The organism is Ktedonobacter racemifer DSM 44963, from assembly GCF_000178855.1.
GTDB lineage: Bacteria > Chloroflexota > Ktedonobacteria > Ktedonobacterales > Ktedonobacteraceae > Ktedonobacter > Ktedonobacter racemifer.
The window spans coordinates 2,362,556-2,418,482 of the sequence record NZ_ADVG01000004.1 but is presented as its reverse complement, the minus strand read 5'-3'; the positions used below and the strand labels follow the sequence as shown (position 1 = coordinate 2,418,482).

Annotated in this window: 61 protein-coding genes and 2 pseudogenes (2 of these 63 cut by a window edge); 33 read left to right on the top strand and 30 right to left on the bottom strand. The window is 52.3% G+C overall.

From position 1 onward, the window contains the following. From KRAC_RS52420 to KRAC_RS52400, 4 genes and pseudogenes are all read left to right on the top strand, one after another. Positions 1-392 carry the 3' portion of a GNAT family N-acetyltransferase gene (locus KRAC_RS52420; RefSeq protein WP_007921205.1) on the top strand. 181 nt of this gene lie to the left of the window's left edge, so the window shows 392 of its 573 coding nt (coding positions 182-573); the start codon falls outside the window, past its left edge; the stop codon is at positions 390-392. A gap of 12 nt (positions 393-404) precedes the next feature. Further along, the gene (locus tag KRAC_RS52415) at positions 405-968 is read left to right on the top strand and encodes a hypothetical protein (protein WP_007921203.1); all 564 of its coding nucleotides are present in this window, start codon (positions 405-407) and stop codon (positions 966-968) included. A 150-nt stretch (positions 969-1,118) separates the two neighbouring features. Next, entirely contained in the window at positions 1,119-2,324 is a 1,206-nt protein-coding gene (locus KRAC_RS52410; RefSeq protein ID WP_007921202.1) for an FUSC family protein, read from the top strand. A gap of 147 nt (positions 2,325-2,471) precedes the next feature. Further along, positions 2,472-3,622: pseudogene (locus tag KRAC_RS52400) on the top strand (IS3 family transposase). Positions 3,623-3,784: 162 nt separating this feature from the next. On the opposite strand, the gene KRAC_RS52395 reads toward KRAC_RS52400, so the two are convergent. The 3 genes from KRAC_RS52395 to KRAC_RS52385 form a co-directional block, all read right to left on the bottom strand. Beyond that, a complete protein-coding gene (locus tag KRAC_RS52395) occupies positions 3,785-4,351 on the bottom strand; it encodes a GDSL-type esterase/lipase family protein (protein ID WP_244422562.1) in 567 nt (188 codons plus the stop codon). Next, on the bottom strand, positions 4,336-4,959 hold the full coding sequence (locus KRAC_RS52390; RefSeq protein WP_040447559.1) for a hypothetical protein: 624 nt from the start codon (positions 4,957-4,959) through the stop codon (positions 4,336-4,338). The genes KRAC_RS52395 and KRAC_RS52390 overlap by 16 nt, the downstream gene beginning before the upstream one ends. A gap of 143 nt (positions 4,960-5,102) precedes the next feature. After that, positions 5,103-6,029, bottom strand: a complete 927-nt coding sequence (locus tag KRAC_RS52385; RefSeq protein ID WP_007921200.1) for an NADP-dependent oxidoreductase — start codon at positions 6,027-6,029, stop codon at positions 5,103-5,105. Positions 6,030-6,290: 261 nt separating this feature from the next. Between KRAC_RS52385 and KRAC_RS52380 the strand changes: the two genes are divergently transcribed. Then, a complete protein-coding gene (locus KRAC_RS52380) occupies positions 6,291-7,145 on the top strand; it encodes a helix-turn-helix transcriptional regulator (protein WP_007921198.1) in 855 nt (284 codons plus the stop codon). A 237-nt stretch (positions 7,146-7,382) separates the two neighbouring features. Further along, positions 7,383-7,613, top strand: a complete 231-nt coding sequence (locus KRAC_RS80765; RefSeq protein WP_052569305.1) for a TetR/AcrR family transcriptional regulator — start codon at positions 7,383-7,385, stop codon at positions 7,611-7,613. A gap of 404 nt (positions 7,614-8,017) precedes the next feature. Here KRAC_RS80765 and KRAC_RS52370 read toward each other — a convergent pair whose 3' ends face one another. From KRAC_RS52370 to KRAC_RS64310, 5 genes are all read right to left on the bottom strand, one after another. Further along, positions 8,018-8,728 carry a DUF998 domain-containing protein gene (locus KRAC_RS52370; protein WP_007921196.1) on the bottom strand — a complete coding sequence of 237 codons (711 nt, stop codon included), beginning with the start codon at positions 8,726-8,728 and terminating at the stop codon, positions 8,018-8,020. A gap of 626 nt (positions 8,729-9,354) precedes the next feature. Next, on the bottom strand, positions 9,355-9,447 hold the full coding sequence (locus tag KRAC_RS80465; RefSeq protein WP_420795882.1) for a hypothetical protein: 93 nt from the start codon (positions 9,445-9,447) through the stop codon (positions 9,355-9,357). Positions 9,448-9,484: 37 nt separating this feature from the next. After that, positions 9,485-10,318, bottom strand: a complete 834-nt coding sequence (locus KRAC_RS52365) for a transposase (protein WP_274532199.1) — start codon at positions 10,316-10,318, stop codon at positions 9,485-9,487. Next, a protein-coding gene (locus tag KRAC_RS73090; protein ID WP_157507867.1) for an IS630 family transposase occupies positions 10,272-11,407 on the bottom strand; the annotation gives its coding sequence in 2 pieces (ribosomal slippage) (positions 10,272-10,978 and positions 10,978-11,407; 1,137 coding nt in all). The genes KRAC_RS52365 and KRAC_RS73090 overlap by 47 nt, the downstream gene beginning before the upstream one ends. A 68-nt stretch (positions 11,408-11,475) precedes the next feature. Further along, positions 11,476-12,369, bottom strand: coding sequence for a transposase (locus tag KRAC_RS64310; RefSeq protein WP_052569304.1), 894 nt, complete (start codon positions 12,367-12,369; stop codon positions 11,476-11,478). Between the two features lie 493 nt (positions 12,370-12,862). Here KRAC_RS64310 and KRAC_RS52345 point away from each other — a divergent pair, with 493 nt between their 5' ends. The 3 genes from KRAC_RS52345 to KRAC_RS52335 all read left to right on the top strand — a co-directional run bounded on the left by KRAC_RS52345 (position 12,863) and on the right by KRAC_RS52335 (position 14,386). Further along, positions 12,863-13,339 (top strand): SRPBCC family protein, encoded by a 477-nt coding sequence (locus KRAC_RS52345; protein WP_007921194.1) that lies wholly within the window; start codon positions 12,863-12,865, stop codon positions 13,337-13,339. 85 nt (positions 13,340-13,424) lie between these two features. Next, positions 13,425-13,808, top strand: a complete 384-nt coding sequence (locus tag KRAC_RS52340) for an ArsR/SmtB family transcription factor (RefSeq protein ID WP_007921192.1) — start codon at positions 13,425-13,427, stop codon at positions 13,806-13,808. A gap of 143 nt (positions 13,809-13,951) precedes the next feature. Beyond that, the gene (locus tag KRAC_RS52335; protein ID WP_007921191.1) at positions 13,952-14,386 is read left to right on the top strand and encodes a VOC family protein; all 435 of its coding nucleotides are present in this window, start codon (positions 13,952-13,954) and stop codon (positions 14,384-14,386) included. Positions 14,387-14,578: 192 nt separating this feature from the next. On the opposite strand, the gene ltrA is transcribed toward KRAC_RS52335, so the two are convergent. Both ltrA and KRAC_RS52325 read right to left on the bottom strand, forming a co-directional pair. Further along, entirely contained in the window at positions 14,579-16,351 is a 1,773-nt protein-coding gene (ltrA, locus tag KRAC_RS52330) for a group II intron reverse transcriptase/maturase (protein WP_007915906.1), read from the bottom strand. 685 nt (positions 16,352-17,036) lie between these two features. After that, positions 17,037-17,540 (bottom strand): hypothetical protein, encoded by a 504-nt coding sequence (locus KRAC_RS52325; RefSeq protein ID WP_007921190.1) that lies wholly within the window; start codon positions 17,538-17,540, stop codon positions 17,037-17,039. 712 nt (positions 17,541-18,252) lie between these two features. Between KRAC_RS52325 and KRAC_RS52320 the strand changes: the two genes are divergently transcribed. The 4 genes from KRAC_RS52320 (at position 18,253) to KRAC_RS52305 (ending at position 22,439) form a co-directional block, all read left to right on the top strand. Continuing rightward, positions 18,253-18,642, top strand: coding sequence for a secondary thiamine-phosphate synthase enzyme YjbQ (locus KRAC_RS52320; RefSeq protein ID WP_007921188.1), 390 nt, complete (start codon positions 18,253-18,255; stop codon positions 18,640-18,642). Positions 18,643-19,058: 416 nt separating this feature from the next. Next, on the top strand, positions 19,059-19,298 hold the full coding sequence (locus KRAC_RS52315; protein ID WP_007921187.1) for a hypothetical protein: 240 nt from the start codon (positions 19,059-19,061) through the stop codon (positions 19,296-19,298). Between the two features lie 324 nt (positions 19,299-19,622). Next, complete coding sequence (locus tag KRAC_RS52310; RefSeq protein ID WP_007921186.1) at positions 19,623-21,344, top strand: M3 family oligoendopeptidase; 1,722 nt, start codon at positions 19,623-19,625, stop codon at positions 21,342-21,344. Positions 21,345-21,500: 156 nt separating this feature from the next. Then, on the top strand, positions 21,501-22,439 hold the full coding sequence (locus tag KRAC_RS52305; protein WP_007921184.1) for a DMT family transporter: 939 nt from the start codon (positions 21,501-21,503) through the stop codon (positions 22,437-22,439). A 136-nt stretch (positions 22,440-22,575) separates the two neighbouring features. On the opposite strand, the gene KRAC_RS52300 is transcribed toward KRAC_RS52305, so the two are convergent. Then, positions 22,576-23,031: a DinB family protein gene (locus KRAC_RS52300; protein ID WP_007921183.1), complete on the bottom strand. Its 456-nt coding sequence runs from the start codon at positions 23,029-23,031 to the stop codon at positions 22,576-22,578. Positions 23,032-23,337: 306 nt separating this feature from the next. Continuing rightward, on the bottom strand, positions 23,338-24,033 hold the full coding sequence (locus KRAC_RS52295; protein ID WP_007921182.1) for an IclR family transcriptional regulator: 696 nt from the start codon (positions 24,031-24,033) through the stop codon (positions 23,338-23,340). A 228-nt stretch (positions 24,034-24,261) separates the two neighbouring features. On the opposite strand from KRAC_RS52295, the gene hppD reads away from it, so the two are divergent. Genes hppD through KRAC_RS52280 form a run of 3 tightly spaced genes read left to right on the top strand, consistent with a single transcriptional unit; the run spans position 24,262 to position 27,464 of the window. Then, positions 24,262-25,365, top strand: a complete 1,104-nt coding sequence (gene hppD / locus KRAC_RS52290; RefSeq protein WP_007921180.1) for a 4-hydroxyphenylpyruvate dioxygenase — start codon at positions 24,262-24,264, stop codon at positions 25,363-25,365. Position 25,366: 1 nt separating this feature from the next. Further along, complete coding sequence (locus KRAC_RS52285; protein ID WP_007921179.1) at positions 25,367-26,254, top strand: fumarylacetoacetate hydrolase family protein; 888 nt, start codon at positions 25,367-25,369, stop codon at positions 26,252-26,254. A 52-nt stretch (positions 26,255-26,306) separates the two neighbouring features. Continuing rightward, positions 26,307-27,464 carry a homogentisate 1,2-dioxygenase gene (locus KRAC_RS52280; RefSeq protein ID WP_007921177.1) on the top strand — a complete coding sequence of 386 codons (1,158 nt, stop codon included), beginning with the start codon at positions 26,307-26,309 and terminating at the stop codon, positions 27,462-27,464. Positions 27,465-27,586: 122 nt separating this feature from the next. On the opposite strand, the gene KRAC_RS52275 is transcribed toward KRAC_RS52280, so the two are convergent. Further along, entirely contained in the window at positions 27,587-27,970 is a 384-nt protein-coding gene (locus KRAC_RS52275) for a hypothetical protein (protein ID WP_157508093.1), read from the bottom strand. Between the two features lie 232 nt (positions 27,971-28,202). On the opposite strand from KRAC_RS52275, the gene KRAC_RS52270 reads away from it, so the two are divergent. Next, positions 28,203-29,789: an MGH1-like glycoside hydrolase domain-containing protein gene (locus KRAC_RS52270; RefSeq protein WP_007921170.1), complete on the top strand. Its 1,587-nt coding sequence runs from the start codon at positions 28,203-28,205 to the stop codon at positions 29,787-29,789. 144 nt (positions 29,790-29,933) lie between these two features. Here the strand turns inward: KRAC_RS52270 and KRAC_RS52265 are convergent, their stop codons facing one another. From KRAC_RS52265 to KRAC_RS64305, 3 genes are all read right to left on the bottom strand, one after another. Next, positions 29,934-30,323, bottom strand: coding sequence for a response regulator (locus tag KRAC_RS52265; RefSeq protein WP_007921169.1), 390 nt, complete (start codon positions 30,321-30,323; stop codon positions 29,934-29,936). Between the two features lie 144 nt (positions 30,324-30,467). Beyond that, the gene (locus KRAC_RS52260; protein WP_007921168.1) at positions 30,468-31,115 is read right to left on the bottom strand and encodes a DUF4291 domain-containing protein; all 648 of its coding nucleotides are present in this window, start codon (positions 31,113-31,115) and stop codon (positions 30,468-30,470) included. A gap of 155 nt (positions 31,116-31,270) precedes the next feature. Next, a complete protein-coding gene (locus KRAC_RS64305; RefSeq protein WP_007921167.1) occupies positions 31,271-31,840 on the bottom strand; it encodes a COG4315 family predicted lipoprotein in 570 nt (189 codons plus the stop codon). Between the two features lie 354 nt (positions 31,841-32,194). Here KRAC_RS64305 and KRAC_RS52250 point away from each other — a divergent pair, with 354 nt between their 5' ends. Then, positions 32,195-33,067, top strand: a complete 873-nt coding sequence (locus KRAC_RS52250; protein WP_007921166.1) for a cytochrome c oxidase assembly protein — start codon at positions 32,195-32,197, stop codon at positions 33,065-33,067. Positions 33,068-33,139: 72 nt separating this feature from the next. On the opposite strand, the gene KRAC_RS52245 is transcribed toward KRAC_RS52250, so the two are convergent. From KRAC_RS52245 to KRAC_RS52235, 3 genes are all read right to left on the bottom strand, one after another. Then, on the bottom strand, positions 33,140-34,036 hold the full coding sequence (locus KRAC_RS52245) for a carbohydrate ABC transporter permease (RefSeq protein ID WP_007921165.1): 897 nt from the start codon (positions 34,034-34,036) through the stop codon (positions 33,140-33,142). Positions 34,037-34,097: 61 nt separating this feature from the next. Then, entirely contained in the window at positions 34,098-35,066 is a 969-nt protein-coding gene (locus tag KRAC_RS52240) for a carbohydrate ABC transporter permease (protein WP_007921164.1), read from the bottom strand. A gap of 260 nt (positions 35,067-35,326) precedes the next feature. Beyond that, the gene (locus KRAC_RS52235) at positions 35,327-36,622 is read right to left on the bottom strand and encodes an ABC transporter substrate-binding protein (RefSeq protein WP_007921163.1); all 1,296 of its coding nucleotides are present in this window, start codon (positions 36,620-36,622) and stop codon (positions 35,327-35,329) included. A 605-nt stretch (positions 36,623-37,227) separates the two neighbouring features. Here KRAC_RS52235 and KRAC_RS52225 point away from each other — a divergent pair. The 6 genes from KRAC_RS52225 to KRAC_RS52200 all read left to right on the top strand — a co-directional run bounded on the left by KRAC_RS52225 (position 37,228) and on the right by KRAC_RS52200 (position 44,665). Further along, positions 37,228-38,445, top strand: coding sequence for an ROK family transcriptional regulator (locus KRAC_RS52225; RefSeq protein WP_007921162.1), 1,218 nt, complete (start codon positions 37,228-37,230; stop codon positions 38,443-38,445). Positions 38,446-38,615: 170 nt separating this feature from the next. Then, positions 38,616-39,710: an extracellular solute-binding protein gene (locus tag KRAC_RS52220; protein WP_007921161.1), complete on the top strand. Its 1,095-nt coding sequence runs from the start codon at positions 38,616-38,618 to the stop codon at positions 39,708-39,710. Then, on the top strand, positions 39,680-41,572 hold the full coding sequence (locus KRAC_RS52215) for an ABC transporter permease (RefSeq protein WP_040447555.1): 1,893 nt from the start codon (positions 39,680-39,682) through the stop codon (positions 41,570-41,572). Before KRAC_RS52220 ends, KRAC_RS52215 begins: the two co-directional genes overlap by 31 nt. Then, entirely contained in the window at positions 41,514-42,611 is a 1,098-nt protein-coding gene (locus KRAC_RS52210) for an ABC transporter ATP-binding protein (RefSeq protein ID WP_007921159.1), read from the top strand. Before KRAC_RS52215 ends, KRAC_RS52210 begins: the two co-directional genes overlap by 59 nt. Positions 42,612-43,256: 645 nt before the next feature. Further along, positions 43,257-43,865, top strand: a complete 609-nt coding sequence (locus KRAC_RS52205) for an STM3941 family protein (protein ID WP_007921158.1) — start codon at positions 43,257-43,259, stop codon at positions 43,863-43,865. Positions 43,866-44,296: 431 nt separating this feature from the next. Further along, positions 44,297-44,665: a DUF1801 domain-containing protein gene (locus tag KRAC_RS52200; protein ID WP_007921157.1), complete on the top strand. Its 369-nt coding sequence runs from the start codon at positions 44,297-44,299 to the stop codon at positions 44,663-44,665. Positions 44,666-44,843: 178 nt separating this feature from the next. On the opposite strand, the gene KRAC_RS52195 is transcribed toward KRAC_RS52200, so the two are convergent. The 7 genes from KRAC_RS52195 to KRAC_RS52165 all read right to left on the bottom strand — a co-directional run bounded on the left by KRAC_RS52195 (position 44,844) and on the right by KRAC_RS52165 (position 46,765). After that, positions 44,844-45,065 (bottom strand): hypothetical protein, encoded by a 222-nt coding sequence (locus tag KRAC_RS52195; RefSeq protein WP_007921156.1) that lies wholly within the window; start codon positions 45,063-45,065, stop codon positions 44,844-44,846. Positions 45,066-45,067: 2 nt separating this feature from the next. Further along, a complete protein-coding gene (locus KRAC_RS52190; protein ID WP_007921155.1) occupies positions 45,068-45,430 on the bottom strand; it encodes a hypothetical protein in 363 nt (120 codons plus the stop codon). 3 nt (positions 45,431-45,433) lie between these two features. Then, positions 45,434-45,697 (bottom strand): hypothetical protein, encoded by a 264-nt coding sequence (locus KRAC_RS52185; protein ID WP_007921154.1) that lies wholly within the window; start codon positions 45,695-45,697, stop codon positions 45,434-45,436. Between the two features lie 3 nt (positions 45,698-45,700). Further along, positions 45,701-45,922: a hypothetical protein gene (locus KRAC_RS52180; protein WP_007921153.1), complete on the bottom strand. Its 222-nt coding sequence runs from the start codon at positions 45,920-45,922 to the stop codon at positions 45,701-45,703. Position 45,923: 1 nt separating this feature from the next. Beyond that, the gene (locus KRAC_RS52175; protein ID WP_007921152.1) at positions 45,924-46,121 is read right to left on the bottom strand and encodes a hypothetical protein; all 198 of its coding nucleotides are present in this window, start codon (positions 46,119-46,121) and stop codon (positions 45,924-45,926) included. A gap of 188 nt (positions 46,122-46,309) precedes the next feature. Next, positions 46,310-46,501, bottom strand: a complete 192-nt coding sequence (locus tag KRAC_RS52170) for a hypothetical protein (RefSeq protein WP_007921148.1) — start codon at positions 46,499-46,501, stop codon at positions 46,310-46,312. Positions 46,502-46,567: 66 nt separating this feature from the next. Continuing rightward, the gene (locus KRAC_RS52165; RefSeq protein ID WP_040447553.1) at positions 46,568-46,765 is read right to left on the bottom strand and encodes a hypothetical protein; all 198 of its coding nucleotides are present in this window, start codon (positions 46,763-46,765) and stop codon (positions 46,568-46,570) included. A 697-nt stretch (positions 46,766-47,462) separates the two neighbouring features. Here KRAC_RS52165 and KRAC_RS73085 point away from each other — a divergent pair. From KRAC_RS73085 to KRAC_RS52145, 5 genes are all read left to right on the top strand, one after another. Then, on the top strand, positions 47,463-47,687 hold the full coding sequence (locus KRAC_RS73085) for a hypothetical protein (RefSeq protein WP_157508091.1): 225 nt from the start codon (positions 47,463-47,465) through the stop codon (positions 47,685-47,687). Then, positions 47,653-48,048 carry a transposase gene (locus tag KRAC_RS73080; protein WP_157508089.1) on the top strand — a complete coding sequence of 132 codons (396 nt, stop codon included), beginning with the start codon at positions 47,653-47,655 and terminating at the stop codon, positions 48,046-48,048. Before KRAC_RS73085 ends, KRAC_RS73080 begins: the two co-directional genes overlap by 35 nt. Positions 48,049-48,056: 8 nt before the next feature. Then, entirely contained in the window at positions 48,057-48,422 is a 366-nt protein-coding gene (locus tag KRAC_RS52155; RefSeq protein WP_007921143.1) for a protein kinase domain-containing protein, read from the top strand. 359 nt (positions 48,423-48,781) lie between these two features. After that, positions 48,782-49,081 carry a hypothetical protein gene (locus KRAC_RS80460; protein ID WP_007921141.1) on the top strand — a complete coding sequence of 100 codons (300 nt, stop codon included), beginning with the start codon at positions 48,782-48,784 and terminating at the stop codon, positions 49,079-49,081. Beyond that, on the top strand, positions 49,035-50,105 hold the full coding sequence (locus KRAC_RS52145; RefSeq protein WP_007921140.1) for a serine/threonine-protein kinase: 1,071 nt from the start codon (positions 49,035-49,037) through the stop codon (positions 50,103-50,105). Before KRAC_RS80460 ends, KRAC_RS52145 begins: the two co-directional genes overlap by 47 nt. A gap of 995 nt (positions 50,106-51,100) precedes the next feature. On the opposite strand, the gene KRAC_RS52135 is transcribed toward KRAC_RS52145, so the two are convergent. From KRAC_RS52135 to KRAC_RS52125, 4 genes are all read right to left on the bottom strand, one after another. Continuing rightward, positions 51,101-51,832: a class I SAM-dependent methyltransferase gene (locus tag KRAC_RS52135; RefSeq protein WP_007921138.1), complete on the bottom strand. Its 732-nt coding sequence runs from the start codon at positions 51,830-51,832 to the stop codon at positions 51,101-51,103. 247 nt (positions 51,833-52,079) lie between these two features. After that, complete coding sequence (locus tag KRAC_RS78860) at positions 52,080-52,205, bottom strand: hypothetical protein (RefSeq protein WP_007921136.1); 126 nt, start codon at positions 52,203-52,205, stop codon at positions 52,080-52,082. A gap of 63 nt (positions 52,206-52,268) precedes the next feature. Further along, the gene (locus KRAC_RS52130; RefSeq protein ID WP_157508087.1) at positions 52,269-52,568 is read right to left on the bottom strand and encodes a hypothetical protein; all 300 of its coding nucleotides are present in this window, start codon (positions 52,566-52,568) and stop codon (positions 52,269-52,271) included. Then, on the bottom strand, positions 52,543-53,316 hold the full coding sequence (locus KRAC_RS52125) for a hypothetical protein (protein WP_007921132.1): 774 nt from the start codon (positions 53,314-53,316) through the stop codon (positions 52,543-52,545). The genes KRAC_RS52130 and KRAC_RS52125 overlap by 26 nt, the downstream gene beginning before the upstream one ends. Positions 53,317-53,503: 187 nt before the next feature. Here KRAC_RS52125 and KRAC_RS52120 point away from each other — a divergent pair, with 187 nt between their 5' ends. The 4 genes and pseudogenes from KRAC_RS52120 to KRAC_RS80445 form a co-directional block, all read left to right on the top strand. Continuing rightward, complete coding sequence (locus KRAC_RS52120) at positions 53,504-53,713, top strand: hypothetical protein (protein WP_007921130.1); 210 nt, start codon at positions 53,504-53,506, stop codon at positions 53,711-53,713. A 27-nt stretch (positions 53,714-53,740) separates the two neighbouring features. Continuing rightward, a pseudogene (locus KRAC_RS80455) lies at positions 53,741-54,457 on the top strand (DEAD/DEAH box helicase family protein); the annotation flags it as partial. 4 nt (positions 54,458-54,461) lie between these two features. Then, positions 54,462-55,091, top strand: a complete 630-nt coding sequence (locus KRAC_RS80450) for an endonuclease domain-containing protein (protein WP_420795881.1) — start codon at positions 54,462-54,464, stop codon at positions 55,089-55,091. Then, on the top strand, positions 54,983-55,927 hold the 5' portion of the coding sequence (locus tag KRAC_RS80445; RefSeq protein ID WP_420795880.1) for a helicase-related protein. Its footprint extends 99 nt past the window's final position; only the first 945 of its 1,044 coding nucleotides appear in the window; the start codon lies at positions 54,983-54,985; its stop codon lies beyond the right edge, outside the window. The genes KRAC_RS80450 and KRAC_RS80445 overlap by 109 nt, the downstream gene beginning before the upstream one ends.

Sequence of the window (55,927 nt, the reverse complement as noted above, 5' to 3'; positions counted from 1 at the left end):
CACCTGGCGAGGGGTTCCAGATCGCCATTGAACTCAAGGAGACGGAAACGCTAATAGGTGATTGTTTCTTCAAGGTAAACACCCACGATAAGCGACAGGCCGAGATTGGGTATACCCTGGCGCGAGCCTATCACGGGAAAGGCTATGCCACTGAGGCAGTCACCTGCTGGCTCAACTACGCCTTCCAGGCCTTTCACCTTCATCGCGTTATCGCCATTGCCGACTGCGAGAATCACTCCTCCTATGCCCTGATGGACCGTCTTGGCATGCGCCGCGAAGGACACTTTATTCAAAATGCCTGGTTCAAGGGCCACTGGTGCGATGAGTATCTCTACGCCATTCTCAGAAACGAATGGCTGCGCGCCCACCCAGTAGAGGATGCTAGTAGATAAAGGATACTTGGTATGATTGAGAGTAATAACTCCGTAGTTATCAACGCGCCTGTTGAAAATGTTTGGTTGCTATTCACCGAAAAGAAGGAGTTCGACCAGGCCAAATATGTGCCAATGGGGACCGAAAATGATTCAGATCTTACTGCAGGTCAAATTATCCATATGAAGATATGGCGATTTCGTCTAACGCTATTTATTGACCAGTTTATCCAAGCAGAGCTTCCAGCTACCGGACAGACTGTCTATGGTGGGATGGCCTTTCTCGGGAGAACTGGAACGTTCGTGGCGAAAAGTATACGTGATGCTGAAAGCCATCACATCCAAGACCACTTCGAGATGAGAAAATTCTGGTTCACGACAATCGAAGACACTGACATACGCTGTATCGCTATTGATACAAACTCATGTGTCGTTGTCTATCAGAAAAAATCTGAGATAGCGATAGGCCTCTTGCCACGCTGGTTCACACGCAATCTAGATAAGAAGAACAAAATACAAGAAAGCGCAACAAATTCGTACTTGCAAACGATAAAAGCTAAGGCGGAGAAAAGTGTCAGAGACTTTCCTGTTCGCTGATTTGGCGGGTGTACGTTCTTCCTGGCGATGATAGAGGTAGTTAAAGCGTCTTGATTGGCTTTATACGCGAGTTGAAGCGGTTTGGAGCGGTGGTACAATGAATGCTATAGATACCAAGATCTCTCTAGCGCATCCCTTAGAGAAGAAGATATGCGAACACTTGCCTGGACGCTTCACCATAATCTCAGGTGGCGTAAAGTCCTCGCTATAACCTTATTTGGTCTAAAATGTGCGCTCTCTGCGGCGCTTGCCTGGCAGGTTGCCTATCTGATTGCCGGAAAAGAGGCGGCAGCGCTGGCGGCAGTCTCTGCCGTCATTGTCTTGCAGGCGACAAGCTGGCAGACGATACGCAAGAGTATCGAGCGTGTCCTGGGCGTCTTTATTGGGATAGCGCTATCGGTGATCATTGTACATCTCCTGGGACTCTCCGCCTTGACCATTCTCCTGACCGTCTTTGCCGCGGCCCTCTCTGGACTCTTATTCAAGCCAAAAGGGGCCTACCTGGCGACACAAATCCCCATCAGCGCGCTCCTGGGCCTGGTCGTTGGCGTAGGCGAGGAGAGCTATCCGGCGCTACGCTTACTGGGAGCGCTGATCGGGGGCGTAATTGGAACCCTGCTGAGCCTCTTCCTCTCTCCTCCCATCTATGCGCAAAAAGCACAGCGCACCCTGGTAAACTTGCTGGAGGAGGTGGCACAAACCTTGCCCACCCTGGCCGATACGGTCGGGGGCACCGTTGCATGCTCGCGTCAGGCTGCTATCTATGAGCATATGCATGCCGTTGAACGCAAGGTGCGCTGCTCAGAACGCGAATTGGCTCTAGGCAAAGAGAATTTACGCTTGAATCCCTGGGGGCGAGCGCTTCAGGATGTAACAGAGAATCAACCATATCTGCTGGAGGCGTTGGAGAAAGTGACGCGCCAAATGGAGCGTATCGCCTGGACGGTGCAGGCGACGGGCCAGGCATGGAATGAGCTGAGTAGCCTGCACTGCTGGGCCAGGCGCTATGCCGAAATACTACGGATCATGGGCGAGATGCTGGAGTTTGTGGCTGAGCGTGTTTATGTAATAACGCAGCAGGCGCAAAGCCAGAGCGCCGCCTGGGAGTATCCTCAGCATAGCGAAGAGGAGGCCTTTGCCCAACTGGCGCAGACCCAGGAGCGCCTCAAGGAAGAAGAAGACGCGCTCCTGGAGGAAAAAGAAGAGTTGCTGATTCCAGTACGAAATGTACCGCAGACGACTACGCGGGCCTCTTACCGCGCGGTCGTGCGCAGCTCTCTGCTTATGGATCTGCGCCGTATGCTCGACGAACTTGAGGACATGCTGGTAGCAGTCCGCCAACTCCAGGCAGGGTAATTGTAGAAGTTAAATTTGCACTGGAATAGATGTGGTGCTGTTTTGGAGTAGCAGAGAAGCAGATGAGCCACTTCCACCTGAGCTTGCCTCACTTTTGTAGAGTAGTGAAATCTTCGGATATACTATTCTCGAAGGAGGAAAGAGATCATGCAGAAAAAGCAGAAGACCTATCCGCCCGAATTTAAGCGGGAAGCCGTGAGACTGGCACAGACGAGTGGCAAACCGATTACGCAGATTGCGCGTTCGCTAGGCATTTCTGATACCTCTATCCACCAATGTCGCCAGGAGTTGACTGAGCATGGTCCCGAAGCTTTTCCTGGGAGTGGCCATCAAACCGCTTTAGAAGAGGAAAATCGCCGGCTCAAACGTGAGCTTGAACGTACACGTCAGGAACGTGACATATTAAAAAAACCATTCATATCTTCTCGCGCGGCCAGCAGTGAGGTACCAGGCGATTGAGAAGCATCGTGAAGAGTATCCCATTACGGTGCTCTGTGAAACGTTGGAGGTCTCAATCAGTGGATACTATGCATGGAAGAAACGCCCGATGAGCAAGCATCAACACGCGCGATAATCAGTTAGCGGAGCAGATCCAGCAAGCCTACGCGGCCAACCGAGAGGTCTACGGAGGTCCGCGCTTGCATGTCGAATTACGCGAGCAAGGGATCAGCTGCTCCCGTCGACGGGTGGCGCGTTTGATGCGAGAGATGGGACTCTCACCCCATCGACCACGCCATCGAACGCTTACCACACGCAGCGACCCAGTAGCACGAGTCGCGGCAAACCTCTTAAACCGGCAGTTCACGGCTAGCCGCCCCAATGAAAAGTGGACGGGCGATATTACAGCCATTTGGACTGGAGAGGGATGGCTCTATCTGGCAGCGGTGCTCGATCTCTTTTCACGTAAAGTGGTAGGATGGGCGATGGCAGCATGCCAAGATGAGCACCTGGTGGAGAACGCACTTCGCATGGCATTGCAACAACGTCGCCCTCAGACCAGTTTATTGCACCATAGCGATCGTGGCTCTCAATACACAAGCCAGCACTATCAAAGCCTGTTGGCTGAATATGGCATGAGCGTGAGTATGTCACGTCGGGGAAATTGCTATGACAACGCGGTGAGCGAGTCGTTCTTTGGGGCACTCAAACGAGAATGTGTTGATCGCGCTTGCTTTCCGACACGTGCTCAGGCTAGGCAAGCCATCTTTGAGTACACAGAAGTCTTCTACAATCGGGTTCGACGGCACTCCTCACTGGGTTACAAGAGTCCCGTTGTCTACGAAACATTGATGTGTTAGTTCGCATCTTTAAATATTATACAAAAGTGGTTCAAGCGCACCGCGCTTTTTCTGCGCGTCTGGTAGCCCACCGGGAAGAGACTGCATGGTGCATCGCTCTCCATACATTTCTTACACGACACCATTCGATGGGAACGTCACTGCCATCGTTCTGGCATGGTCTTACGCCTTTCGACTGGGGGTGCCAGTCAACGCGTTGATCTCTATGGCTTCAGCCATCCGTCGATAGCCTTCATCATTCGGATGAATTCCATCGCCAGAGTCACATGCAGGGTGGAGGACCGCCTCATCATCAGAGGAGGCCAGGGGGGTGGCCAGATCGAAGATGGCATCAAACCACTGCCTTCCCTGCTCCCGCAGCCAGGTATTGACCAGAGAGCGTTGCTCCACTTGCGTGGGTGGATAGCCACCAGGCAAAATGGTGGTTCCAAACACGCGTCGACAAGTATGCCTGGTCTGGCTGGCCACATGCTGGAGAGCCTCAATCACTGTTGCTCCCGGCACTCCAACGCGCAGATCATTTGAGCCAATATGGAGGATCAAATCCGTTGCCCCTGGTTGCGTGAGCGCATCCCAGGCCAGCCGTGTGCTCCCAGCTTCGCCGAACAGGAATGGGGGCATCCCCCCGGCGAGCGGCATCTCGGAAGAGGTCAACTGGTTGCCACCAATGCCCGCATTTAAGACCGACATAAAGCGTGTTTCCCCAGCATCTCTCAAGCGGCGAGCCAAATAATCAGGCCAGCGCTGGTTGGCATTGGGCGTCGAGCCGAAGCCCTCAGTCGTCGAAGAGCAAAGGCCACGACGGCATTGAGAGGTGTAGATGGAACCACATCAATGCCGGTAATCAGCCACCAGGACAGAGTCTGCAAAGGATAGACAAAAAAAGAGGCTTCTGCCGGGACGGCGGTCACATCACCAGGGCCGGAGACATACGAGGTTTGCTGCGCACTCATATGACCCGTCAGGCTCTCACCCTGGGCCAGAAAAAAGGTGATAGCCAGATCGCTGAACGCTTTCACGTGCAAGGACACCGGATCACTCACGACGTCCTGACCGGGTTCCAGGGTGACGGTTGGCTGGCCCGCAAACCGCACTGCCTGGACTCCTGGGAGGGCCACCGGACCCTGGAGTACCGGCCCGACGGAAAGCGAGGAGAGCATCACTGGCGCATCTCCATACCGGTTGGACAGGCGCAGGCGAAGCTGCGTTCCACCAGCGTGCAGGTGGACGATTTGCCGCAAGGTACGGCCACTGAGATTGGCCGAAAACATCCGGGAAGGGGCGGCATACCAGGCTCCTACCCAGTTCGTCTGTCTCTGGGTCTCTCCATTCATCATACAGGGTATCTTCCTTTCGCTAGACCAGATTGCTTCTCGTGAGCACACTATAGCATCGCTTTTCGATAGCGTCCAATATATCAGCCCGCGACCGCCACGGTGATGAAAACCGTGGCGGTCGCGGGCACTCCTGATCTTCGTGTTCAGGCGGTGAGGACGATCTTGGCTATACCGCCCTTTTCGGCGATTACCTGTGCTTCGGCGGCATCAGCGAGCGGCATGATGCGGTCGATTGGGATCGTCAACTTGCCGTCACGTACCGCTTCAGCGTAGCGCAAGATCAACGCAGCCCTGGTTGCGGGGTCGACTTGCCCAAAAATGGTATTGATGTGGACGGTAGGATAAAGTGCGGCGTCTTGCGGGTTTTGCTTGGGGAAACAACCAAACGCGCCACCTTCCTTGACCTTGGCAAGTAACTTGTCAGCGAACTTCCCACCAACGGTATCAGCGACGCAGTCGAGAGGACCGAGTTTGTCAATCTCTGCGTCATCATCGATGGCGATGGCCTCGCTCACGCCAGGAAGTTGCCGGGCAGCATCAAGTCGCTTGCCACGAACGCCAGCAATGACCCGAGCCCCGATCTGCGATGCCGCGAAGACCGCTGAGCGACCAACAGAACCTAAAGCCCCGGTGATGAGGACGGTCTGACCGGGTTGGACCTTGGCACCAAGCCGTATCATCAGATCGCCCGTGACGTTGACCAGTGGAAGCGCGGCAGCGGTGGTCATCTCCAAGCCATCAGGAATTTTGACGAGGTCGGTGGCTTTGACGGTACAGAGTTCGGCGTAGGTACGTAGAGCCACAGCCATGACGCGGTCGCCAGGCTCGAAACTGGTGACGCCCTCGCCTGCCTCGACAACGGTGCCAGCGAGGTCGCAGCCGAGGATGTGGGGGAACTCTACCGGAAGGATGTCCTTGACTGTGCCAGAACGTACCATCCAATCAGCAGGGTTGATGCTGGTGGCGCAGACGCGCACGAGCACCTCGCCAGCGGCAGGTTTGGGGTCTTCGAAGTCGTCGTATTTGAGTTTTGACGCGGGGCCGTACTCGTGGAGGACAATTGCTTTCATGCTTCACCTCGATTTCTTGAGAAATGTTCATGTTTGAACATATGTCTTTTGCTTTCTGATAGTTAAAAGGTCAATTGATAGTAAGAGTGAAGAGTGAGCAGGTTTTCGGGCCAAGAGGGGTTCCGTAGACACTTCTGTGATGGACTCCACTCACTTCATCCGTTACGAGTGTATAATAAAGGACAGATTTTAACGAGATAAGAGTTTATTCAGGAACTAGCACTTCTCGTTTCCTGTCACATCACTGAGTGGAGCATGTCTATGCATCAATTGGAGTTGGATCGTCATCACGAATTAGCCGCGTTCTTGCGCAGCCGCCGCGCTCGCATATTGCCAGAACAGGTTGGATTACCGAGAGGGACGCGAAGGCGTACACCGGGCTTACGGCGGGGAGAAGTAGCTCTGCTCGCCGGAGTCACTCCCGAGTGGTATAGCAGGCTTGAGCAGGGGCGGGATATTCACGTCTCCGTGCAATTGTTAGAAAGTCTGGCGAGAGTCTTGCAACTGGACACGAACGAACGCGCCCATTTATTTTTGCTTGCACTCAGACAGCCACCTCCCGTCGAGACGTTTTCGCCAATGACGATCAACCCAACCTTCCAACAGTTTCTCCAGCAACTTGGAACAACCCCTGCGTGTGTTGTTGATGCTCGTTTGAATGTGGTGGAGTGGAATACAGCCTTTCATGCAACCATTGGCGTCGTTTCTGGCTACTCTGCCATGATGTCTGAGCGAGAGCGTAACATGATCTGGAGATTATTCACGTCTCCTTTGTTGCGGAAAGAAAGCGAGGAATGGGAGAAATTAGCACGAGTGTTTCTGGCACAATTTCGCGCTGGATATGGTCGTTTCATCAACGATCCCTGGTGGGGTACACAGATCGCAGAACTCTCTCGGATCAGTCCGGCGTTTCGGGAATTATGGGCCCGTCACGATGTACTCAACAGGCCGGAAGGATGGAAATCGATACATCATCCGCTTGTAGGAGAACTGACCCTTGATTTTTTCTTGCTCCAGGCGGTCGATTCCTACGACCTGCGACTACTGATTTACTCGCCTCGTAGCAATTCCGGGACCGCCGAGAAAATCGAGCGGCTTCTCGCCTTTGATTATTAGAGGAAGCATACCGTCTCAAAGGTCATTTATAGCCATGGGCGTAGCAGGCAACCTGGGGATGGTATTCCTTTTACTTGGGTTTTTGTCAAGCATTTTTGAGCGAGTATGCTACGGATCAGTGATATTGTCAGGAGGGCTAGTTGAGATTATGAGTCGATGGGAACCTAATGCCAGGGGCCGACTTGAGCAGGCAACACTGGACCTGTAGCGAGAACGCGGGTTTGAGCAGACGACGGTGTGCAGATCACTGAACGGGCCGGCCTCACCGAGCGCACCTTCTTCCGCTACTTCGTTGACAAGCGCGAGATCTTATTCTGGGGCCAGGCCATGTTGCAAGAGCTGTGTGCCAACACTATTGCCAACATGCCTGATACAGCCACTCCGATCAACATGGTTAACGAGTTGGTAAATGTCCTCCCAAGTGAGCAGGTTTGGCCCTCCAACGTAAGCACTTGCCCTCCAATGTGAGCACTGGTACCAATGGACTTGAGCAAACCGCTTCACATCCCGGAGTATCAGCAGAGAAGAGTGGAAATAACGACGAGATCTCCACCCCTTTGACGCGTCGACGATCTCTCGCCATCCACGAATAAACCGATTTCCGGACCTCACCGTGAAGCCCAGCACCTGCGCCATCGCGCTCAGCATAGACAGAAGCGTAGTTGCGAGGGGACGACGGGCGTGTAAAACCGGCGGCACGCCCAATCTCTTCAACGAGTTCGAGATCCATATGCTCAAATGTTCGCCCCGGAAAAATTTAAGCAGAGAAGGCAGGGTTATTGTGAGGTGTGCTTAGCCGTAGAGGACTTTTTCAACAAGCTGGTTCGTTCCCTCAGGCCATGACCAGAGCAATCTGTTTCTCCGTTCCGCTCTCATTTCCTTTCCCCTTGCCCTACCGTCCCCACACGCGATACGACCCTACGGGATGATCCCATCCAGACAAACAGGCGCCATCCAATCACCACGTACCAGGCCCAGCTTGTGATCACGGCGATACGTTCCAGCACTCCCCCAATTTGGGCGCTCGCCAGGGGCGAGCGTGGGGCAAGGAAGACGAATAAGAGCAGGTTGAATGCCACCGTTCCTACCACCGTCAGCAGCGAGTACCAACCATAGCCACGCCAATCACGCACGCGCAGCCATACGCAACCAGCAATGATATACAACGCCACGGACGAGATATCCGGAAGTATGTCGCCGAGCAGCCAGTGCAGTGTCACTGTTTCTGGAGCCGATGGAAAGATGCCAGCGCTGAGCGTTCCTATGCCGGTAATACTGAGCAGGGCGAGGCAGGCTATGCGCCACCCCCTCTTGATGATCTGGCGCATTCCCAGAAAAAAGCCGAAGGCGAAGGCGATTTGCAGTGCTCCAAAGGCGATGGCGGTCGCCTTCACGATCCAGGCGTTGGCACCAACGCCCAGCGCGCTGATCGCTTGGCTGGCGGGGGAATATCCTGAACGCAGAAAACCCGCCAACGTGGACACTATCACTGCAAGGATGGGACCCACCACGCCAGCCAGCGCCAGCCAGCGGTTCGCCCAACTGTACTTGAGTTGCCGCGAATCATATGATGTATTCTGCATGAAAAATCTCATCTCTGAATTGGAGATTGAAAAAACGTTTGATAAGATAGATTAATGCTCACCGAATCTACGCTCATCAGGGATCGTCCGTCCTCCCACTACAGGGCACCTGTCAGGTTCCTACTGGAGTGAAGAGTGTGGTAGAGATGAAAGGTGCTCGTGATTGTGAACGGGCTGAGCATAGCAGCACTCTCGTCGTTGATCTTCAGATCTCCCCCCTGGTGGGAACCGAGTGCTAGACAAAATTCACACCGTTGCTCCGTTTCATCGATTAATCCTCTCTAGAGTCAATCAGCCTCTGGCATGAATATAGCGCTTGGAGGTGACAGGAACATGAACATTCCTCCCCTGTTTTGTCATAGATTTGTCATCTAATGCTTCTTCGTGTGGTGATGCTTAATCTCCGGAAATCGGTTTATTCGTGGATGGCGAGAGATCGGCGACGCGTCAAAGGGGTGGAGATCTCGTCGTTATTTCCACTCTTCTCTGCTGATACTCCGGGATGTGAAGCGGTTTGCTCAAGTCCATTGGTTGTAAATATGAAAATTCCGTGAGGTAATTTCGACAATTATCTGAGGTAATACCTGAGAGGTAATAGCTCGCTTGATCTGGGGATCATCCTCTCTTCAGCTCACTCGTCCGAGGCTTGCGGGGTTGGCTCTGACGTAACGATACAAAGTCGAGCGAGAGATCTCAAGCGTCGAGCAAATCTCAGAAATAGAACCCAGCCTGTTGAAAAAGCCTTTGATAAGCTCATCAGCAAAGAGGAAATCTTACTTCCTCATCCTTGAAAAAGCTGAGGCAATCGGCAAAAGAAGAGATTTTCCTTGCAAAAGTGAGCGAGCACAGCATCCAAAAGAGCCCAAAAGAGGCACAGATGGCGTCCGTTGGGAACGGACGTCGGCCCCAACCTCGCTTTTTGAGCAACTGTTGGAGATTGTGTCCTGCTGCGATGACCTGAGCCTCACAGTTGACTCGCCAGAGGCGTCGCAAGCGGAAGCGTCGCATGCCATGCCAATCCTTGGCTTCGGCAAATAAGGGTTCGACCCATACCTTCCGCTTCTTCAGGGCTTTCTGATAGGCCAGGGTCTGCTGGTAGCCCCTGACTCGTTCGAGGTAGTTCGCATGGAAAGAGCGGTGGACCTGCCGACCGTGATTACTGGGGGTACATTGAGCTTTGAGTGGACAAGCATTACAAGTGGCTGCCTCGGCGCGGTACTCCACCTTCTCCGCTTTATACTCCATCCGAGAGAGGTGCAGCAGTTGACCGTTGGGGCAGACATAGCGATCATGCACGGCATCATAGGTGAACTTGGAGGGGCCGAAGTAAGGAGGCCTCTGCTGATCCCAGTCTGGTAAGGGGATGTAGGCCCGCATTCCCGCATCTTCAATGGCCTTGATATTTTCGATGGTCCCATACTTGGTATCGCCGGTTATCTGTCGAGGCCTCACATGCCAACGAAAGCGGACGTGCCAGAGCAAGTCAAGCATCGGCTGGTTATCCATCACCTCCGCAGGGGTCACCAGGGCTTCTAGTATTCTGTCATGCTTCAATGGATGGGTAAAGACGCTTGAGCTTGATGCGCGCATCAGCCGTGGTAAAGCGCCAGTTGATGGTCACTTTTGCCTGGTTGCGCTCCTGCTGCCAAGCATCCACCTGAGCAGTAAGCGCCTGCATGTTGGGAAAGCGATCGGACAAGCATTGCCGTGCGAGAACGGACAGTTCGATCTCGGCCATATTCAGCCAACTCCCATGCTTGGGCGTGTAATGGATCTCCAGTTTTTCGGTCAGCCGTCGAGCTTCTGCGGGCTCAAAGACCTCGTAAAACGAGGAAGGCGTATGCGTGTTGAGATTGTCCATCACGAGCACAATTTTTTCGGCATGGGGGTAGTGAAGGTCAATCACATCACGCAGAAACAGCGCCCAGTCCTTTTTGGTTCGCCGCTTGCTCACGCGCACCTGGCACGCTCCCGTTTCCGGCTCCATGGCGAGAAACACGCTACACACTCCTTTGCGTTCATATTCGTCATCGACGCGCTCTGGCTCGCCGGCTTCCATCGGGATCGGCTTGCGCGTGTGAGCCAGCACTTGTTTGCTTCCCTCATCCATACACATCTTCGGCACCCGCGGATCATAGGGACGCTGGTACACTTCCAGCACATCCTCCATGTGATACACACATTCCGCATTCGCTTCTGGCGGAATGCAGAAAGGCTTTTTTCGCCACGGTTTCAGTTCATTTTTTTTAGTGTGACCCAGACGGTATTGTGGCTGATCTGATCAATGTACCCCAGTTGCACCAGCTTCTCGGCGAGCATCCGCATCGTCCAACGCTTTTGTCCCCCTTCCGTCTGGCTACAGGCCAGCGTGACCAGGCGTGCTTCCAGTTCTCCATCCATTTTCCGCTTCTGGGGCCGTTCCGGCTGTGGACGCCGCACCAGAGCATCCAACAGCCCTCCCTCAACAAAGCGTTTGCGCACCCGTTCTACTGTGGCCCTTCCGACTGAGAGCGCTTCGGCGATCTGCTCATCTGTCCACCCTGGCCCTCCCTCTGCCTGATCGGCTTTCAGTAAAATTCTCGCGTGTGTCTGACTGCGCGCTGTTGCCTTCCCTCCTGTCAGCAGGCTTTCGAGCATCTGGCGTTGCTGGGCATCTAACTGGACGCTATACTTCTTCATGGAGCCTCCTTGAATGGATCTGTTTCGTTTGTCCTTCAAGGATACTCCATCTTTTTCAGCTCATCAAATCAAGGATGACAGAGTACTAGGATAATGCGACGTTTGCCTCCATCGACGACATAATGGGTATGATAGCCCAAATGAAGACCGCCGTTCTTGAGGCGCATTGGAGTGGCATCGGGATCAGTCGTACTGATCTGGAAGTCGGCAGAACGCTGGTAGAGCCCATGGATTTCCCTCTGCTGCCGACCCTCTTCAACGATCCAGTCGTGCCGCATTGAGCGCTCGGTCTCAAGCTCTTCTTGCTCTTGTTGAGAGAGGGCGACTGGCAGGGACGTAGGCTGAAGGCAGGTCCCCGTGTTTGAAGAACCTTCTGACATGGGAGCGTCCATGCTCTCTCCTCCCTCTTCCTCGTCCCCTTGATTTTCCTGCGCAAAAAGAGCGGTCAAATGGCGCTGGATGGCTTCTCGCGCCTCAACAGCAAAGCGAGGTGTAAGGGAATCCAGATCCGCATTCGCATTGACCTGGGTGGAATCAAGATAAAGTTCCTTCCCCCACACCAACTTTGCCTGTTGACACTGTTGCACGATCGCGTCGAAAAACCAGCGAAAAACATCAAGGCCATAGCGAGTACGGATCTTACTCAAGCTGGAATGATCAGGTAAAGGCTCATCCAAATCGTAGCCCAGGTACCAGCGAACGCTGAGACGATCAGCAGCCTGACGAATGAGTTGGCGTTCGGATCGAATACCCTCAAAGAACATGACCAGTTGTAACTTGAAGAACACAACAGGGTCAATTGAGGGCCGCCCTCCACTTGCATACATTGGCTGCACACATTCGCGGACAAAGGACAGGTCGAGGGTTCGCTCCACCTGCCGATAAAAATGGTCTGCTGGCACCAGTTTCTCACGAGATACATTGACCAGCCGTGCAAATGCGCGCTCTTTCGTTCCCATCATACCGCTCACCTCGTAGGCCAAAGCGCCTAGCCGTTGCTACTCCCTTCCAATAGGCCATTCAACGTCAGCTTTTGCTCATTGCTTCAAACTATGCATGGTATAGGGCAAGGCACGGGGCAAGTCAAGAGGGCTTTCTCTTCTCCTGATGAGGTATTTGGAAGCCTTTTTCAACAGGCTGAGAACCATTTATGAGACACCGCAAGCGTGCCATTCTTACTTTTTGCTTCATAAGAGACGGCGCCAGGGAAGAGGTTTCATGGCTTAACGTGCGTTTTGCCCCGGATAATCTCGTGACCCCATGGCAGAAGAGAGCCGCATCCAACGGTCCACGCCCACTGCTTCTCCTATTTGTGTGCGTCTGACCCCATGTGCAAAACACGCAACTTTAGGATTGCTTATTGTGATTTTTTCTGGTATATTCTCTATAGGCAACCTGAGAGTTGCCTATAGAGCAACACACAAGAGCATCTTGCTTCACTGGAGAGGAGATCCAATGACTCTTTCTGATCGTATCGAACGAACCATGGTCTTGCCCGCCCCGCGCCAACGTGTCTGGGAGGCCATCACGAAACCAGAACAGCTTGCCCACTGGTTTGGAGTGGTGAGTGACATGGATTTTCGCGTGGGCGGCGCTATCCATTTTACCTGGAAAAATGAACCTTGCCCTTACACGGGCCGGATCGAGGTGATTGAGGAGCCGCATCGTTTTGCCTTTCGCTGGCCTTCCTATGCTATTTCCTATGCTATTGGTCACCCCAAGGTCACGTTTGCCGCAGCCCCCAATACGCTGGTGGAAATTACCCTGGAAGACCTGGCCGAAGGGACCCAATTGACGCTGGTCGAGTCGGGTTTTGCATCCCTGCCCCAGCCTATTCCAGCAGGGGAAGCCTACCAGGACAACCAGCGGGGCTGGCAAGCGTGCCTTTCCGCGTTGCACGCCTACCTGCAGAGCCAGGTGGAAGCCGTATAGCTGCTGTCGCGGTCCTGGTCCGGGGGTGGGCACGGTTGGGGGTAATGCAGAGGGCATGTCGCCCACAGGAGAGGAGAAGCCGGTAATGATCGATTCACACGCGCAGAGGGTCTTTCTGGCTCTGGCTGATCCCACGCGTCGTCTGTTGCTTCAACAATTGTGCGAAGAAGGCTCAGGGACAGCCGCGAGCTTTGCCACCCGTTTGCCCATCACGCGTCAAGCGATCACCAAGCATCTGGTGACCTTAGAGCAGGCAGGTCTCGTGACGGTCCACGAGATGGGTCGGGAGCGGCGGTATGTGCCACGACCAGAGGCGCTCTCGACCGTCACGACCTGGATTGGGGCCATTGAAGCACAATGGGATCAGCGTCTGGCGGCCCTGCGGAGCTATCTGCTTGAGGAACCGAGCACTCCATCAGTGCAGGAGAAAGAACCTCATGCCGAGGCGAGCTCCCCTCAGGACGAGTAGTCCTTCGCATCCACAGTTAGATAGTGGCAAGGGAGAGTGGCACTCGCAGTAGTGCTTGGCCACACGCAACATCGCGCAGAGGCAGAATCATGCACAATATTGTAAAGTCATAATAGATACATTACACTAGATAAGGAGTGATCATGGCAAAGGCAATTTTTGGAAACCATTCGGCGGTACGAGTTCTGCGGACAGAACGGGACAGAATTCGTAAATTTTATTGTGATGTCTTGGGCTGCAAAATCACGAGGGAGTTCGACGACAAGGACGACTTTCGAATGGGAGACGGCTTCTACATCGCGTTTCTCTACGGGAGCGGGCGTGACGGGCGGGAGGTCGATAAGGGAGTGACCTACGCCGCGGAGGACGCCCTAAGTGATGACGACTTTTTGAAGGCGATCTTTCTGGAGCTGAAGGCCGACGACGTCGAAGAAATGAGACAGAAAATTGTCGCCTTTGGCGTCAAGGTACTCGAAGTGCCGGATCCGCACCTCTACTTTCAAGCTCCAGGAGGACAAGTTTTCCGGCTAGTTGGAATCAACGAGGACCTCTCGAAATATGAGCGGAACAGTTGGTAAATAAGGCGAAGAACGGTCAGGTTTTGAGGTCACGAGTGGTCAATCAGCGCGAAGAGTGGTCAACACAATCATTGTCGTTTGAAAAAGCGCTTCCTATCTAGCTTCGTATGGTCGGCAGCGGGATCACTCCCGCCACCGCCAATCCAGAACCGTGCATGCGAATTTCCCCGCACACGGCTCCTCAGTGTATGGTCAACTGTGATTGACACCAGCCGCCTTGTGTTGCGCGATTCTCGCTACATCCTCGGCGGTTTTCTCATCATGGCAGTGGCGATGGTAAACCCATTTGTTGCTGATATCATCTTTTCCACCAAGTGCGGTTGGGGTGATATGATCCGTTTCTAGGACATCGCCATCTCGAAAGTAGAGTCCGCATCTGGGACATTGTCCTTTTTGAAGGGCGAGGAGTTTTGCTCTTTCGCTTTTCATAAGCGGGTGTTGCTTGAGTCGCTGTGACCAGTAGATGTGATTCCCATCATACGGACTCGCCGATCCTCTGACTTTTGCGTAGTCTTGGCTATGCGTTTCTGTATGATATCGGACGTATACAGCTTTGGGGTTCCCATCTTTATCTCGGATGTAGGTGCCGAACCGTTGGGATCCGTCAATGGGAATGCTGTATTTGTCTTTGACCCATCTTTTGCTCTTCCCTAAATGCCTTGCTTGTTCCCATCGGGCGAGTTGGCGAAAGGTGTTGTGGTCGCAGGCATGAAATGCCTTGCTGCACACTACCCACTTGTAGTAATTCGCCCAGCCTCGGATGACGGGGTTGATCGCGCTAATGACCGCCTTTTGAGGGGCAGATTTTCGTTTTCGTATCAGCAGTTTCATTTGGAGAGTGTGACGTTTGATGGCTTCTCTACTCGGGGTGATGAAGGTTTTGAACCCAAGGGGTTTTCCTTGCGTGTTTTTTCCGGTATGGGTTTTTCCCATTGGAAATTGACGTACGGAGAAGCCTAAAAAGTCAAAACCTACGTTCCCCTCATATGAAGTTAACGTATGGGTGACTCTTGTTTTCTTCGGGCTCAACCAGAGTCCCATGCCTTTTAAGTGTTCCATTACTGCTTTTGTTGCTCTCTCTAATATTTCTTTGTCGGCGTGTAAAATGACGAAATCATCTGCATATCGAATGAAGATTGGTTGCCCTTTCTGCTTCGAACAGACATTTGCTGCCGCTTTTTCTATGCCGTGCAAAGCGATATTAGCTAGTAGCGGCGACAGTGGGCCGCCCTGCGGCGTTCCTGTTTCCGTTGAGGTGAAGTCCACCCCTTCTAGTACTCCTGCCTTCAGCCATCCTCTCATGAGGTGCCGAAGCTGCGGATATGTTTTGAGCTTTTGGAGTAACGCTTTTTGGTCGATGTTGTCGAAACAACCTTTGATATCGGCGTCCAGCACAAATTTGGATTTGAATCGGATACCGTTAAAGATTGCTCCTATGGCATCGTGACATGAGCGCCCTGGTCGGAAACCGTAGCTGTTTTCCTCAAACACCGCTTCCCAAGCCGGTTCTAGGGCCAGTTTTACCAGAGTTTGCTGTGCCCTCTCGACCAGGATGGGAATACCTAGCGGCCTGCGTTCGTCTTTCTTCCCTGGTTTGGGTATCCAGATGCGGCGTACCGGTTTGGCTTTTTGACGGTGTTGGTTTTTCGGGTGAATGGCTTGAGCCATGAGAAGTCTTTGTTTGGGATTGATAGATTTTATCCCGTCAATGCCCGCTGTTTTCTTCCCCTGATTGTCTTGTGTCACCCGTCGTACCGCAAGGAGTCGTGCGGCTTCCGATTTCATCAGCAACTTTTGCAACTTCTCTACTTTTCTCGTTTCGCCACGCTGACTGGCTCGATAGATGCGCTTCTGAAGACGGAAGACGTGCTGCTCTAGTTTCTTCCAGGGCAGGTTCTTCCAAGTCCCGCTCGCTTCGTCAATTTCTTGATGAGGCGGCGTATTCCTATCTGTTCTTCTACTCACTCTCTATCCTCCATACAGCAGGGTCTACGTTAGCCTATCCTGGGGCTTTTCCCCAGGCATTTGCTTTTTAGACCATCGTTCTCCGTCAAGCATTGGATGGATTCCTACTTATCCGATCGACCACGGGCAAGAGCTATGACGGGGTTCCCCCGTTCCGATCCATTGTCGTTGGGCTGTTGTAGATGGGTACTATCCACCGTGCGTATTTCGGTAGGATGGGGCTCATGGAAGAGGAGCCTCACTTTTCCTTTGAACGTAAAGAACTCAAAGGTTCACGCAGATACCATTTGGTCAAGCCACTTAGTCCGTCTAAGCTTGTACATGCTTACGATGGGTCAGTCATACCTTCAATTCATTCTCCGGTTGGAGAACATTTCATCATGACAGCACGCTTCAGACTTCTACCGCCTCGGACTGGCGGTTTTCTTTTGTCTCACATCCCGCTTCGTGGATTGAGGTCCAGTCGCTACCACGGGGATGCAGCTTTCTGACGCCTACACGCCAGGGAAGGGATTGCACCTTCCACCAATAGATCAGTTATCAGATGTTATTCTCTGTTAGCCATCCCCCGTATTGATGCGGTTTCGGCTAAACGGGTCACACCTTCCATCGGCATGTTGTAAATGAAACTGAATCAAGCAAGCGGCATCACCGAGAGTGAGCCAGATCTGCGTAATGCCAAAGTCTACACGCGACCGCGCGTAGATACACGCTGCATGCCACGCAGCGGTAATCTTGTCACCCCAATAAGCAAAAAACCGATGATGCAAGACCAGAATCCAAGCCCACTTACATTGATCAAGATGCTACGCCACCACCCTAATTGAGCATAATCAAGACATAAAAGGATGAAAATGATTCCCATCCAGAGAAGGCCTATTTGGCCGATATTGTTGTACAATCGATTAGGAGAAATCCTTTGACGACGCCACAATTTCCAAATTTCTCCTCCTAACTCAAAAATAATAAGAGCAGCAAGGAGCCAAAAAGGAATAGTCACAAGGAATGCTCCGAGTTTAGGGCTGGGTTGAGTGACGAAGGGAAAGGTCATGAGATTCCACGCAGAGGGGCCTTTTAAAAGATTCCCGTGATTATTAAAAGGAACAATGTACAAGGGTAAAAAGAAAAAGCCAATCAGAAGGAGAAGGTTGCCTAGAAAAAGGAGGGCAATTTTTGTTCTATTGTTCATGATATCTCCTAAGTGGTGCATCTGCCAAGCTATGGTAAAAGAGAAACATGCCAGATGGAGAGCGCTTTTCCCAGGGACAAATGTACAGCGATCACTCTTCGCGCTGATTGACCACTCGTGACCTCAAAACCTGACCGCTCTTCGCCTTATTTACCAACAGTTGAATGAGTGAACGTGTTTTTAGCTGTTGAAAACTTCACAACTTTCTACTGAGAAAGTTGGCAAATTTCTTCCTGCCGAGAAAAATGCTACTCAGAAAATACCAGCCGGATAAACTCGATCACAATGAGAAAAAAGTGACAAGCCCACCCGACGATGCCCTGAACGCATTATGCACTCCAGATGGTCACTGATAGTCTTGATCTGCCCCTCCTTAAGAGGGTACATCCAAGTAACATCAGGGTTCCTAGCAGGCAGCCGCCTAGCGCGTGCCCAACATATTGCCGCTGGTCGAGACATATTGGGCACGCGCTAGGCGGCTGCTCACTCTGAGGATACTGTGTGCCACAGGTCACACAAATCCAATGCTCCATCTTTGTCACTCCCTTGTCGTATTTTCCATTTTGCTCATAATAATTTTTGGGTGCATGGTTGGTCTATTTTACGGGCGGAGCCTGTAAAATAGACCAACCATGCACCCTTTAAAACCTTTCTCCTGGGATGGGCGTGCTATGACTAACTATAACACGTAATCATCTCCTGGAGGCATAGGATGAAGACCATTAGCGTACGAACTCAGAAGAAAGACCAGGTAATTGATATTACTGACACTGTTGAACACTATCTGCGCCAGGAAGGCCCTGAGGATGGACTCTGCTCCATCTTTGTCGCCCATACGACCTGCGCGTTGACCACGGCTGATCTGGACCCGGGAACGGACCTGGACCTGCTCGATGCTCTACGCCATATGCTCCCCCATCTCTCGTATCGTCATCCACACGACCCACATCATACTCCCGATCACCTGCTCTCGTCGATTCTTGGCCCCGATCTCGTGGTCCCTTTCTCAGATCATCGGCTGATGCTCGGTACCTGGCAAAGCGTAATTCTGGTGGAGCTAGATGGTCCCCGCGAACGAACCCTCCATCTGCATGCCTTTTGAAAAAAGAGCGTAGGGTCAATGCAAGCATTGACCGCGAGGCCCGCAGGCCGATACCCAGACGTTGGGGAGGCCGCTTAGAGTGTCGGCATATTCTGTTAAAAGACTGTTAAAAGTGTGCAATATACACTTAGTGTGTGACCTCGACCCTGGCGTGTTCGTTGAATAGAATGAGTGGAGAAATATAGAGCCTCCACTGTGATTGAGGCTTGGTCCCTCAAACTCGCATCCACGTACTGCCTCATAAGATAAAAAAAGAGAGCAAATCCGGAAAGAACCGGTTGGGAGCGGGGAAGGAAGTATCAAGTTCAGGCTTAACCGTCAGGCCAGGAACATCAAGTTAAGAGATCATTGTGGCTCAGCGATCAAGGACGTTCCTTGGTGTCACCTTCTCTTGTTTACAAGCGAAAGGAAACATCATGAGCCTACTTGCTCTCTTTCGACGTCAAATGACACAACCTCCGATGGAGGTCATCCAGGCGGCATGTGAGTTCTATGGGCACTCCCCTGAATGCGTGCCAGCGTTGCGTGCAGAGAAACTGCGCGCGCTCTCCGACGACGTATGGGTCGTTCGTCTCAGCGAGCGTGAAATCGCAGTTGTCGCGTATACGCCCGGTGCGCGCGAAGGCGCGGCAATAGCTGCCCCATGGTATGAGTAAGCCGCCTGGAGCAAATTGAGAGCATCTCAATGGGTCCCCCTCTGGTCCAATGGCCAGAGCGGGGACCCATTTTCGTCCTTATCGCTATGATAGCGTGCTATTCTGCCTGATGTTGTATACTATGCAAGAGTAAAAAAGGCAAATATAACTAACAAACCTCGTGTGCAAGTTATTTCGGGTAGTGGGTATGGAACGTGCTGGCTGCCGTAAGCAGCCAGCACGTTCCACACCCACTACCCAGACAAGCGCCGCAGGCGCGAGAAGTCAAACCAACTTAAGGCTTGCTAACCTTCCCTGCATTTTAAAAGTGAAAGGTTATTTCTTATGTATACATCACTTCCCCAGACAAGCGAAGAATTTGAACAACGAAGTTGGGCAGAAATCGAACCCTGGTATCAAGAATTATCCTCAACCACCCTCTCAGCGGAGACGCTCTCTCCCTGGCTATTACAGTGGTCACACCTTGGCGCACTCGTTGACGAGACCATCACGCGCCATGAGATAGCCTGTACGCAGAATACGGCCGACCAGGAGCGCCTTGTGCAGAAACAGCGCTTCCAGGATGAAGTCTATATCTATATCCAGACCTATGATCAGCAATTGAAGCAGCAACTGTTAGCAAGCGGCCTGGAAGCAGAGAACTTTGCTATACCACTGCGTAACCTTCGTGCCGAGGCCAGCATTTATACCGAGGCTAATGTAGCCTTACTGAATGACGAGCGGAATGTAGGCACCGTCTATCAAAATATCATCGGTGAACAGACGGTACAGTGGGAGGGTGAGGAGAAGAGCCTTGGTTCTCTCTATCCTGTCCTGCGTGATCCAGAGCGCGCACGTCGTGAGCAGGTCTGGCGCGCAATGAGTGAGCGCAAACTGGTTGACCGGGAGGAGTTGGGGAAATTATGGGCTCAGGGTATCCAGGTTCGTCAGCAAATTGCGCAAAACGCTGGCTACGACAGCTACCGCGAGTATCGCTGGCAACAGTTGCACCGTTTCGACTATACTCCCGATGACTGTAAGCATTTCCATGAGGCGGTTGAGCAGGTATTTGTGCCCGCCGCCAGTAAGATCTGGGAGCAGTATCGCCAGCGCTTAGGGGTTGAGACCCTGCGTCCCTGGGATCTCGCGGTCAACTCGCGCTCAAGCCAGGCACCGCGCACTGTCTCCGACGTACAGGGCTTCTTGCAGCAATGCCAGGGACTCTTTCAGCATATCGACCCCCAGCTTGGTGCCTATTTCCAGACCATGCTTCAAGAGGATCTCTTTGACCTGGATGATCGTCCCTCCAAGGCGCCTGGCGGCTATAGCCTGGCGTTAGAGGTCAGACAGGTTCCCTTCATCTTTGGGCGTGTCACGCTGCTAAACGATGGCATAGGACTCATCTCTCACGAGGCAGGTCACGCCTTCCACACCTTCGAGATGCGCCCGCTCTCGTACCTACAACAGCGCAAAGAGTCTTTCGTGCCCATAGAGTTCGCTGAAGTGGTTTCGACGAGCATGGAGTTTATTGGCTCAATGCACCTCCACGAGGTAGGACTGTGTACGCCTGAGGAGGAGGCCCAACTTCGCATTGAGCACCTGGAAGGGATGGTTAAACACCAGTTTATCCTGGTTGCACGCGGCGATGCCTTCCAGCACTGGGCCTACGAGCATCCTGAGCTAGCAACAGATCCCGCTCGCTGTGATGAGAAGTGGGTTGAACTCTCGCAGCGCTTCTATCCCGATGTGGATTGGAGTGGCCTGGATGCGGTCTACCGCTCCGGCTGGCAGAACACGCTCCATTTCTACTCTGACCCGTTCTACTACATTGAATATGCCTTCGCGGCTCTGGGCGCTATCCAGGTCTGGAGCAACTACCTGCATAATCCTCAGGATGGGTTACAAAAATATCGCGATGCGCTCTCCCTTGGGGCGACCCGCACCCTTCCGGAACTGTTTGAGGCCGCCGGAGCAAAATTTGCGTTTGATAGGGAGATGCTCCAATCGACGCTTACACTCTTGACGGACACACTTAATGAACTGGAAGTAGCGCAAAATCGCGTGTAAATTGGCCTTTTAAGGTCTAGATGCCAGAGAGCGTGAGCGGGCCAATATGCGCAATTACGCATATTGGCCCGCTCACGCTCTCTGGCATGTTGCAATTTTGCTCAACTTCTGTTAATACTTAATCTCAGGCAATTACTAGTAAAGGATAGCGCACTTGTGACCACATCAACCCCACCACCAGTCATAGAGGATTCCGTTGCATCTACCCTCCTCCCCCTCACACCCAGACGAAAGTATCTGTATATCACGCTCATGGTGCTGGCAACCATTGTTTGGGGCAGCACTTTCCTCGTTGTGCAGGAGACCATCAAGCTGACGGGTGTCTTCACCTTTCTGACCCTGCGCTTCTCATTGGGAGCACTCACCCTGATCCTGATCTTCCATAAGCGGCTACGCCACCTGAATCGCTATGAACTGGGCGCGGGAAGCTGTATTGGTCTCTTTCTCTTTGCGGGCTTTGCATTACAGACATGGGGACTGCGCTATACAACATCCAGCGAGGCCGCTTTCATCACAGGCCTCTATGTCCCCTTTGTGACAATCCTCTCGCTCTTTATCCTCAAGCAAAAGCCAACCCGCATGGCACTGACTGGAGTCGTAATCTCCTTTGTGGGACTCACGTTGATATCTTTCAATAAAGATCTCGTGTTGACCTTTGGTTTAGGTGAGCTACTTGTGCTGGGTTGCGCCGTTGCCAATGCGCTTCATATCGTAACTATAAGCAAATTTGCCCCGAAGGCCGATCCAATGAACCTCGCGATTGTGCAAATTTTACTTACCGCTCTTCTAAGCGCCGTGGCGATTCCACTAGCAGGAGAACCTCTGGTCCTGCCTCCTGCTCCTGTCTGGCTCTCAGTTCTCTTTATGGGGATGATTGCGACCGCTTTCTGCTTCGCTGTGATGAACTGGGTGCAGCAGTCAGTCAGTAGCACCCAGGCCACCCTCGTCTATGCACTAGAACCAGTCTGGGCCGGTGTCTTTGGTTACGCTGTCGGTGAGATGCTCACGCCTCTTGGCTGGTTCGGTTGCGTCTGCATCCTTCTGGGCATGGTCATTGGTGAACTCCGCCTCTGGCCACGACGCAGCCGCTCATAGAAGATCTTTCTCATCCCATCCATCTGAAAGCCTGATCAATAAGAGCGCCGGGCCTCATATTCCAGGCGAGGAAAAGGACGTGCCAGTTTAACTAGCCCGCCCTCGTCTACTTATGGTTACCTACTCTTCAAGATACCTACAGAGATAACCAGGACTCAATCATCTGCCTATGCTCGGCGTAATGACGCCCCGTATTGTTGGCAAGGTGTTCAAAGAGTTCGGCGCTCGCTAGATCCTTTTCTTCAAGGCTCTCTAGCATATTTACTATCTGGCTATAAGAATTTGTGAACTCAGAGAGAATAGCTGCCAAAGGGGTGGAGCGCTTCGCCTCAACTGTAAGCGCATTAGCACGCTCGGTTGACCAGGGTTCGCCCTGGAGACCGGGATCCAACTCAATGCCATGGACAATTTCGCTTATCATGGCCTGCTCCCACCAGGTAAGATGAGCCAGGATATCCTTAATTGACCAGCTTCCCGCTACGCCGCTTTGTAGCATTTGCTGCTGGCTAAGCGGCTGGAGGAGAGCCTCTAGCCGGGCATGCTCGCTTTGTATCAGGCTCAGAAGGTATTCTTTTCGTGTAGTGTCGAACATTCTGTATTCTCCAGTTATGACAACAACAACTTTGCTGAAGGCGAGATTTCTCTCCTTTAGCAAAAAGCTTCCTCGATAAAAACGCCTCAGCTCTCCCTTCATGGAGAGCCAGCCCTATTTTGTTGCTGTGTTGCTCACCACTGGAGTCACTACCTGATAATCCATGCTGTTTCTCTTTTGACTATATGAATAACTCTCGCATATTGTGCCCTAAAGCAAATATACCATATTAGTCCCATAGGCGTAAGTTTTAAGCAAATACTCTTCTGGGAGGAGCGGTAATAGAGCTAGTAATTTATGCATACTTTAATGTAGTTGCAGTGAGATGGCGTGGGCAGCTGCGATAATGTGCGGGAAGACGATATCCTCATCTATGTCTCCCAGGATAATGATGCCAATGCTCGCTTCAACAGGACGCCCCATGACATGAATAGGGGCCGCGATCCCGCTCGCTCCCTGCTGGATCTCGCTGCGACTGACCGCGTAGCCTTTCTGGCGCGCCCGCGTCACTTGCGTACGCTCCCCACTTTGCGCCTCTCGCCCAGCAAGGATGGCGATGCCCGAGGCCGCCTGGTCAAGAGGATGGCGAAAGCCCGTGCGATACACAACATGCATATGAGTTCGACTGGGTTCTATAGTTGTAAGCACTACGGCTTCACTTCCGTCAGCGACGGTGAGGTGCGCGGTTGCTCCCAACTCTTCGGCGAGGCGGGTGAGTTCAGGTACGGCAGCGCTTTGTAACTGTGGCTGTACGCTACGCGCCAGGGAGATCAAGCCCATTCCCAGGCGATAACGCCCGTCGTCCATCCGCTGAATCAGGCGATGCTCTAATAGCGTGTTAAGCAAGCGATATGCTACTGTGCGATGCAGGGCAAGCCTGCTCGCCACCTCCTGGGAGAGAAGCCCTTCTGGCTCCTTCGCCAGTAATTCAAGCACGCGTAATCCTCGATCAAGGGTCTGAACCGTCTCTCCACGTGCTGCCGATGCTTGTGATTCTAACATATCTCCTCGCCTTTCACGCCTGCGGCGCTCACAGGTATGTGTTATTAGCGTGGAATATTGGCATCTACCAATATTCCACGCTAATAACACATACCTGCAAAATCTTGACATTTTACTTTGTATGGGGTACACCTAATATAGGATCTATTATCGGAAAGTGCGTTCGATTATCGAACATTCTATAGTAGTATACAATGTTGTAGCCCTAAAAGGGAAGGAGCCACGCTCATGGTCGAGCAAGATTTCATGCCCATTCAGAACTTTGACTACATTGAAATGTATGTCGGCGATGCCCGACACACCTCGTATTATTTTAGTCAGGCCTGGGGCTTTGTGCCTGTGGCCTATGCCGGTCTGGAGACAGGCGTTCGCGACCACACAAGCTATGTCCTGGAGCAGGGCAATATTCGCCTGGTGATTACCGCGCCTCTGAGTCCTGAAGGCGAGATCGCCGAGCATGTACATCTACATGGCGATGGCGTGAAGGATGTGGCTTTCCGCGTTGAGAACGCCGAGCAGGCCTATCGCGAAGCTACCAGCCGAGGCGCCCAGGGTGTTCTAGAGCCTACCGAGCGTCGCGACAACTATGGTTCGGTCAAGCTAGCTGCAATCAAAACCTATGGCGATACCATTCATACCTTTGTCGAGCGCCAGGATTACAAAGGCATCTTCCTGCCGGGTTTCAAGCCTCTGGAGAGCAACCAGTCACGTCGCGCGCGCCCCGCGGGCCTGGCTGGAATCGATCACGTTGTAGGCAACGTTGAGCTAGGCAAGATGAATGAGTGGGTCTCTTTCTATGAGCGGATCATGGGCTTCACGCAGATGATCCACTTCGATGATCGCCAGATCAGTACTGAGTACTCCGCTCTGATGTCAAAGGTTATGCAGAATGGTAGCGGACGCATCAAGCTGCCCATCAATGAGCCTGCTCAGGGTCGCAAGAAATCCCAGATCGAGGAGTACCTGGACTTCTACCGCTCACCTGGCGTACAGCACCTGGCCCTGATCACCGACGATATCGTCTCAACCGTACGCAACCTGACGGAGCGCGGCGTCGAGTTCTTGCGCACACCGCAGAGCTATTATGAAGATGTACTGGATCGTGTAGGTCATATCGATGAGGACCTCCAGCAACTGGCGGAACTTGGCATTCTGATCGATCACGATGAGGAGGGCTACCTGCTCCAGATCTTCTCCAAGCCCATCGTGACGCGTCCAACTGTCTTCTTTGAGATCATACAGCGCAAGGGCGCACGCGGCTTTGGCGAAGGTAACTTCAAGGCGCTCTTCGAAGCCCTTGAGCGTGAGCAGGAGCTGCGAGGCAACCTGTGATATGAAGCTTGTGACCTTTCGCGACAAGCAAATACAGGCGGGGGTGGTGCGCGATGAGCGCATCATTCCCCTGCCCTATCCCTCCCTGCTGGAGCTATTGCAGGATCCGCACGGGATGACGAGGGCACGAGAAGCGTTGGCAATCTCCACGCACGAGCTGCCGATCGATGCGGTGAAGCTCCTGGCCCCAATTCCTGAGCCACCCACCCTGCGTGATTTCTACGCTTTCGAGCAGCATGTCAAGGCGGGTCGCGCCACACGCGGGCTGGAGATGATTCCCGAGTGGTACCAGGTGCCAACCTTCTACTTCTCCAATACGAGCGAGATCTATGGTCCCGACGAGCCAGTCCCCTATCCAACTGGGAGTCAGGAACTGGACATTGAGCTGGAGATTGCCTGTGTGATTGGGCGCGAAGGCAAGAACATTCCAGTGGAAGAGGCCGAGAGTTATATCGCTGGCTACACAATCATGAATGACTGGAGCGCGCGCGATTTCCAGCGCCTGGATATGAAGCTCAACCTGGGGCCTGGCAAAGGCAAGGACTTCGCGACCTCGCTTGGCCCCTGGCTCGTGACGCCGGATGAACTGGCAGAGCGCCGTTCTGGCAGTGGGGAGAGCGAGCGTTACGATATGGCCATGCTAGCACGCATCAACGGACAGGAGATCTCGCGCGGCAACTTTCAGCAAATCTACTATAGCTTCCCACAGATGATCGCCTACGCCTCGCGCAACGCTCGTCTACGCCCAGGCGACGTCATCGGCTCCGGCACCGTTGGCACAGGTTGCTTACTAGAGATTGGCACCTCAGTGCATCCCTGGTTCCAGCCTGGAGAAACTATCGAACTCGAAATCGAGGGTATCGGGATTCTACGCAACACCATTGTCTAGCGCGTTTGCAACGTGGCAGATGTGAATGGTCTCACCTGCCAGGAGGACAATCATGCCACCTTATCATCGCCTGGGTAAGATTCCACCCAAACGGCATACACAATTTCGTAAGCCAGATGGAACGCTGTACTCGGAAGAGCTGTTTGGAATCGAGGGCTTCTCCAATAACTACTCGAACATCTACCACTACTATCCACCCACGCGCGTCAAGAAGATCGAGCACTTCAGCGAGCGTCACCTGGAGGAGTGGAAGGTCGATGTCCAGCGTCATCATCACTTGAAGACCTCCCAGTTGAAACTTGGCGGCGATGCTGTACTGGGCAATCAGATTCTGATGTATAACCAGAACCTCACCATTGGTATTGCTCTACCAAACGAGCAGATGAACTACTTTTATCGCGATGGTGGCGCAGACACCATGTACTTCGTCCACGAGGGGCACGGCGTCCTGGAAACAACCTTTGGCCTGCTCCCCTATCACGAGGGCGACTACATCATTATCCCACGCGGTACGACCTATCGCTTTAACATAGGCGAGAACAGCCCGCAGAGCCGCTTCCTCATCGTTGAAGCGTACGGAAGTATTCAGCCGCCCCGTCGCTATCTCAGTCCCAATGGGCAGTTGCTTGAGCACTCGCCCTACTGCGAGCGCGATATTCGCAGACCCGAGGAGCTGGTGACACACACGGAGCAGGGCGAGTTTGAAGTGCGCGTCAAAGTTGGGGATCTCATCTCCAGCTACTGGTACGATTTCCATCCCTTGAATGTCGTGGGTTGGGATGGCTGCGAGTATCCCTGGATCTTCAACATCGACGACTTCGAGCCGATTACTGGGCGAGTCCATCAGCCCCCACCTGTGCATCAGACCTTTCAGGGGCCAAACTTTGTGGTCTGCTCGTTTGTGCCACGCAAGCTCGATTACCATCCGCTCTCCATTCCCGTGCCCTACAACCATAGCAACATCGATAGCGACGAGATGCTCTACTATGTGAACGGCAACTTTGGCAGCCGACGCGGCATCGAACGCTCTTCGATCTCACTGCACCCACGTGGCATCCCACACGGACCACATCCAGGCGCCGTCGAGAAGAGCCTGGGCGTCGAACGCACCGACGAGTTGGCAGTAATGGTTGATACCTTCAACCCTCTCAAATACACAGCCCCAGCCCAGACCATCGACGACACCACCTATCCCTATAGCTGGCAGTAACAAGAGTAAGATGATGTGAGGCGCAGCGACAGCCTGTGGCTGTCGCTGCGCCTCACATCATCTTACCCAGGCGAGCGCCGCAGGCGCGAAAAGTCACACCAACAATATGCACAGCAGGTGGGCTATAAAATTGCCTTACGCTGAAAGACCGGCTTCACCGAGCGATCCAGAAAGATATAGCCTAGCGTAATCGCACTCATCAAAATGCCAAAGAGGGGACCAAGCAGGTGTAACCCTTTATATTCAGGCTGTGTTAACAGGAAGAGTTCATACACAATCTCCATCGCCTCATATCCAGCGGTAAACCAGAAGGCCCAGAATTGCAGGGTCCAGAGACCATAGACGACCACAAATCCAAGCAGCGCCCCCACGATCAAAGCGATAAAATCACGTGAACCAACAGAAGTAAAAAAGAGTAAGCCAAGGCAACTCAATGCACCACCAAGCTCGAATATGGCCATGGTGGTAATACCCGAGGGACGTTTATAGTGAGCCAGCCTCATCAAGACCTCATACCTTCAACTAGGGGCAGTTTCCTCCCCAACCTCCACAGAACGACACATATATCTCTACAGTTTATACGCCTTTCTCCTGGCTACGTCAAAACAAGCAGTACTATTTATCGGAATACCCTCACACACAATACATACGTAACCTCTACATTGATATCTCCCTATTTCACCATGCTTTATCTTGGGAATGTGTACATGTCTGAAGCGTTACGAGGAGGAGCAGAGCATGCAAAGCCATAGGCGACATCCATTCCTGGCACGCCTCTGTCTGCTCGTGCTCTTGCTTTATCTACTTCCACTCTCCCCAGCCCTCTCACGCCCAACCCGCCTCGCCGATGGTGGCAATCCCTATCACTATACGCTGGAACAGCTCCAGGCAGCGCTCCCTCAGCCCGTGCTGGATAAGCATCCCCAATGGATCACCATGTACTGGGATGCCTGGCAGATCCTTACCAAGCACATCCTGGCAGGGACGCCTCAAAATGGCTTTGTGAGCTACTATATAGACCCGGCCTTCAATGGCGACATTTTCCTATGGGACACCGTCTTCATGAGTATGTTCGCCCGCTACGGGCGCGACCTCTTTCCCGTCACCGCCTCCTTCGATAACTTCTATCGCAAACAAGATGCCAATGGCTTTATCGCCCGCCAGTTTAAGGGTATCAGCGGACTGCCCTATCAGGGGAAAAACGATCCCAACTCAATCAATCCCCCCATTCTCTCCTGGGGCGAGTGGGAATACTACCAGCTCAGCGGAGACAGCAGCCGCCTCAAGACCGTCCTGCCCAGGCTCGTAAAGTTCTATACCTGGGTCAAGACGCATCGCACCAATAGCGACGGCCTCTACTGGAACACGGGCGTGGGCAGCGGCATGGATAATTCTCCTGAGCATACCGTCTGCGACACCTGCTTTGAGCCTGGCCAGGACTGGATCGATATGTCCGCGCAACAGGCCCTCAATGCCCTCTCTATCTCGCGTATCGCCCAGGCGGTTGGCAACGCCCAGCTTGCCAGCCAGTTTCAGCAGGAGTACGCCCACTTAAAGAATCTCATCAATCAGCGCATGTGGAGCAAGCAGGATGGCATATACTATCCCATCAAGGATGGCCAACAACGCCCGGTGAAGACCATTGGCTCATTCTGGCCTCTGCTGGCGCAACTCGCCGACATCAACCAGGTCTCCCGGCTCATCAAAGAGCATCTGCTTAACCCAAACGAGTTCTACCGTGAGCACCCCTTTGCCTCGCTGGCCGCGGCCGATCCTCACTACAACTCATCGACAGGAAACTACTGGAATGGAGGAGTATGGGCACCAACGAACTATATGGTCGAGCAGGGGCTAAAGCTCTATGGCGAGGAAGATGCCGCCTACCAGGCTGCATTACAAGACATAGACAACGTCTACCGGGTCTACCAGCGCACTGGTACCCTTTGGGAGAATTACGCGCCCGACTCGGCCTCACCTGGAGACCCTGCTCGCCCCAACTTTGTCGGCTGGTCCGGCAACTTTGCGATCAGCGAACTGCTTGAAGACGTTATCGGCCTGCGCGTCGATGCCCCCGCCCATACAATCAACTGGCGACTGAACTTGACTGAACGCAATGGCATCACCAATCTGCACTTTGGCCAGAATGTGGTATCACTCGTGGCAGAGCAACGCCAAAACGCCAGCGATCCGCCCCACCTGACCGTTCAGGCGCTACAGCCCTTCACACTCAAACTCTCACTCCCAGGGGGAAAAACATTCACGCAGACATTTGCCGCAGGAAAATGGCGCTGGACACCGGATTCAAAGGAGCTTAAAGATAGCTGACTATTAGTTGACTCCTTATATTAGATATGCAGCAAGGCAATAACTGACAGAAAAATAAGGTGCCTAAATATGGGAGTAGGGGCAGTCTGCCTATATTCCCATATTTAGGCACCCTATCTCGTAGGCACCATAGGCACGCTACCCTTAAAGCAGTTCTTGCAAGAGATAGAGAAACTCGTCGAGCTCAATTGGTTTCTTCATGCGCAGGAGCTTTTTATGCTGCACAGAGATAGCCATGAGATCTGGCATGGCGCTGATCAGGATGACAGGTGTATCATCGTAGCTCTCCATAGAGCGAATGACCTGGTAGAGCGTATAGCCGTCCATATCAGGGAGGCGATAATCGCAGACAAACAGATCTAGCTGCATGCGCTCAAGGTGATTTAAGGCATCTTTTCCGGTGGTCGCGAGTGTAGCAGTATGTGGCGTCTCTTGCTTAATGGCCTCCGTCAAAAACAGGCCAATTTCAGCATCATCTTCCACAACCAGAATATTTTTTGCGGCTTTACCGGGCTGTTCTGTATAGTTAAACATGGTCTAATCCTCTTCTGATGTCGGATAAATCAGGTTATGCTAATCTCACGCGCCTTCTCCGTAAATCGTCTCAAAGCTACACCAGAAGTCCTCCCTATTGACCTTTTTCAATTTAAAGCTTCTTATACAATAAACTATTATATATTACACTATTATTCCCAATCTTGCAGCTATATGGGTATTCACGATTGGATAAACCCGTTCAGCAGGCATAATTAACTGATCGAAGGCTCCTGACTCGACATAGTGATATTGTTCATACACAAACTGCGAGATATCTTCAATATCAAGAATCCACTCGCGTGCATACTGTGCCAGGACTGGCCCGCGTAAACCCAGTTGAATAACCCGGCGTTCGAGCTTCACGCCCCTGGGATCATGATCAGGGTCCCATTGCAAGCGTACATGTGAGGTCTCCAGGGCCTGCTTCCAGGCCTCATGACTTCCATACAACGCTTCCTTGTAGGTCGAATGTACCGCCTGCGCCAGGATTTCGTCAAAGGCGGCACGCTTAAGGCGTACTGCCAGCACGACCTCCTGGTGCTCTTTCTGCGCCCAACCACTTCGGTACATCATCCACAAAAAATTCGGCTTCACCCAGCTCATGCGCTCCAGCGAGAAGCCTCCGCCAAAATAACCGCGCCTGGCGGCAAAGTGTCCGATGGCTGGCCTGTATGCCTGGTACACTACGACTGATGTCTCGTCATACTGCGCAAGAATGTGCTTGCCCTGCTGAGGCCATACTTTAAGCTGATCTTCGTAACGCTCGGTGAGGAGATGGATTTCGCTCATAAATTGCTCTCCATAGATATGCATTCGTATCAAACATATTCAATACATTATAAAGGAAATACACATTTACCGCGCATCCACATGCACAAAAAAATGTCACGAGAGGAAGCTCTCGTGACACAGCTGGCGGAAAGCCAAACACGGTAAGAGAATTTTTATGCTTTGTTTTGCCCCAGGTCAATGGTCGCCACAAACCATTTGCCGCCAATCCCCTGGCCATTGGTCTGTCCACCGGCCGAATCGCCGCTATATGTGTACAATGGGTGCCCATTATAGACAACTTGCTTACCGCCGTTAGCATCCAGTGTCGCCAGTTGCCCTGATAGCTTGCTACTGGCTTGAGGCGTGTCAGAACCTGAATAGAGGAGCGGTGGCCAGCTCTGCGCACAGCCACCCGTACAGGCAACCTTCGATGCCGTGTCAGGCGTGAAATAGTACAGCGTCATCCCCTTCGCATCTGTCAGGATGGTCGCGGCCTTACTCTCAATCGTGGCTGAGGCCGTCTTGATCACGACACCGCTTGTTCCGCCACTATTCCCTCCACTACCATTGCCATAGCCATACCCATCCCCTCCAGTTGTAGGCGTGGGAGTCACCGCGTTCGATTGAGGAGTGGTATACCCGTTAGAACCGTTACCGCTATTGGCTGTACCACCACATGCCGCCAGGAAGAGTAGCAACACAAACACCATACTATAGAGAAGAGTATACTTTCGTAAGCGCATAATATTTATCCTCCAGAAAACACAGGTCTTTAAGCTTTGAATGCAGAGACTGTCGATACATAGAAGCAATTCACTTCACATTGAATGAATACATCAGCTTCCTGAATTACACCTGAAAGGGGAGTGATAATATGGTCAGGGGTGGTCAAGTTGACAGAAGTGCTCTATGATATAAGCAGAAATTTTCAACGACAAAGGGAGAAGGCAAGTACCATATGTGGTTGAACAACGCTGCTGAAGCACGCGTCTACATATCATGGGACGAGGTATATCGCATCATTATATGTAGACGCGTGCTTCAGCAGCGTAGGCCAGATCCCCGACACCGTTGCAACTATAGAGGACATAGACAAGATGCTTGAACACATGCGGGAAATGGGCCTGGATTTCTCTAAGCCCTGGTACATTCAATGGACATGGGACCCCATCTTCCTGGTCTTTCTCCTGGTCATTATCGGTCTCTTTCTGTACGCCATCGGTCCCTATCGAACAATGGTCCATCCCCAGGCGCAACTCAAGCGCGGCCAGACCATTGCTTTTCTCCTGGGTGTCTTTGTGCTCTTCGTGGCATTGATTTCGCCTCTCGATACCTTTGCGATGGTCTCCTTCACGGGTCATATGTCGCAACACCTGCTGGTATCGCTCATCGTCTCGCCCCTCCTCGTGGTCGGTATCCCCGAGTGGCTGGCACAGGCGATCTTAAAAGGCAAGTTTGCGCAGACGACCTGGAAATGGCTTACCTTCCCGTTTATCGCGCCCGTACTCTTCAATGCCAACATCTGGCTCTGGCATGCACCGCCCATTCTCAATGCCATGATGTCCAACCATAACCTGCACGCGCTGGCCCAGGTCTGCTACCTGGTTACTGGCATTATCTTCTGGTGGCCGCTCTTTGGCGCCAGAGTTGAGCGTGCATACGAACTCAACCTGCTGGAGAAGATGCTCTACATCCTGCTCAGTGATATGCCCATGGTTGTCATTGGTGCTGGCCTGACCTTTATGCAACCCCTTTACGATATCTACAAGCATAATCTGATCGGCCTCTCTCCCGTCACAGATCAGCAACTAGGCGGCTCTATCATGTGGATTCCTGGCGCCATCTTCATGATCGTGATGGCCAGCATCCTCTTCCTGCGCTGGATGCTCCAACTAGAGGCCAGGCAGAAAGAGACCGACGCGGCGCTCGCCTTAGCCCTGGAACAAGGCATGGAAGACGAAGAGGAATAGATGCCGCTTAATCACAACTGTAAAGAGGCCGGGTCCTTGGGGACCCGGCCTCTTTACAGTTGTGATTATAATCTACCCTTTCAGGCCGCTTTGTCTGTAACCCTCAACGATGTAACGCTGGAGCACGAAGAAGACGATCACCAGGGGCAGAATCGCAATGGCCGCACCGATAAACAGCTCATGCAGATTGAGCACCTGCGCATTCAGGAAGTTCGAGAGCACGACCTGCACGGTATAGGCTGTAGGGTCCTGACCAATCACCAGGGGCCAGAGGAAGGAGTTCCAGCTGGCAATAAAGGTAATCACGCTTAAGGCCGCGATGATGCCATAGGAGTTGGGCACCACAATACGCCAGAAGACGCCCCAATACCCCAGGCCATCCACACGACCTGCCTCCTCCAATTCATGCGGAAAACTCAGGAAGAACTGGCGGAACAGGAATGCCGTAAAGCCGCTAAAGACGCCGGGTACCACCAGGCCCTGCAAGGTGCTGACCCAGTTGAGATACGATACGACAACGTATACTTCAACGAAGATGACCGCGAAAGGAATCATCAACGTGAGCAGGACAGCGTAGAGAATCGCGTTTGACCAGCGATAGGGGATACGCGCCAGGCCATAGCCAGCCAGGGCGGAAATCAGAATCTGCCCCGCCGTCTGCAAGATAGCAATCGAGGCCGAGTTTTCCAGGCCGCTTATAAAAGGCACATCGGGATCACTGAACAACTCTTGAATATTCTCGAAATGGAGAGCGGAGGGAAAGAAGGTCCAGTGGGGTGAGGTAATTTCAAGATCCGTCGCCAGGCCATTTCTTACAATCAGATAGAACGGCAACAGGAATATGAGCGCCAGGATCACAAGCGCTGCATAGCGTATGATGGTCAAGATGACTTTACCAGGAGAAACACTCGTTTTCTGTCGTGCGATAACCGGTGGAGACTGTACGGTCTCTGAGGTGGATGCTGCCATACCCTTTTCCTTTATTCTCTGCTAGGATTACTACTGCTGATGAGAAATTTCAGTTGCACGCTTAATCACGTGTGCCAAAGCCCAGTAAACGCCCCTGGACCAGGCTAAAGATGATGATAATCAGCGTGAGGATAATGCCGCCCGCGCTACCAGTACCATAGTTTTGCCCGGTCAAGGCCACATTATAGAGGTAGACCAGTGGAGGACGCGCCAGAATCGAGTTTCCACCCGTCATAATGTTGAAAAACTCATCAAAGGCCTGGAAAGCGGCGATCACGTTGAGCAAGAGCACGGAGATAGAGGCATTACGTAGTAAAGGGAAGGTGATGGACCAGAAGGACTGCCAACCTTTCTTTGCACCATCGACATACGCCGCCTCGTAAAGCTCGCGCGGAATGTCCTGCAACCCGGCAATAAAAATGATCATGTAAATGCCGATTTGCAGCCAGAGGCGCACAGTCGTCAGCACCAACCAGTACCAGGGGGGATTCGGACTGGAGATCCAGAGAATAATATCGAGGCCAAAGGCATGACGGATAGCGTTCGCCAGACCGTAGGTCGAGCCATTAAAGATACTCATCTTCCAGATAATCGAGGCCAGGACATAAGAGCAGGCCGTGGGCAAGAAGAAGACTGAGCGGAAGAAGCTCTGGGCAAATTTTATACTATTGACCAGGAGCGCCAGGCCAAGCGAGCAGGCAAAGGTCGTTGGCACGATGAAAAAGGCGAAAATGGTAAAGACCAGCAGGGCATGCGTAAAGTCAGGATCCGTGAGCATCGTAATGTAGTTCTGTAAACCCACAAACCTGGTCGGGGTGATGGTCGCGCGCGCATCGGCGAAGCTGAGGATAACGCCCCAGATAATGGGAATATAGAAAAAGATTATCAATCCAAGAATCAAAGGGCCAACAAAGCTCCAAAAGACCAGCGTCATCCGGCGTGAGTGTCGCCGTATGCGCTTCTGGGCACTCAGTTCCATCTCACGCGCGGGCTGCGCCTTGGGGACCGAAGAAGTAGTAAGAGACTTCATAAGTTCATCCTTCCATAAGCAGAGCTTTCCAATTCTTGGAAGCATGGGGAGGCTCCACTTTCTCAGGAGAGCCTTCGCGCCTGCGGCGCTCAGGGGTAAGGGGTGTGCGCGGAAAATGGCAAAGCCATTTTCCGCGCACACCCCTTACCCCGAAGGCTCGCGTAGCGAGCCGAGGCAAGAGCCGGAAGAGATTTGGAAGACCCCGCTTCCATAAGGGCCTGGAATTGACAAATTAGAGAGAACTTTCCAGGACCTTAGAACTAGCTGAGCTCTTTCTGCAACTCGCTGTTGCACTTCTCAGCCGCGGCATCCAGGGTCGCCTTGGCGTTCTGGCCAGTCTTGACAATCTGACTGACCGCGTTCTGCAAGGCTGTATCCATAGCAGCGTTCCAGAGAGGGGAGACCGCGTGTCCATACTTATTCAGGATGTCCACGGCGTCCGCGGCCTGGCCTTGCGTCAGTTTATCAGTCTGGGCGGAGGTGCTAATGCGTGGAGGCACATGGAAACCATAGCCCACATTCCAGTCCTTCTGGATAGTGCTATTGGTAACCCATAGCCACTTCACATAGGCCTTAGCTGCGTCAAGATTCTTGCTCTTGGCGCTGACCATCTGCGCCCAGCCACCATTGATGGTCGCGGGCTGGCTCTGAGCGTCAAGCGCAGGGAAGGGGAAGACGCCAAAGTCATCGCCAACCGCGCTCTTCTTGATGAGCGGCATCGCCCAGAGGCCACACCACTGCATCGCTACCTGGCCCTGCTGGAAGGTCGAGGAGTCCCACCAGAAGGTAGGCGCATCCGGCAAAATACCACCAGAGGTACTTAGCTCATGCAATTTCTGATAGGCAGCGGCCATACGATCCGTATTAAACGCAATTTTATTATCCGAAGAGAGATAATCACCACCAGAGGCCCAACCAGCAATGAGGTAGAGCGCGTTTACGCCTCCATCGGGACCAACATAAATACCCTTGCGATCCGACGTTGTCAGCTTTTTGGCCGCGGCAATCAGATCATCTATCGTTTTAGGAATGTCCAGGCCAGCCTGCTGGAACATACTCTTGCGATAGTAGACAAAGGTGGGGTCATTGATCATCTTGATGCCGTAGACCTTGCCATTGACAGTAAAGGGCGCCAGCGAGGCAGGCTTGAAGTCGCTCTTAACATCGGCAATGATATCGTCCAGTGGGGCCAGCAAACCAGCTTTGACCTGATCGAGAGAGAGAGATGAGTTCTCAAATACATCGGGGGGATTAGAACCGAGCAAAGCCGAACGCACCTTGTCCGGATATTCATTGCCCGTGCCAGGCAGCCAGCTCACCGACACCTTTGCCTTGTCATATTGCTTGGCATATTTGAGGACGGCATCGTGAGTGCCAGGCTCTCCATACTGGTGATACCACTGCGTCAAGGCAGGAAGATCGCTGCTACCGCCACTGCTACCACTGCCACCAGTACCGGCGCAGGCCGCCAGCAGGGAGCCGCCCAGCATCATAGAACCAGAATATTGCAGGAATTGACGGCGGGAGACGTCCGCGCGGACACGCATGTGAGACATAGGTTAAGCTCCTTGTCACTATTTCAGTACGACAATGTAACCGAAAGCTATTCCTTCAACTTTGCAAATACTGAAGGAATAACCAACAAGTTTATAAGTATTCCGTTCTCTCATATAAATAAGCAAATGCACATCTGCTTATACGCACCTGGTAGAAAGCAGCACAGCATTATTGTTCGGTACGAACAACAGATAGATCACATGCCTTTCTACTAAACATACGATCAATAAAGCACGTAAAATGCCATATGAGAGATGGATAGGAGTATTGCCTTTTCACAAAACTTTGTAGAGCTGCACTACATTGAACAGCTAGAACCTAAAAGATTTACCATTTTCTATGCAAGCCGTCAAAAAATACTCGTAATCCTGGCAGAAAAACCGTGGTCGCATACTGACGCCTATCAGGCAATCTTGATACTGCTGCCTGTATTCCAAATCGGCCATAATTAAGCTATAATGTTCTGGCCAGGAAGTATAACCACCACCTTCTATTGACGCATCTCAATTCTTAATTCCCTCTTGTAAGATTAATAATAGCATTTTCTTCTGACTTTTGTCAATGAATGATAATAGTTTTTTTGCAGGAAAAGAGGTGCAGAGAAATGCAACTACAGCCTATTGGACGCAAGAAGATTCGTGCGATCAATCAAAACATGCTGGTTAATCTTATCCGCATGCATGCGCCCATCTCGCGCACACAATTGCAAAAGATCTCTGGCTTAAGCCAGGGGACGGTGGTGAGCTTAATTACACAGCTCATTGAGCGTCAGCTAGTCATCGAAACGGGTATGGCTGCCTCAACGGGGGGTAGAAAAGCAGGCCTGCTAGAACTCTCTCCCCAGGGAGCCTATGCCATTGGCATTCACCTTATGGAGCACCATATAATTGCTGCTCTCCTGGATTTACAGGGAGAGATACATACCATTGAGATTATTCCCCTGCATCTGCGCGACCACGGAGAAGAGGCGGTCGCGCTGATCGCCTCTAGCATAGAGCAATTTATCACACAGAGTGGTGTTCCCCCGCAAAAAATTATTGGCCTGGGCTGTGGCATTTCGGGGCCCGTGAATCGGCTGACGGGCGTAAGCGTCGATAGCTGGATTCTCAACTGGCATCAAATTTCTATCCGCCAACCTCTATCAGAGCGCCTGGGCATGCCCGTATTTGTTGAGAACGCGGTGAACTGCCTGGCAAGTTACGAGAAGCTCTATGGACGAGGAGAGACATGTAGCGACTTCCTCGTTATCTCCCTGGGAAGAGGACTGGGGCTGGCGACCGTCCTGAATCAGGGCGTTTACCGGGGCGCAAAAGGCATCGGGGCCGAATTTGGTCATATTCCTCTCTTCAACAATGGCCGCCTTTGTGAATGCGGCAACCAGGGCTGCCTGGAAGCATATGTAGCGGACTATGGCATTGTCGAAACCTACCGCGAACTAGGGGGCAGCCTTGAACCTCTCCAGCGTGAACAGGTGGACGAGCGTATCATCGATATCCTCTACAAGCGCGCACAAAATGGTGATGCCGCAGCCATTCTTGCCTTCCATCGTACCGGTAGATTTCTCGGGCTGGGAATCGCCTCGCTCGTCAATCTTTATAATCCCGCCTGTATCATGATAGACGGGGGAGCCGGCCATCGAATCGAACTCATGCGCGACACGATGCACTCCACGCTGGAGAAACATATCTTCTCTCAGCTAGGGCAGGGCCTGACCATGCTCGTCGATACAGATACAAACATGGACAATTGGGCGCGTGGCGCGGGCTGCCTCGTCTTGCAAGATTTTTTTGCACCTACGCTTTTTAACAAGCAATCTTTGTAACAAGTGTAGCATGTAACAAGTATTCTAATGTAACAAATATTACAATTCATTAACATTTTGATTAACTTGGATTAACTTTGGGCTTTTACAATGTGTAACGTGAGACATCCTCTCCAGCCTTTCGCTGCTCTACTGCGAAATTTTCTTTATCTAAGGAGTTACACATCGTAATGGGTATACACCTTGCCTTGGCACGCAGGCCACGTTTCAATGTATTATTTTTGCTCGCTTGTATAGCGAGCTTACTTGTTGCCTGCGGCGGAAACACCTCCAACGCTACATCAAATAACACGCAAAGCGCTGCCAGTTGTGATAAGCAAACAGGCTTCACGCTCTATTCGGCTATCGGCTATGACTCGGATGCCGCCAAAGCCTTCCAGAAACAAACGGGTATTCATGTCAAACTGGTCGATGATAGCACTGGCAATCTCCTGGCCAAGATCTCGGCTGAGCGCAATAATCCTCAGTGGGATGTAACCTGGTTCGATGGCAATGTAACCATGCAGACCCTTGATGACCAGGGCTACTTGCTGAAATGGAACTCACCCAATATCAACAACTATACCACGCAGGGCATGAGCAACGTTCCCAGCGATCACGCCTACTATCCTACGGGCCTTACTGCGGCTGGCGCCATCGTTTATAACACCAAACATATCCCAGCCGCCGGGCTCCCCAAGGACTGGCAGGATCTTACCAAATCAGAGTATAAAAACCTGCTCGCCGAAAACGATCCCGCGTTCTCTGGACCCGCGTATCCCTTTATCTCGGGTGTCTCTCAGGTGATGGGCGGCGAGGATCAGGGCAAGCAGTTCTTCCAGCAGCTCAAAGCCAATGGCGATAAGATCTTCCAGACCAATGATCCAACCTTGAATAGCGTCGAGACGGGCGCGCGCGAGTTCGCGATTGTACAGGATAGTATCTATTATTCTGCGAAAAAGGCTGGACAACCCCTGGGCATTATCTATCCCACCTCTGGCGTCACATCACTGCCCAGCGAGATCGGTATCGCCGCAAACAGCCGGCACAGCGCTTGCGCCCAGCAGTTTGTCAACTGGATCATCTCATCCGCCGGTCAGACAGTAGCAGTCAATCATGATCCTACGGATGGCGATACGTACTTTGTTGAGATCATCAAAGGAGTCACCCCTATCGTCTCTCGCCAGACAGATGGTATCAACTTTGTCACCCTGGACGTTCCCAAGTGGGCTAGTGTGGAGAATGAGCTAAAACAATGGTTCCACGACAACATCGTTCGACAGTAACAGATCAGGTGGCAATGGAGGCAGTAGCAGATGCTACTGCCTCCAGGCCCTTACCTTTTTGGCGCATCTTACTGCGTAGAGGCGGCCAGTTTCTTATAATAGCACTTCCGCTGCTACTGCTGCTGCTCTTTGTGCTCTATCCTCTGGCGGCCATCATCCTCCAGAGCATCTTTCCCCACATCTATGATCCGCTCCCCAACCTGGAGTTTAGCCTGGAAGCGCTTACGAAAGTCTTCACTAACTCAGAAAACTATCTGGCTTTCTTCAATTCGCTCTGGATAGGCCTGGTGACTGCACTCATCGCCTGTGCTTTAGGCACGCTGCTGGCGTTTCTCGCGAGGCGTACAGACCTACCGCTTCGCCGGAGCATGGATACCCTGGTCTGGATTGTCTTCTTTACGCCCTCGTTCTTGCTTGGCGAGGCCTGGTCGCTGATCTTCATTCGCGGCGGCATACCCGATCAATACTTCCACTTCCCGGCGGCATTGATCAATGGCTTCTTCTCGCCTGCTGGGGTGATCTTCATTCTCAGTCTAAAGAGCTTTCCCTACGTCTACCTTTCTGTGACAGCGGCTCTGCACTGGCTAGGTTCAGAGTTTGAGGATGCGGCCCGTATCGTAGGCGCGCGCAGCTGGCGCGCATGGCTCTCTATCAATATGCCTCTCCTTCTGCCCGCTATCCTGGCGGCAGGGCTGATCGCCTTTGCCGAGGCTCTCTCTGACTTTGGCACAGCGGCCACCATCGCCCAGAGTTCAAATGTGATCCTTGTCACCTACCAGATCTATACATCGATTAATACCTCGCCCGTTGATTTCGGACTGGCGGCCTCACTCTCGCTCTTCTTGTTTATCGCTATTGGTCTGGCGCTCCTGCTCCAATCAGCCGTACTGCGCACACGTTCCTTCCAGGTTATCAGCGGCAAAAACAAGCCGGCCCACATGCTCGCGCTGGGTGTATGGAAATGGCCGGCGACCATCTTCTGTATCGCTGTTTTCGTAGTCGCATTGCTAATCCCGTTAAGCATGTGCCTGGTATTATCATTACTGCATGCCTTCGGGCAAGGTCTGACAGCCAACAACTGGACCCTGGATAATTATACGGTGGTCCTGGCAAATGGGTCCGACGACCTGGACGCCTTGCTGCGTACACTCTGGCTCGCCCTGACAAACGCCTCGATTACCGCCCTGGTGGGTCTGCCACTGGCCTTCATTATTAAGCGCACACAGATACCCGGGCGCCAGGTACTTAGTCTTGTAACGCTGCTCATGATTGCAGTGCCGGGCATTATCCTTGCCTGCGGCTATATCTTTGCCTGGAACGCTCCATACCTGGAGTATATTGGCATCGGTGGCCCAATAGGCATCCAGTTCTATGGCACGGTCTGGGTCCTGCTAGCGGCCTACGTTGGGGGTAGCCTGCCCTATGCCACGCGTTTAGGCTCAGGGGCGCTGGATCAAATCGGGCAAACAATGCTCGAAACGGCACGTGTCCAGGGGGCAAGCCTCCCTCAACTGCTGATGCGCATCGTTGGACCGCTCCTGCGCTCAAGCCTGGTCTCCATCTGGTTACTCGTCTTTACGGGAACCATGTTTGAGCTAGCTGCTTCCGAGCTTCTCTATCCACCCGGACAGCCAACGATGCCTGTACGCATCATTGCCCTCTTCGATACCTTTAAGCTAGGTCCCGGCATGGCGCTGGCGATGCTCAATATCGGCCTCGTTACCCTGGCCCTTATCATCATACGTTTCCTTCCCTGGCTAGCTCGCCAGGTGACACAAGCACAAGCGCGGAGAAAACCCATTTATGTACCTGAAGATCAAACAACTGAGCAAGAATTACGGGTCACGACCGGTCGTATCTAATGTGGATATGACGATGGAAGAGGGAGAGATCCTCTCCCTCCTGGGGCCATCAGGCTGCGGTAAGACTACGATCCTTAGAATGATTGCGGGCCTCATCACTCCCACGAGTGGCTCTATCGAGGTGGGGGACCGCGTCTTCTATGACGGATCACGTGAACTTCCCGTTGAGGAGCGCGACCTGGGCATGGTCTTCCAAGATTACGCGCTCTGGCCTCATATGACTGTGTTTAATAATATCGCCTTTGGCCTGCAACTTCGGCGCAAACCACGCGCCTACATCAAAAAACGCGTTGAAGAGCTATTGGAGCTGGTGAATTTGCCGGGTATGGGGAAGCGTTACCCGTATCAGCTCTCGGGAGGTCAACAACAGCGGGTATCGGTGGCGCGCGCCCTGGCAACAGCCCCGCGCCTGCTCCTCCTCGACGAGCCACTTTCGAGCCTGGATACATCCCTGCGCGAGACCATGGGGGCGGAACTCGTTCAGCTCTTCAAGCAGCTCAAGATTACCGCCATCAATGTCACGCACGATCAAAACGAGGCCATGACCATGTCGGATCGTATTGTTGTGCTACGTGATGGTCAGATTCAGCAGGTTGGCACACCTACCGATCTCTATCTACAACCTACCAATAAGTTTGTGGCCTCATTTATGGGTCCAGTGAATACCCTTCAAGGACAGCTTGTGCAGCAGGCGGAAAGTAGCTTACATATCCAACTCGACAACCACTATTTTGACAATCTCACACTGCTTGGCTCGCCTCACCAGGCCAGCCATGATCTACGCATTGATCAGCAGGTCCATCTCATCTGCCGCCCGGCCAATATCTTGCTGCATCCAGAAGTTCCTCACGGTGAGCATCCTAACATCTTCGCTGGCACCGTTACCTATTCATCCTTTGTTGGAGGACGCTGGCGAACGCTGGTAGAGGTAGGGAATGGAGAGAAACAGCATATCCAGGCCTTCGCCGCATCACAGTACCAGCTCCAAGCCAAAGTGTGGGTGGAGCTCCCTCCAGAACACTGCCTAGTTGTACCATAAAGGGCCAGCAAAGACATTCCTGCGCTACCTCGATTTCTGTGCCAAATCGAGGTACTGTTTTACCTCATCCTTGCATCTTTCCACACCGTCTTTTCAAGCACGTTTGCGTCATCTTTAATTGTCCATAGATTACACAATATCACATAGGATATCACGTTATTTGCCGTCAACACTGCTGTCAGATTTCTACATTGTTCATGGCATCTATGTTGGCTCCGCAAGCCATTCCAACGAACCTGCCTTGTGCCACATGGTATGCTCTTTCGTGTGAATTCCGTGACGGTAACATAGGTTTCTTCCATATCCTGTTTTTTCTCAGGGTTTCCCAGGGTTTCACGCCAGTCGATCATCTGCGCATCTAGAATGAGAACGGTGAGCAGGAATCTGACTCCCCAGTCTCATTTCAGATGCGCAGGTTCTCTCATGGGCAGACTCCCTGTTTCCAGGGTTTCAGGCCAGCCATAAAGTTGCACATCTAGACTGAGACATCCTCAGCCTGCTATACTTGCAAATGCAAGGAGAGCCTCACCAAAAAGGTATCCAGAAGACAAGATGAGAGAAGACGTTGCTAGCTTTGAGTGAGTCCTCCTCCTCATGAAGAGAAACAGATGGAGATGCAAAATGCTCCATTGGAAAGGATATCCAATGCAGGTATTCCAAGATGAAATAGTTATTCCTCTCATCACCGTTCAGGACCAGCCAACTCCCAAATTCATTCGTTCACGTTTATTCTGGATAGCTCTTGTATTTGGCATTGGCTTCTTCAGCGTTCGGATTTTCTTAAGGTTGGCTGCCGACACTCAGGAAATGATGTTCGATATCTGGGGCCTTGTCTTCCTCCTCTTGATGTGTGGTGCGCTTTTGACCCAACTGATCCGCAAGTTACGTAGTCACTCATCGTATCTACATATTAATCATAAAGGCATCTTTACCTCTCGTGACTCTTTTCTGATCAGGTGGGCAGAGATTAAGGCACTATCCCCTTCAACGTTCATGGGCTCACCTTTTTTAATGATCGTGCTCTGGAATAGAGAAGAAGTGCTCTCACGATCCAAAGTAGCATTAAATCCCTTTACTCGCTTTACGCTCTTCAGATACTTAAATTCTTCCCTTCCATTTGGTTTCAGCCAGCGCATCTTGCCGATCTCTATTGATGAGCTCCTGACCACGATCCAAGAACGTTTTGCCACCGAACTACGCGAGCATTCTATAGCAATTGGGGATTGGGAGCATCAAGCGTCGATTGATGCTTAGAGCCTAGATCAAGGTTTCAGCCTACTCGACCAACGTCTTGGATCACAACTGTCCTTTGCACATCTAACGTGGAACTCGTTTGTTCCTTATTAAGCATTAAGCGCAAGCACGACCTTTCGTCCCATTCTTGATGTGTAGAAACGTTGAGTGGCCTGGGACCCTATTCTGGTACAAGCCAGACCGAGGTAGCATATACCCAACTGCGGATATGGAAACTCTAACGCCCAAGCTTCTGCACCATCTGCAAACCTCAAACGAAAAGAAGTGTCCACTTTTGGTGAAAGGAGAAATTGATGAGGTATTTCGATCTAGTGAACAAGCATGAAGCATGAGGCAGATCAAACTGATAAGCGCATCTTTTCCCATCAACGAGAACAGTGCTGTGAAGGGCTTGAAGAGTCCTCCAGAGCCATTTCCTAAAGGAGAAATACATGAATCCATCTGAACGTATCGACCAGCAAATTGCAGCGCTTAATGACTGGCGCGGCCACATGATGACCCGATTGCGCAAACTTATCCTGGAGGCCGACCCTGACATCACTGAGGAATGGAAGTGGGAGACTGCGGTATGGTCTCACCAGGGACTTGTTTGTGCTGTTGGCGCTTTCAAGCAAACCATCAAAATGAACTTTTTTCAAGGCGCTTTCCTGGAAGATCCGCAGAAACTCTTCAATGCAGGTCTGGATGCGAAAAAAACGCGAGCGATTGATTTCCGTGAGGGCCACACAGTTGATGAGTCTGCTTTGAAAGATCTTATTCGTGCTGCCGTGGCTCACAATAGTGGAGGAAAAAGAGGATGACACCACAGGAAAGTGACCTTCCGATTGAGCTGGCCGCGTCTGTGCAATTCTTCCTACAATGTGATAGATTACCTTATCCACTTCACTGCGACAGTAGAAAACAAAGGATATGATCAGGGCGTCACTCTAGTAGACACCCCGCGCATCTATAAGTTGATAGCTCAAGCAAGATGTCTACTTATAGATGCGCAGCAACAAGTTGTGGCGTGAGACCCTGCTTATCTCTCTCGTACTCATAGGTAGAATGTTCAGCCAGAAACTGTTCAACCGCCTTTTTGCAAGCCCGGCGATAGGTCCCATGAAATGTGTACACCTCGGTGGGCGCATCGTAGTCATTCACACTGACCACAACAATGAAGTTTTTCACGTTCTCTGGTTTGGGTTCTTGCTGCTTCGCCATAGCTACCTTACTCCCGTCTGTTCCTCATATAAGCGCACACGATCGCGCGCCTCAAGGCGATCAATCTTCAGGCCATCGGCCAGGATGTCCTCGCTGACCTCGGCGCGCAGGTACGCCTGGATCCACTCTTGTTCAGTCGTATAGGGATAGGGACCGTGGAGTAGTGTCGCGAGCTGGCACTTGTAGACGTTACAGGCTAATTTAATGAGCACAACAGCAGAGAGGGGCGCGCCATTCTCGAAACGCGCCAGGTCCTGCGCAGTGACCGCTGGCATCGCGAGCGCGGCGGCGGCCTGGTCCAGGGTCAGGTTGGCCGCCAGGCGCGTCTGTTTCGCACGAGGGCCAATTTGTTTAAAATCCAACATCGTTTACGCTCCTATGTGGCCGGTTGCCCGGAACTTCAGAAGTTGCTCAGTATACGGGATTGCTGGATCAAAAATGAGAAAGATTGCACGAAATGCGACACACAGCGCTCCTTCCTCCCTGCCTGCGCTGTTGAGAATCCGCTCCAGGTCGCCGAAACGCTTGGCGTCCCAGGCCTGGACGTAGGCGAGTACCGGATCCACTATCGCCTGGTGCTGCTGGCCGCGATCCTCGTCGTCGCGGCCCTGTGCTACGCTGTTACTGCTCACGCGCTACTCCCCGATCTGGCCCGAGGCACGCATCTGCTCCAGGTGATCTTCAAAACTAACGGACGAATCATAGTTGCGATGGAAGGTATAAATGGCGTCGTCCAGCGGGCTACCTACCTCAGTCTGGCCGAGGATCCCGTTGATTGTTGCGTTGTCGCCCTGCTCCAGGGCCTCGACATACTCGGAAAGAAGATCGCGCTGGGTTGCGATTGTTGCTGCTGTCATGTTAGTACCCTCGCTTGTTATGCTTGCGCGCGTGATGTGCGCGGTAGTAATCCAACTCTGCTTCGTGTGCGTTCTGTAGTTGCCTGGCCAGGCGATATAGTTGGCCCTCGGTCGCTGACCTGGGGAAGTCTCCGCCCTCGCCAGTGCGACGTATGCCAATGAGGCGGTTCAATCGGTGCTGCTCAGGATCTGTCATCATTGCGCGCTGGCCTCCTCTCCTTAAAACAGGCCACTGGCGGCCATGTAGTCTGCCGTCAACGCAGCCTCGTCTAGTTCGCGCTCGCGCTGGGCCTCAAGCTCTTCGATCTGCATGCAAATGATGGTGTCTTCCCATTCCATCGCTTTATCCTCCAGGGGCGGAGCGCGCAACTCCGCCCGGTGTGTGTACTATTCCTCTTCAAAGGTCTCGACCTTCTTGGCATTCAGGCACTTCTCGAAAGCTTCGGATGAGTAGCCAAACTGCTGCCTGACTATCTCCTCTTTCGCAGCCTTCGCGCTGGTGGCCTCAACCGGCACGCAGAAGACCAGCCCTTGCGAATTGGTCTCCAGGCTCACTTCGTAAAGCTTTGTCTTTGCCATCGTTCCTTCTCCTTGATCCAGGTGGGAGGAGCTGTTATGCTCCTCCGGTCTTGCTATTGTCCGTGCCTACTTCGCCAAAGAGTGATTGCCATAGAGGCAGGTATCGCCATGCCACCAATGGTTGCAGCAAAATTTCATGCCGTGGGTGGCGATCTGCTGGGGCGTGTACGTGGAGAGAATGACCTGGCGAGCTTCACGCTCAACGGGAGCTGGTGCGGGGATTGATGTTGTTGACTTGCGTTCGCGTGCGATCTGAAGTACCATAATAACCTATCACCTTTCTTGAGAGCCTGGCAGGGCTCTTTGAGAATCCTGGAGCCGAATGCGTCGGCTCCTTTTTTCTTGCTTGCGAAGTTCCATTGACTTCGTATGCATTCATTTGTATACGTATGATAACATACACATACATGGAAGTCAACGCATAAAACCTGCCTTGCGCAGAATGATATGCTTCAGGCAGTTGTTTCTTCCATCGACCTGACTCCATTTTTACCCCTACCTCCATACTGATAGACCTGGGAAGCGAGATTATTGCAGTGGTCTCGCTTTCTTTTGCCCTAAAACCTGGCTTGAGCGAGATGGTACACTGAGACCATATCCTTTTAGAGATTGCAATTTGCGAGAGAGACATTCCAGGGCCTGGAATGTCTCTCTTTTTTTTGTGCTTAAGCAGGCAAGCTTTATAGGGCCTTAAAAAGATAGAGAAAAAGAGAAGTAGAGAAGTAGAGAAAAGTATATATATTTTCTCTTTATTTTTCCTTATACTCACCGTTCGCTTAAATCTGGGCGCCATTTTCAAATTCTGGTAAGCTGAAGGGCATGAAAGAAGCCCTGAGCATAGAGACAGAACGTATGGATGATATCCCGCTGTTGATCACACATATGCAGCGCATGAAATTGGCCGAGTTGCTGGATAAGCACATGCCGACCCACGGTCACCGGATATGATCCAGAAGCACCTTTGGTCTGTTTTGACGAGAAGCCGCTGGTGGTCCATGGAGAGGTTCGTGAGCCTCTGCCCGTGAAACCGGGATCTCCCCAACGTTCTGATTACGAATATGAGCGGTTGGGGACCGCCAATCTGTTTGTGTTCGTCGAGCCCCTGGCTGGTCGCCGTTGTGTCGAGATGACCGACCAGCGCACCAGGCTAGATGCGAGCCCAGACGATCCGCTGGCTGGTGGATGAGGTCTATCCTGATGCTCGCGTCATTCGCCTGGTCATGGACAACCTCAACACTCATACGGTGGGCAGCCTCTACGAGGCGTTCCCTCCCGAGGAAGCCCAGCGCATCTGGAAACGGCTGGAAGTGCATTATACCCCCAAGCATGGGAGTTGGCTCAATATGGCCGAGATCGAGATCAGCATCTTTGAGCGGGGCTGTTTGTCCAAACGGGTCAAAAGCTTTGAACATCTGTGGCAGCACATTGAGGCCCTGGCCAGCGAACGCAATGCACAACGCTGCCAGATCCATTGGCGCTTTACCTGTGCTGATGCTCGTGCTCAGATGCATGATTTGTACCCCTCGCCAAAAATCAAACTGGACTGACTACTAGGATGGATCGAATTGGGCAGCACCTGGGGAATTATCGTCTTACCCGTTTGCTTGGTGAGGGTGGATTCGCGGAGGTGTATTTGGGAGAACATACCCTCCTGGGGACGACTGTTGCGATCAAAGTGTTACACACCCAAGTGGGGCAGGAAGACGTGATGCAATTCCAGCTTGAGGCTCGCCTGCTGGCAAGCCTCAAGCACCCCCATATTATCCGTGTCCTCGATTTTGGGATCGAGGGACGGACTCCTTATCTGGTAATGGATTATGCCCACCATGGCACGCTGCGCACTCGTCATCCCCGAGGAGCCCAGTTGCCCGTGAAGACGGTGGTCAGCTATGTGAAGCAGGTGACAGAGGCATTGCAGTAGTGCGCCTTTGTGCCACAAATGTCTCTCTTACCCGTCGGGGTAAGCTCACTAGAGCAAGGTGAGTAACACAGCGACTTATTCGCCCACGTAAGTGGACGGAGATACCTTCAACCGAAAGGACTGAAGGGAAAGTAGCATGTCGTGTAAAATGCTGGTGAAGCTCCAGTCCCAGGAGCCAGAGGGAAGTCAAGCGAAGCTGTATAAGGTGAAGTCTTGATTGGCTGAATCCAAGTCATGGCGGAAAAATGCCAGCCCACAGGAGAAGGGACTATCGCCTGTGTTCAACGTGCAGGGGAACGGTACTACTTCCCCTGCAAGCTCTCGTTGGAGCCAGCCTGCAAGGAGCAGGAAGTGACGAAATGGGCACCTACGTACAGACTGAGACATTTGGAGGAACTGAGGGATCGCCTAAACGCTGTAAAGCGCAAGGTGACGGAGCGACCATACGAGTCGGATTTTATCTGACAAAGGGTCGCAGGAGGCCAGACTCAAAAGTGGCGGTTGACATGGATGTGTCAAAAGACCGCTGTGGGAGTCGTGTTGAAAAGACACTGGCCTCTGGAGAGCGTAGTGCATCGAAAGGTGCATGCTGCGTTCGGAGGGGAGGGGTTGGTGCTCCTGAATCATCAGGACCCGGCCTCTTACCCTACTGCTCATGATCGCAAAGTCATTCACCGGGATATCAAGCCGGAAAATATACTGCTGGATGAGCATGGGAACATTCTCCTGAGTGATTTTGGCATCGCCTTGATTGCGCAGAGTTCGCGCTACCAGAGCACGAAGGAGATGGCGGGAACGATGGCCTATTCGGCCCCGGAACAGATCCAGGGGAAGCCGCGTGCAGCCAGTGACCAGTATGCGTTAGGGATCGTCGTCTATGAGTGGCTGAGTGGAGATCGCCCCTTTCATGGATCATTTCCAGAACTGGTGGGCCAGCATTTGACGGTTCCCCCACCGTCCTTGCGGGAAAAGGTTCCCCTCCTCTCGCGCGATCTCGACCATATGGTCTTGACCGCTCTGGCGAAACAACCAGAGGAGCGTTTTGCCTCGGTCAGCGCCTTCGCCACAGCACTGGAGCAGGCTAGTCAGGATCAGCTGCCAGCCGAACGCCCGCGACCGTTCGAGTCCTCCTCACGGTTAGAGACTCCCCCACCGCCCACACGTACAACGCTGCCCCCACCTTTCACAGCGACAGGGCCGATCCCTCGATCACAACAACCGGTGGGATCTGCCTTGACGAACCCAACACAGCCTGATCGCTTCACTTCCTCACCCGCACCTGTGCTATCGAGATCGCCTGCTATTCCAACGCCAGGAAAGATGACAAACAAGCCCACTCTATCGCGCCGCAGCATGCTTCTCATCGGGGCCTTAGGTGCAGTGACGCTTGTTGGGGGTGGGACCGGCGGATTCCTGTTTTGGCGCGAACATCTGGGCCAGCTTTTTACCTACCAAGGTCACACTGACATAGTGTATGCAGTAGCGTGGTCGCCGGATGGGAAGTGGATAGCATCCGGCTCTGCTGACAAGACCGTGCAAGTGTGGAACACGAGCGATGGAAGTCTTGCTTTTACGTACCAAGGGCACTCTAACGCTGTGGATGCAGTGGCGTGGTCCCCGGATAAGAAGCGGATAGCATCCGGCTCTGCTGACAAGACAGTGCAGGTGTGGCAGATGGTGTAGAGGGTGAGGAAGACCTCCATCCAGGCGGACCCAAGATCGCTGCTCTGGTAAGGCGTGTGATTGGTACGCCTCTTCTTGTAGGCTCTGAGTGAGGATAGCAGCTTCGTAGCCGCAAAGTGGATAAGTGCAGCACAGTTTTGCAGATGAGCCTGAAAAATGGCTCTCTTCTCGGTCCAGTTGGATTATCGGCACAGTTTTTGGCGGGATAACAGTGCCAGCTCTGCCGATAACTCGACATGGAAATGGAAAACTGCGCCGATAAGAGAGATTATAAGCGCGGTTCAATTGGCCTTTGCGAAAACTGTGCCGCACTTATCTACTTTGCGGCTATATGGGTTCTTCCTTAACTAAGGGCCTTCTAGCCGCGCTGCTCTTTTTCGCAGTTACGGAAGAATGTGTGCTCTTTTTCGCAGTTACGTTGGAATTTTTCACGATTGAGATCATGAAAATGCCCATCTCCAAGCTCGTTTCATTTCGCGCTTACGTTAGGGCTTACAGTGGGCACCTAAGAATGTTCTTGGCATCCAAATCGAGTTAATGGTAAATTAACTGAAGGGTGGACCGATTTTGCACTGAAGGGTGAAATTTTGATCTGAAGGATGGAAATCTCTATGAAGCCGCTTCCCCATCCCGCCCCAGGCTTGGTTTTATTGAACGCAAACGTGTACATTCGGCTTAGATGTCGGTCATACTTGAGCATTGTGCTCGCGCGCGGCATCAGCCAGGCTTCGATCTGTTTCCCATTGCAGGCAGCAGTGGGATTCTCAACCATCTGTCTTCATCTGCATCTCAGCCAAGCAACGATTTGCAGGATCAAAAAACGCACAAGCTCACTTTTGCGAGCCCAAGCAAAAGGGGTCCCATTTACAAGATGACAATGGAAGAAGCCGCATCAGAAGCGGCATGGCCTCTCTGAGAACCGTCGATTTCCATCCTTCAGATCAAAATTTCACCCTTCAGTGCAAAATCGGTCCACCCTTCAGTTAATTTACCAGTTAAGTCGTCGGGCGGCGTGCAATAAAGACAAATTCGCGTCCCGGACGGTCAGGGGCTTCTCGTACCTCATCCAGAGACATTCCTACAGCCCTGAGCGAATTGGTAATCTCCTCACGACTTCTAAAGCGCAACGTTGAGTCTGACGTGATTACGGCACCATCGCTCTCGAAAATATACGTCCATCGGAAAGACACGAAGGAATTTTGAACGTCAGTAACGTCAACCCATCCTTCGACAACGCCACAATTGGGTATGTCAACGCGCTTGTAGGTGTTCTCCCGGTTCCATTTCAGCCACGCCTGCGCCTTGGGGTTCCGCGTTTCAAACACCAACCGTCCACCTGGTCGCAATACCGCCCGAACCGCAAGGAGGGTCTCCTTCCACTCCTCGTCCGTCAGAAAGACCTGGGCAACGTTAGCAGTCATCGTCGCGAGGTCAATCGTCAAAGGAGGAAGGTTTAACGCATTGCCGTGAATCCATTTGACGCGGTCAGACCAAGGTTTCGTTTGAGCCACCTTGAGTGAGGCTTCGGCTGGATCGAGTCCACTCACCTCGAAGCCGCGGGCAGCGAGACGGCAAGCAAATATTCCTGTTCCACAGCCAATGTCAAGTACAGAACGAGCACCAAACTCGTCGACCATAGACTCGTAAGCCTCTAGGTCGGAGCGATCAGGATCAAACGGGTCGTAGATAACAGCAAGTCTTGGATCCTCAAAAAGTTTATCAGCCATTCACGTCCCTCCAATTCAGGTTGAGCATCTAGCCCAAGATCAATCAATAACTTTCTTGTTGAGTGCTCCTGCCTGTTAGTGACACAACCAACCAGTGAAGTGTCATCTTAAAGTATAGATAGCACAACTTGATTGTGTAACAGCGCGCAAAAAAACTTGCCGCACCCAAACGTATGAGGTTGGGACGTATGCTCTGCATGTGCAGTGCGCCTGGCATCTGGCCGGAGACCAACAGATACTCTTTGCCTCAGGGGATCGCCTCAAGCAGGGGCAAGTCGCACGCGGCCTGGTATTCCTGCGTATTTATCCCCTTGATTTCGATGGGCCACCATTTTCCGTAGATTTCCAGGATCGCATCAGGTGAATAGACCATGTTGTACTCTTCATGCTCATGGGTTAGATCCAGGCAGTATTGGTGCCCTCGCCGCACCACGCGTCAATGCTTTTTGAAGAGGTCAAACTGCCATTTCTTGTGAAGTGACCAGCCATTCAGGAATATGGCATTGAGGTGTGGGCTCACTGGCTCTGCCGGTTCAACTTCAGCCTGGTTGCGCTCACATAGATAGTGCTCGCGATAACACCACTCAGAACTGGGAACAATTAGGGAGCTGGCATGAAGCTTTGTGCATGGGGAGCTTGAGGCTCCCCACTTCGCGAAGTAGTTGGTGAATTGCGCCTGGATCAAGGCATCCTGGACGCGAATGTGGGAATCAGAAGGGATGTTCTTCATCATCATCCTCTTCTGCAAATGCGGGGGGCGTGCTCGCGTTGCCAGCGGTTGAATCCAGTTCGCGAATAGGGCGATCTTCCATGATCATCTGCATGATACGCTCGAAAGGAGGGCGGGGAAGGTTACGAGGGGCATAACCAGTTGGGACGAGAGAATAAACCGTACGGCCATTCTGTAGCTCGCGGGAATAGGTAAAATCGGTCGTTGTGATGTCGTGAACCTTCCCGTTGGGGGATGCCAAGCCAGACTCAAACAACTTCTCCAGGGTAGGCAGGACAGACCACTTTACATCGAGGAGATGAGGCGTAGCAGTCTCTTTGCCCTCATCATCAACACCATAGACAAAGCACGGCAGGATAAAATGGTCTTTCGCGGCCTTCTGATACGCGGCTTTGACGGCCGTATAACGAGCATCCTTCTCCACTTTGTTGCGCTGGGGACGGTCGTTAGCCTTATCAACTTCGCGCTTAGCAATCATACACCAGTGGCACTGTTTGCCGTCCTCCTCTGCACAGACGGCCTGGACAAAGCGGCGATCCGCTTCCACCCAGTAGTCATGCATTTTGATAGAGATCATTTCGTGCTGATGATTCTCCGTCATGAGGTTGTAGAGGAAACGCAACGTGACGCTCTCTCCATCACCCAGGCGCAGGAAATGGTTGGTGTAAGTAGTGGATTTCTTTTCTTCGCGCTCTTTTTGTTCCTTCTGAAGCTGCTTCAAACGCTCATAACCGCTTACTGGACGAATAGCCATGTGCTGACAACCTTCTTTCTTTTTTTAACCTTCTTAAAAAGTTTCTATGTTGTTGTTTGCATTCGTATGTATCCATACGTTGTCGTAATCATACCATTGACATCATATAAAGTCAACGGGTATAATAGCAACGTATTCAAATGACTACGTACGAACACAAACAAACTCATAGAAAGGTTGTCAGCTCATGAGACGAAAGAGAATCACCAGAGAGGATCTGCCGCGACGGCTAACGCTGACCGTCCCCGAGGCGAGAGACCTGACCGGTCTTACCTCCAGGATGATTATTGATCGCATCAATTCCGGCATTATAAAAGCGAAGAAAATGGATGACGGCAAGGGGATGTACCTGATCGACGCGCCTTCATTCAGCGACTACATCGCCATCGAACGGTAGGGCAAGGCAAAGAGGAGAAAAACAAGGATGGAGATTCAGCTAAGGCCCTATCAAACCGAATGTGTCGAGAAGGTTGTCAGCCAATTCAAGAACTTTTGGGCATTTCTCACCTTACACACCCGCGAAGAGATCACTGCTTCAGAAGCGCGCCAGCAGGAACTGGCGCGTTTGCAGACCGCCCTGGTCGTCTTACCAACCGGAGGCGGCAAAACGGTGATTTTCGCAAGCATAGAGATTGAGATCCGCCAGTTTCTTGCGACGCGGCAGAAGAACCTTAGCACCCTTATATTAGCACACCGACAGGAACTCTTGAACCAGGCGCGCGACAAATACCACATGATCGACCCGCACCAGCTGATCGGTCTCGTCGGTGGTGGCATCGCGGAATACGGCGCGCCTGTTACGGTGGCCAGCATTGCCACGGTTTCGCGCCCAAAGCATCTCAAGAGCCTGCGCGACTTCAACTATCAGCTCGTCATCGTCGATGAGTGCTTCCCTGCTGGGACGCTAATCGACGGCAAGCCCATTGAACAGATCAAGGCTGGAGACCTGGTTACCGCTTTTGATGAGACAACAGGCACATTCGCACATAAGAAGGTAGTACGTACCTTTCGCCGTGTCGTTGGCTCTCGACTGCTCAAAATAACGAGTGGTCGTCATTCTGTAGTTTGCACTCCAAACCACCCTTTCTACACACAGTCAGGCTGGAAAAACGCAGATCAACTTATCCTGGGGGAGAAGCTTTTACATGATAGAAATATCAACAACATGCGCCAATTGCGGGGAAACATTTACTCTGACGAAGAAATCACAGGTGGACAGTTGGAGGGCCAAGAGAAATGTTTACTATTCCAAGGATTGCAGCAATATAGCGCGCGCACGAATGTCATCTGTAATGATGGCAGCGACAAACAGAAAGTACGCTTCAGCCAGGATGAAGGCCAACAACCCTATGAAGAAAGACTCTGCGCGCCTGAAGATGCAAGCGACAATCAAGGCCATAGGGCACTCTCCCAGGGTCAGAGGCGGAAATGGCAAGGGTCCAACAGTTCCACAGAAAATGCTAGCGGAGGCGCTTCACTGGCAGATGGAATATGTGATCAAAACTGGTCACCCGCGCAAGAATCCTTTTCACTATCCAACCAGCTACAAAATCGACATAGCCAACCCCTTGCTAAAGATAGCGATAGAGGTGGACGGAGCATCTCACTCTACGCTAGCCAGGCAAGCGCAGGACGTCAAGAAAACACAGTTTCTTACTGGGCAGAAGTGGGCCGTATTGAGGTTTACGAACCTGGAAGTGATGGAACATTTGGAGGACTGTGTAAAGACGGTTATGTCTACAATTTCGAAGTCGAAGACTTCCATACCTATGTAGCAAACGGCTTCGTAGTTCACAACTGCCATCACGTAGCCGCGGCAGGATACCAGACCGTGCTCGATGTGTTACCCTGGTCGTTCCGTCTGTTTGTGACCGCCACACCGGATAGGCTCGATGGCAAGCCCATCGTCGACCACGAGCCTATCTATAGCGCGTACATCACGGACATGGTCCGCGAAGGTTTTCTGACCAACATCCTGCCCATCCTGGTCCGCACAAAGACGGACCTGGACCAGATCAAGACCACTGGCGGCGACTACAACGAACACGAGTTGGAGATCGCCATCGACAATCCAGAACGCAATAGCAGGATTGTTGAGGCCTACCAGGAGTACGCCAGTGGCAGGCCGTTCTTGTGCTTTGGAGTAACTGTAAGGCATGCGCATAACATTTGCGCGGCATTTAATGAGGCGGGCATTTCTACGGGCGTTGTTTCTGGTGATATGGATTCAGAGGACCGTGTTAAAACGCTCCAAGCATTTGAAACGGGCAAACTGCAAGGGATTTGCAACGTCCAGGTGCTCACAGAGGGCTATGACTGCTTAGACCGGGAAACTGAGATCCTTACTCCCCAAGGATGGAAAGGAATAGGGGGAATACAAAAAGGGACAGATGTGTATTCGCTTAATCGGGAAACTGGGAAGATCGAAATAACCCCTGCGCTTAGTTATATAGAACGCCCGGTTCACCCTGGAGAGCAGATGGCAACCATTCAAAGCCAACATGTCAATATTCGAACAACTGAGGGCCATGAATTTCACATCAAGTATCGCGATCCTGGCAAAAATGGAGCGTTATCACAAACATGGTTAACAAAAACAGGTAGACAGCTT

Excerpts from the sequence above, each read along its gene's own strand:
- KRAC_RS52315 (WP_007921187.1), top strand. The coding sequence starts at position 19,059 with ATGAGCCTACTTGCTCTCTTTCGACGTCAAATGACACAACCTCCGATG.
- KRAC_RS52270 (WP_007921170.1), top strand. The coding sequence starts at position 28,203 with ATGCAAAGCCATAGGCGACATCCATTCCTGGCACGCCTCTGTCTGCTC.
- KRAC_RS52245 (WP_007921165.1), bottom strand. The coding sequence starts at position 34,036 with ATGGCAGCATCCACCTCAGAGACCGTACAGTCTCCACCGGTTATCGCA.
- KRAC_RS52205 (WP_007921158.1), top strand. The coding sequence starts at position 43,257 with ATGCAGGTATTCCAAGATGAAATAGTTATTCCTCTCATCACCGTTCAG.
- KRAC_RS80450 (WP_420795881.1), top strand. The coding sequence starts at position 54,462 with ATGATAGAAATATCAACAACATGCGCCAATTGCGGGGAAACATTTACT.
- KRAC_RS52345 (WP_007921194.1), top strand. The coding sequence starts at position 12,863 with ATGACTCTTTCTGATCGTATCGAACGAACCATGGTCTTGCCCGCCCCG.
- KRAC_RS52325 (WP_007921190.1), bottom strand. The coding sequence starts at position 17,540 with ATGAACAATAGAACAAAAATTGCCCTCCTTTTTCTAGGCAACCTTCTC.
- KRAC_RS52130 (WP_157508087.1), bottom strand. The coding sequence starts at position 52,568 with ATGATGATGAAGAACATCCCTTCTGATTCCCACATTCGCGTCCAGGAT.
- KRAC_RS52280 (WP_007921177.1), top strand. The coding sequence starts at position 26,307 with ATGCCACCTTATCATCGCCTGGGTAAGATTCCACCCAAACGGCATACA.
- KRAC_RS52295 (WP_007921182.1), bottom strand. The coding sequence starts at position 24,033 with ATGTTAGAATCACAAGCATCGGCAGCACGTGGAGAGACGGTTCAGACC.
- KRAC_RS64310 (WP_052569304.1), bottom strand. The coding sequence starts at position 12,369 with ATGATGGGAACGAAAGAGCGCGCATTTGCACGGCTGGTCAATGTATCT.
- KRAC_RS52340 (WP_007921192.1), top strand. The coding sequence starts at position 13,425 with ATGATCGATTCACACGCGCAGAGGGTCTTTCTGGCTCTGGCTGATCCC.
- KRAC_RS73080 (WP_157508089.1), top strand. The coding sequence starts at position 47,653 with ATGCGAGCCCAGACGATCCGCTGGCTGGTGGATGAGGTCTATCCTGAT.
- KRAC_RS52170 (WP_007921148.1), bottom strand. The coding sequence starts at position 46,501 with ATGGCAAAGACAAAGCTTTACGAAGTGAGCCTGGAGACCAATTCGCAA.
- KRAC_RS52300 (WP_007921183.1), bottom strand. The coding sequence starts at position 23,031 with ATGTTCGACACTACACGAAAAGAATACCTTCTGAGCCTGATACAAAGC.
- KRAC_RS52365 (WP_274532199.1), bottom strand. The coding sequence starts at position 10,318 with ATGCGCGCATCAAGCTCAAGCGTCTTTACCCATCCATTGAAGCATGAC.
- KRAC_RS52265 (WP_007921169.1), bottom strand. The coding sequence starts at position 30,323 with ATGTTTAACTATACAGAACAGCCCGGTAAAGCCGCAAAAAATATTCTG.
- KRAC_RS52415 (WP_007921203.1), top strand. The coding sequence starts at position 405 with ATGATTGAGAGTAATAACTCCGTAGTTATCAACGCGCCTGTTGAAAAT.
- KRAC_RS80460 (WP_007921141.1), top strand. The coding sequence starts at position 48,782 with ATGGGCACCTACGTACAGACTGAGACATTTGGAGGAACTGAGGGATCG.
- KRAC_RS52120 (WP_007921130.1), top strand. The coding sequence starts at position 53,504 with ATGAGACGAAAGAGAATCACCAGAGAGGATCTGCCGCGACGGCTAACG.
- KRAC_RS52310 (WP_007921186.1), top strand. The coding sequence starts at position 19,623 with ATGTATACATCACTTCCCCAGACAAGCGAAGAATTTGAACAACGAAGT.
- KRAC_RS52335 (WP_007921191.1), top strand. The coding sequence starts at position 13,952 with ATGGCAAAGGCAATTTTTGGAAACCATTCGGCGGTACGAGTTCTGCGG.
- KRAC_RS52390 (WP_040447559.1), bottom strand. The coding sequence starts at position 4,959 with ATGATGAATGGAGAGACCCAGAGACAGACGAACTGGGTAGGAGCCTGG.
- KRAC_RS52250 (WP_007921166.1), top strand. The coding sequence starts at position 32,195 with ATGCTTGAACACATGCGGGAAATGGGCCTGGATTTCTCTAAGCCCTGG.
- KRAC_RS52175 (WP_007921152.1), bottom strand. The coding sequence starts at position 46,121 with ATGATGACAGATCCTGAGCAGCACCGATTGAACCGCCTCATTGGCATA.
- KRAC_RS52240 (WP_007921164.1), bottom strand. The coding sequence starts at position 35,066 with ATGAAGTCTCTTACTACTTCTTCGGTCCCCAAGGCGCAGCCCGCGCGT.
- KRAC_RS52200 (WP_007921157.1), top strand. The coding sequence starts at position 44,297 with ATGAATCCATCTGAACGTATCGACCAGCAAATTGCAGCGCTTAATGAC.
- KRAC_RS52190 (WP_007921155.1), bottom strand. The coding sequence starts at position 45,430 with ATGTTGGATTTTAAACAAATTGGCCCTCGTGCGAAACAGACGCGCCTG.
- KRAC_RS52380 (WP_007921198.1), top strand. The coding sequence starts at position 6,291 with ATGCATCAATTGGAGTTGGATCGTCATCACGAATTAGCCGCGTTCTTG.
- hppD (WP_007921180.1), top strand. The coding sequence starts at position 24,262 with ATGGTCGAGCAAGATTTCATGCCCATTCAGAACTTTGACTACATTGAA.
- KRAC_RS78860 (WP_007921136.1), bottom strand. The coding sequence starts at position 52,205 with ATGGTCTATTCACCTGATGCGATCCTGGAAATCTACGGAAAATGGTGG.
- KRAC_RS52320 (WP_007921188.1), top strand. The coding sequence starts at position 18,253 with ATGAAGACCATTAGCGTACGAACTCAGAAGAAAGACCAGGTAATTGAT.
- KRAC_RS52155 (WP_007921143.1), top strand. The coding sequence starts at position 48,057 with ATGGATCGAATTGGGCAGCACCTGGGGAATTATCGTCTTACCCGTTTG.
- KRAC_RS52135 (WP_007921138.1), bottom strand. The coding sequence starts at position 51,832 with ATGGCTGATAAACTTTTTGAGGATCCAAGACTTGCTGTTATCTACGAC.
- KRAC_RS52215 (WP_040447555.1), top strand. The coding sequence starts at position 39,680 with ATGGTTCCACGACAACATCGTTCGACAGTAACAGATCAGGTGGCAATG.
- KRAC_RS52410 (WP_007921202.1), top strand. The coding sequence starts at position 1,119 with ATGCGAACACTTGCCTGGACGCTTCACCATAATCTCAGGTGGCGTAAA.
- KRAC_RS52220 (WP_007921161.1), top strand. The coding sequence starts at position 38,616 with ATGGGTATACACCTTGCCTTGGCACGCAGGCCACGTTTCAATGTATTA.
- KRAC_RS52210 (WP_007921159.1), top strand. The coding sequence starts at position 41,514 with ATGTACCTGAAGATCAAACAACTGAGCAAGAATTACGGGTCACGACCG.
- KRAC_RS52235 (WP_007921163.1), bottom strand. The coding sequence starts at position 36,622 with ATGTCTCACATGCGTGTCCGCGCGGACGTCTCCCGCCGTCAATTCCTG.
- KRAC_RS52165 (WP_040447553.1), bottom strand. The coding sequence starts at position 46,765 with ATGGTACTTCAGATCGCACGCGAACGCAAGTCAACAACATCAATCCCC.
- KRAC_RS52285 (WP_007921179.1), top strand. The coding sequence starts at position 25,367 with ATGAAGCTTGTGACCTTTCGCGACAAGCAAATACAGGCGGGGGTGGTG.
- KRAC_RS52195 (WP_007921156.1), bottom strand. The coding sequence starts at position 45,065 with ATGGCGAAGCAGCAAGAACCCAAACCAGAGAACGTGAAAAACTTCATT.
- KRAC_RS64305 (WP_007921167.1), bottom strand. The coding sequence starts at position 31,840 with ATGCGCTTACGAAAGTATACTCTTCTCTATAGTATGGTGTTTGTGTTG.
- KRAC_RS52125 (WP_007921132.1), bottom strand. The coding sequence starts at position 53,316 with ATGGCTATTCGTCCAGTAAGCGGTTATGAGCGTTTGAAGCAGCTTCAG.
- KRAC_RS52225 (WP_007921162.1), top strand. The coding sequence starts at position 37,228 with ATGCAACTACAGCCTATTGGACGCAAGAAGATTCGTGCGATCAATCAA.
- KRAC_RS52260 (WP_007921168.1), bottom strand. The coding sequence starts at position 31,115 with ATGAGCGAAATCCATCTCCTCACCGAGCGTTACGAAGATCAGCTTAAA.
- KRAC_RS52385 (WP_007921200.1), bottom strand. The coding sequence starts at position 6,029 with ATGAAAGCAATTGTCCTCCACGAGTACGGCCCCGCGTCAAAACTCAAA.
- KRAC_RS52370 (WP_007921196.1), bottom strand. The coding sequence starts at position 8,728 with ATGCAGAATACATCATATGATTCGCGGCAACTCAAGTACAGTTGGGCG.
- KRAC_RS52180 (WP_007921153.1), bottom strand. The coding sequence starts at position 45,922 with ATGACAGCAGCAACAATCGCAACCCAGCGCGATCTTCTTTCCGAGTAT.